Source organism: Providencia sp. wls1922, assembly GCF_009706505.1.
GTDB classification, from domain to species: Bacteria; Pseudomonadota; Gammaproteobacteria; order Enterobacterales; family Enterobacteriaceae; genus Providencia; species Providencia lanzhouensis.
In genome coordinates this window covers 1-47,501 of record NZ_WLUG01000105.1, presented here as the reverse complement: position 1 = coordinate 47,501, position 47,501 = coordinate 1, and the positions used below count along the sequence as shown (strand labels likewise).

Genomic DNA, 47,501 nt, shown 5'->3' with positions numbered 1-47,501 from the left:
TTACACCAACGTGATTTTCTCCCCAGAATTCTTACGTGAAGGTCGTGCGCTGTGGGATAACCTGTACCCGTCCCGTATCGTGGTGGGCGAGCGTTCTGAACGCGCACAAATTTTCGCTGACTTGCTGTTAGAAGGCGCGATTAAGAAAGATGTGCCAGTGCTGTTTACTGACGGCACTGAAGCCGAAGCGGTTAAATTATTCGCCAACACCTTCTTAGCCATGCGTGTGGCGTACTTCAATGAATTAGACACTTATGCAGAAAGCCGTGGCTTGAATGCGCGTCAAATCATTGAAGGCGTCTCTTTAGACCCGCGTATCGGCAGCCACTACAATAACCCATCATTCGGTTATGGCGGCTACTGCTTACCGAAAGACACCAAGCAGTTACTGGCGAACTACGACGATGTGCCGAATAACCTGATTAACGCGATTGTGGAATCTAACCGCACGCGTAAAGACTTTATCTCCGATGCTATTATCGCTAAAGCGCCGCGTAAAGTGGGTGTGTATCGCTTAGTAATGAAAGCGGGCTCTGATAACTTCCGTGCCTCTGCGGTGCAGGGTGTGATGAAGCGTATCAAAGCCAAAGGGATTGAAGTGGTGGTTTACGAACCAGTACTCAAAGAAGATGAATTCTTCCGCTCAAAAGTTATCCGTGATTTAGAAACATTCAAAGCAGAAAGCGACATTATTCTGGCAAACCGAATGGTGCCTGAATTGGATGATGTGGCGGACAAAGTCTATACCCGTGACCTGTTTGGTAATGATTAATCATACACAACAATACGTAAGTAAATAATTAAGAGCCGTCTTTTATGATATTAAATACTAGTAACATAGCTATTATTATGAGCGTTTATAAGAATGATAAACTGGATCATCTTAAAGAAGCAATCAATAGTATTTATATACAAGAGAATATAACCCCTCTTATACTTGTGTATATAGATGGAGAAATTCCTCAACAACAGTTCGAATATTTAGAATCGTTGCATAGTAATAATATTATTGAATTAATATCATCTAGAATAAATCAAGGATTATCTTTTGCTCTTAATACTCTTATAGATAAAGCTCTCACGTATCCGGATATAAAGTATATCGCACGTATGGATAGCGATGATATTTCATACCCTACGCGTTTATCAGTACAAAAAGAATTTTTAGACCTAAACACAGATATCGATATACTCGGTACCTCTTGTCAAGAGTTTGGGGCTCCGTATGCTCTCAAAGAAAAAAGACTACCCTCTAATCATAGTGATCTTATCCAATTCAGTATAACTAGATGCCCATTTATCCATCCCTCCGTTATGTTTAGAAGACGTGTTTTCGAACAAGGTAATCGATACCCTACTCATACTTGCTTTACTGAGGATATGGCCTTTTGGTTAGAATTACTTTATAAAAATTATAAATTTCATAATCTCCCTGATATTTTACTGAAATATAGACTTGAAGAGAATACAATGATCCGCAGAGCAGGCCTATCTAAAGCTAAAAGTGAAGTTTCTTTGCGACTTGGTTATATGTTCCTTCTCAACAAATTTAGTTTTAGAAATATACTATTGATATACAGCCGTTATTTTTTTCATTTATTACCTCCCAAGGTAATGAGCTTAGCTTATAAACATTTAAGATAATTGTTATAAAAGGATTCTTAGCTTTATTGTCGGCTATGTTTATGTAATTGTCCGCGAACGCTTTAATAACAGCATTAAAAGCACCGAAGATATTGATACTCTCCAGGCTAATGTCGATGCCATTCTCTTTCCATGAGATAAAGCTGATTGAGGCGGAAAACAAAAAACCTTAAGTAAGATACTGCCGTAGAAGCCATCTGCTCGTTGCGAACCAGTGTGTATTTTTCGATAATGAACCAAGTGAATAACATGGTAACGATGACTAGTGCATCACATAGAGTAGGAGAAAGATTTGCCACTTTAAATATGGACGTAGCCTTAGCGAACGCGGTCAAAAAAGTTTTACTCATCCATACCAACTTATGTAAAAGCTGTTTGCACAAAGCCTTTAGTTTAAGTAATAAAGCGGAGTTATCTGGATATTTATCACTGCTAAGTTTAGAATTCCCGCAATTCACTCCAGTCTGATTGAAAACTTCAAAGTAATTTGTCGTGGTAAAAATGTTACTCACTCTTCAGAATTACTTATGGATGAGCGCTTTAAGCAGTTGTTTGATAAAGTCAAAAACCAATATGACATCGAAATCATTGATACCGCATCAATTTTAGTAATCAACGATTTCGCCATTATTAGTAAACATGTAGGCACCTCACTACTGATTGCCTTCTACGGTGTGAATATAGTTAAAGATGTCAATTTATCACTCAAGCGCCTTAAGCAAAATGACATCAAAATCACCCATGTGATTCTCAATGATATTAATGCAAAGCCAGATGATTATGACTACCACTATGAATATTAAAATTTAGAAATTTTTTCATAAGCAATCAAAATGTTATATTCACTGGCGGTCTTGGCTACATCGGTAACCATATCTGTATACAAATGGTCCAGCAGGAAATGCAGCCAATCATTTTAAATAACCCGCATAATGCTAACCTTGAAAGCTAAATCGTATTGAAGGGCTGTCACTGGAACAAAACTGATCTTTTACCAAGGTGATGTACGTGACAAGGCTATATTAAATATCATTCTTGCTAGTCACCATCATTCCATGGTCTACTCTGCAGGCCTAAAAACAGTCGTTGAATCAGTGCAAGAATCGATTAAATACTATGGCGTTAACGTCAATGGTACATTGGTGTTAGTGGAGAGCATGAAAAAAGTAGATATTAAAAGCCTGATCTTTAGTTCATTGACCACTGTTTATGGTGAACCTGAACATATTGCATTAACAGAGTAGGCTTCTATTGGTAATACGAATAGCCCATATGGAACCAGCAAACATATGGTTGAACGTATCCTAATGGACTTAAATATCGTCGATAATGAATACTCTACTCACTGTTGTATTATTTTAACCCTGTTGGTGCACATAGCTCAGGCTTGATGGATGAAGACCCTCGCTGTATCCCAAACAACCTGACCCCATTTATCGCACAAGTCACAGTAAGTCGTAGAAAAGAGTTAGCAATTTTTGGTGGTGACTCCCGACAAAAGATAGTACAGGTGCTCGCGGCTATATTCATGTGATAGATTTGGCTGATGCCCATATTGCCGCACTAAATAATGTTAGCCAGCAAGCTGGATTTCATATCTACAACCTAGATACTGGTACAAGAACCAGTATTCTAGAAGCCGTTGCGGCATTTAAAAAAGTCGTCGGTAAGCCTACCCCTTATACAATTTCAGCACGCCGCCTTGGTGATATTGCAGAATATTGGTCAACTTCAGCAGAAGCCACTCGTGGTTTAGGTTGGATGGTAAAGTATTCAAGCTAAGATATGGCAGATGATGTTTGGCGTTGGCAGTCAATGAACCCTAATGGCTATAAAGTTAGCCATTGATAATTCATACTTTATTCATAATAAGTAAGTAGCTGTTGATAGGATTTATAATATGAAAAAATTAATTGTAGACCTAGATGGTACTCTAACAAGTGCTAATACTACAAATTATAAAGAGGTTTCACCTCGAGAAGAAGTGATAGAAAAACTTCGAGAATATAAAAAAATAGGATTTGAGATAGTAATCTTTACTGCAAGAAATATGCGAACCTATGATGGCAATATTGGAAAAATCAATGCTCATACACTTCCAGTTATTATTGAATGGCTAGATAAACATAATGTTCCATATGATGAAATTATTGTAGGGAAACCTTGGTGTGGACACGATGGATTCTATATTGACGATCGAGCCATACGACCTTCTGAGTTTTCTAAACTAAGTGTAGAAGAAGTAAATCAAATAATAGAGAACGAAAAAAAATGTTTTTAATCATGTCAGGAGCCTTTGTCGGCCAAGAGCTAGAATCAGAATTTGGGAAAATTCCTCCAAGCTTTTTACCTCTAGGAAATAAAAGGTTATATCAGTATCAAATTGCATTGGCCCCTAAAGGTGAAGATATATATATATCCATACCTGAAACCTTTAATATATCTATAACTGATCAAGTTTGGCTAGAAAAAAATAATGTTAATATAATAAAAACTCCAAATAGTTTAAGCCTAGGTGCATCACTAGTGGCATCATTGAATATATCAGGCAATATGTTAAATAAACCCTTACATGTATTATTTGGAGATACATTATTCCGGAGTCTACCTATCGGTGAGAATATTGTAGGTATATCTTATACTACGGATTACTATAACTGGGCAGTTCTTACGAATGATAACATTCATTGGCTAAAAGACCACCAGTCAGAGTCTTTAAATACAAAGCATAGAATCATTGATGGTTATTTCAAGTTTAATAACCCAAGAGAACTGATAAAATCAATTACTCAGAGCGAATGGCAATTTCTTGAAGGATTGAATAAATATCATAATACAATAGGTATTACCCCTATTGAATCAGATAGCTGGTTAGACTTCGGTCATGTTAATACTTATTACCATTCAAAAGCCCAATATACCACTCAAAGAGCATTCAACGAGCTGCTAATTACACCTGACTGGGTTGAAAAATCAAGTGCAAAGAGCCATAAAATAGCTGCAGAAGCCTTTTGGTTTGAGAATTTACCTTCAAAACTTAGAGGTTTTACCCCACAATATCTTGGTTCTAAATATGAAAATGGTACTATTTCCTACCGTTTAGAGTTTCTACACCTTACAGCTTTGAATGAACTATATGTATTTTCAAGATTACCAAGTAAAGCTTGGGAACAAATATTAACAAGTTGTATTAACTTTCTCATCGCCTGCAACAATAATAAAGCTTCAGACTATAGCTCAGCTAACTCTCTTCCTATATTACTTAAAGAAAAAACAATCAAACGGCTAAATGACTATTGTCGAGATAAAAATATTTCTTTCGATAAAAAATGGAGCTTAAACGGTAGTGAGGGCTTCAGCCTTACCGAAGTATTAGAAAATATAAACATGCATGTACCATCTAATCCCAAAGAAGATACTGTACTACATGGAGATTTTTGCTTTAGTAATATTCTTTATGATTTTAGGGCTGGCAAAATAAAAACAATTGACCCTAGAGGACTTACGCCTAGTAACGAACAGACTATCTATGGAGACTTAAGGTACGATCTTGCAAAACTAAGTCATTCTGTTCTTGGATTATATGATTGGATTATCGCAGGTTATTTTGATGTTGCAATTAGTTCTAGTGATATATCATTCAATATTGTAGAAGAAGACCACCATAAAGAAACACAGAAAATTTTTATTAAAATGGTTGAAGATACGTTTGGTTTAACCGCAAAAGAACTGTATGCGATGCAAATTCATCTTTTTCTTTCTATGCTACCTTTACATTCTGATGATGTTAAACGCCAGGAAGCATTATTTGCTAATGCTTTTCGCCTTCACCAAATTTTTCTAAGGTTAAAATAATGATTGTTATCCCTATGGCTGGTATGAGCTCTAGATTTTTCAAAGCAGGCTACACCCTTCCTAAGTATATGTTAGAAGCTCAAGGTGAGACTTTATTTTGGCATTCAGTTCAAAGCTTTAATAAATATTTTATTAGTCACCCTTTTTTATTTATTGTAAAGGATATTTTTAACACACCTTCTTTTGTAGAAGAGCAAGCAAAAAAACTAGGTATTAAAAATTTCTACATTTCTATATTAAATGAGGATACAAGAGGGCAGGCAGAAACTGTAGCTCTCGGGTTAAAAACCCTTGAAGAACAAGGGGTTAATTATTCTGGTTCTATTACTATTTTCAATATAGACACATTTAGGAAAAATTATAAATTTCCAAATTTAAGGGTGAAAGGCAATGGCTATTTAGAAGTTTTTCAGGGAAATGGCAGTAATTGGTCTTATGTGAAGCCAAAAAATAAGCACACTACAATAGTTATTGAAACTGCAGAAAAAAAACCCATTTCAGACCTATGCTGTACAGGATTATATCACTTTGCAAATAAGGATGATTATCTACTGGCTTTTGCTCGTTATTTAAAAAAACCTATAGAAGAATGGGATAAAGGAGAGCTATACATTGCTCCATTATATAATGAACTAATAGCTGTTGGATTAGAAATACATTATGAACTAATTAATAAGCAAGACGTTGTATTTTGCGGTGTTCCTGAAGAATATGAAGATTTTAAATCATTCAAAATTATTTGATTTTTAGCTAATATGGTAGCTACGCATGACTGAACATGAAAAAAATACTCATTTAGTTTTTAGTATAGCAGTGCATGAATCAGCAGAATCAGTATATGACCTTGTCGATAATATAAATTATTTTTGCTTAAATCCACTAATAGTCATTCATGTTCCTCAAGATTCTAAAATGACACTCGACATTTCAAAATACAACAATGTCTATATTAATAGAACTAAGCTTTTGACAGGATATGTTGATGGGACCCTAACTTTTGTGCATATAGAAAATTATTTAGAGTGCAAAAGGATAGGTCTCCAGTTTGATTATTTCATTCCTTTTGGTAGTAATCAGCTATTTATTAAATCAGGTATTGAAAATTATATTCATAACTCAGTAAAAAATGAGAGCTCAAGCCCAGAGAAGAAGGACTACCATTACAAAGTGTACCTGAGAGACAAAAGTGCATACAAGTTATTAGAGTCTAATATCAGAAAATCAGCACCTGAAGGTACATATTATAGGTATGATGTAATGGAGTACATGCTATCTTCGGGAGTTGAGCAATACTATAAGAAAAATATATGGGCATACCGGTGCCAATTAGGCTTCAGAATACGGAAATTTTCATCATTGCTGACAAGAGTCATGGTTAAATTAAAACTAGTGTCATTAGTTCCTTCTTTTATGGCTAAATTTTCTTATGCTTCTGAAGAAATCATATTTCCTTCAATAAAATATGCAGGAATAGAAAGAAAAGTATTTTGCTTTATTCCTTGGGAAAGAGAAAATATTAAAGTTACTATCAAAGATATTGAATACCTTATATGTCAAAATTCTCATTACTACACAGTCAAGCGAGTAGAAAGAGATTATTATGATGAAATAAGAGTTTTTATTAGGGAGAATATCGCTGAGGGTTATAAAAAAAATAAACCGAATCAGGTATGAAAGCTGGAACTGTCTCCCATTAAAATGAAATTCATAGTTTCTCGAGCTGTAAGCTGTAATTGTATAATGAGATAAGGAACAGCTTTTTTAGAGATAATATTTTTTAAGGGGTCAATAAGCGTTACACATGAAACCAAATCCATTTGCACGTAAGCTCGCATCATCTTTTTTCATCCCAACCAACAACCGTTAATGTTATGCCACATATTGTTTTATTCGAACCTGAAATTCCACCAAATACTAGGGATATCATCTATTTATGTGTCAATACTGCATGTAGTTTGCACCAGATCCATCCACTCCGCTTTACTCGGGATAACAAATGCCTACGTCGCGCAGGGTTAGATTACAGTGAATTATCATCATGGCTATTACTCATTCTTAGAAAGTGAAGGGTTAAACCCTGATAATAATCAGTCGCCAACAGGTGCCCTTGTGTTTGCATTAACCACCAAAGGTAAGCCGAGCCACGGTAATGTGAGCTATCGAGAAGATGATTATTTAATGTTTGGACCAGAAACCCGCAGCCTACCACTGTATGTTCTCAACAGTATGCCAAACGAGCAGAAAATTCGTTGTTCTATGCTGCTAGAAATCCGTAGTATAAATCTTTCTAACTCGGTTGTCGTTGTAGTACTCAAAACTTAGCATCAGCTTGGATACCCGGGTACACTGTTGAAAGATTGAAAACAACAGAGAGGCCAGTTAAGCTCATTTGGTTTCACTAGAAAAAGTGTACCACTCCAATGAGTAAGATGAGCCTTACTAGAACCCCTTCAAATACCCCATCTTCTATAATGGCCGCAAACTTAACATTTCGATCTTTCAAGAGAAATAGTCTGAATTAATGGGGAACAAACAGTTTGTCATCCGCCCGATTAAAAATCCACTCGCTGATGATAAAAAACTAAATACATTGTTATCGAAGAAAATTTCGCCAGTAAATTAGTTAAATTTATCCGATACCACCTCTTTAGTGATGGATACCGAATTTAAACTACCACTACGAATATTAAAATTTAGGGATGTTTTTTATGGACAGTCAACAAGTACTAGTCACCGGCGGTCTTGGCTATATCGGCAGCCATACCTGTGTGCAAATGATCCAACAAGGTATTCAGCCGATTATTTTAGATAATCTTCATAATGCCAACCTTGAAGTGCTTAATCGCATTGAAACCATCACGGGAACTAAACCGACGTTTTATCAAGGTGATGTTCGTGATAAAGCCATTTTGGGCACCATTTTTGCTCAGCATTCAATTAGCTCAGTGATCCACTTTGCGGGGTTAAAAGCAGTCGGTGAATCTGTCGAAAAACCTATTGAATACTATGATGTAAATGTGAATGGCACCTTAGTTTTAATACAAAGTATGCGTCAGGCGGGTGTTAAAAGCTTAATTTTTAGCTCCTCTGCGACAGTGTATGGTGAGCCTGAACATACCCCGTTAACTGAAGAATCCTCTGTCGGAAATACCAATAGCCCATATGGTACGAGTAAATATATGGTTGAGCGTATTTTAACTGACCTCAGTATCTCAGATAACGAATGGTCAATTTCCTTACTACGTTACTTCAACCCGGTTGGTGCACATAATTCTGGCTTGATGGGTGAAGACCCGAATGGGATTCCAAATAACCTGACCCCGTTTATTGCGCAAGTGGCTGTCGGTCGCCGTAAAGAACTTGCTGTATTCGGCGGGGATTATGCCACCAAAGACGGCACTGGCGTCCGCGATTATATCCATGTGATGGATTTAGCTGATGGACATATTGCTGCGTTAAACTATATGAATAAAGATTCAGGGCTTTATATCTATAATCTGGGTACCGGTACAGGAACCAGCGTGCTGGAAGTGATCGCTGCTTTTGAAAAAGCTGTCGGTAAACCAATCCCTTATAAAATTGCCGAACGTCGTGCAGGAGATATTGCTGAATATTGGTCAACTCCAGCAAAAGCAGAGCGCGAGCTTGGTTGGAAAGCCAAATATACCATTCAGGATATGGCTGATGATGTATGGCGCTGGCAATCTATGAACCCCAACGGTTATCAAAGCTAAATCATCCTTGATATAGCATCAATTAGGCGAGCCTCTAGCTCGCCTTTTTATTTTTTACGCCCTCAAACTCTATCTTCACCACACAGTTAACCTACTCACTCCCTAGTTCGCTTCTAGTCTATTCCTCAAACCACCTTTCACTCACAAAACATTTCCTGCATCAATATCATTTTTTGTTTTATTATATTTTTATATAACATCGATTTTTGGATGAATTATTTGGTTTTTTGTTTAAAACTGAACTATTATCCCGAGCTGACTTTGTGTCGTGTAACTTCAATTGCTAAAAATTACCATTATCCATCCTGATTAGGGCTATTATCATGTTCAGTAAATTTCTCATGGCTATCACAATGAGCATCCTAATTTCTGGGTGTCATCTCGTCCCGGGAACCTATATTTCCACATCAGGAAAAAGGACTATTGATACTGGTAAGCAAGATATCAACCAGCTTGTGGATATTTACCCTATCTCCCCTAAGCTGCTAAGTGAAATGCAGGTTGCCCCTGTGATTGCCAAATCTAATCCTCAGCTTGAGGAGCTGCTAGCCAGTTATGACTATCGTGTTGGAGTGGGGGATGTGCTGGCAATTACCGTATGGAATCACCCTGAGCTCACTATCCCCGCAGGCTCCTATCGCAGCGCTGCGGATTCAGGAAACTGGGTTCACGCAGATGGCTCCATTTATTATCCCTATATTGGAAAAGTCTCCGTTCTCGGTAAAACAATCAGTGAAATCAGGAAATTAGTCAGCACCCGACTAGCAGCTTACCTTGAAGCGCCACAAATCGATGTCAGCATTGCCGCCTTTCGTTCGCAAAAAATTTATGTGTCTGGCGAAGTTACCAAACCAGGTTCCTTGCCCATCACCAATGTCCCTCTCACTATTTTGGAAGCCTTTAATACCGCAGGCGGGTTAACCGAAAAGGCGGACTGGGACAATGTGATCCTCACCCGTGGGGGAAAAGAGATAAAAATCTCGCTGCAATCGTTAGTCCAATACGGTGATTTAACCCAAAACTACTTAATGCTATCTGGTGATGTTCTCTATGTTCCCCGTAATGATGCGCAAAAGGTCTTTGTGATGGGAGAAGTGGGGAAACCATCAACATTGACTATCGACCGTGCAGGAATGAGCATCACTGAAGCGCTAAGTAAAGCCAATGGACTCAGCCAAACTACCGCAAGTGCAACAGGGATTTTTGTCATTCGGTCAACGCATAAACCCGCACCAATAACAGATTCTGAAGACGAGAACCCCTTTTCTAAAATGGCAGAAATTTATCAACTCGACCTCTCCGATGCGACATCACTCGTGATGGGAACTGAATTTAAATTACAACCTTATGACCTTGTTTATGTGACAGCGGCACCTGTTGTTCGGTGGAACCGTTTAATCACCCAATTACTGCCAACCATCGCCTCATACAACCAGCTTGCCGAAGGAACTAAGCGTATTTATGCATGGTAATCTTATTTTTAATCAAATACTTATGTTCAATAACATTATTATCGTGTGCATGGGGAACATTTGCCGGTCACCCACTGCGGAGCGTTTAATGCAGGGGCTTTTCCCCCAAAAAAAGATCCACTCCGCAGGGCTGATTGCGCGGGAAAATCAACCTGCTGATGCTCAAGCTCGCCATATAGCAAAAAACCATCACCTCTCTTTGGAGGAGAATCGTTCTCGTCGTTTGACCGGGCATTTATGCCAGATGGCAGATTTGATCCTCGTAATGGAAAACACTCATACCCAAAAACTTTATCGGCAATTTCCGCAAACCCGAGGCAAAGTCATGCTATTTGGTGAATGGCTGAATAAAACCGAAATCCCAGATCCTTATAAACACAGCCAGGAGATGTTTGAGCATGTTTATCAGCTTATGGAAAAAGCAGCCGAGTCGTGGCAAGGAAAGATTTAGACTCTATTTAAACTTATTTAAAAACTAACTCTATGAACAATAAAGAAAAAAAGCATGTGCCGAACACCGATGAAATCGACTTACTCGCCATACTAAAAACACTGAAATCTAACACGCTAACGATAGCGGCGTTTACTATTGCCGCCACTTTAAGTGCCGGAGTGTATTGCTGGCTCGCGTCTCCTATTTACCAAGCGAATGCTACATTACAGTACGATAAAATAAACCAAGCATCGCTATTAGAGAAAATGAACGATGGAATGCTTTTTGGTGGCAATAATGGGCAAATCGATTCAGAAATTGAAGTCATTAAATCCAGAATGGTGCTAGGCAAAACCGTGTCAGACTTGAATCTAGATATTCAGATTTTGCCTTCAAAGATATTCTCCAAATTTCTGAGTGATGCGGTTATTGTACATATTGCAGAGTATCAACTCCCCCCAGATTTAATTGGTCAACCCACCACTTTAACCTTTTTAGATAATTGCCAATATACGCTAGAACTTGCGGGCCAAACTTATCATGGGCAAATTGGCATCCCTTTAAAGCAAGGTGAAATTCACTTATTGATTGATTCATGTACCGCTCAAGGTGGGGAAAAACTGACCTTAATAAAAAATGATCGTTATTCCGCTATCGAAAATTTACGACGCCGTCTCAGTATGAATGAAGCCAGTAAAAGCTCTGGTATCATTAACTTAACAATTAAAGGGACAAATCAGCGCGAAAATATCGAAATTTTGGATAATGTTATTCAAAATTATATTAATCAAAATAGAGAACATAGGAAGCTAGCTACAAACAACACGTTGATTTTTCTAGATAACTACATACCAAAAATAAAAAATAAGCTCGACCATTATGAAAATCAGTTAAATACGTTTCGTAAACAAAATGAGTCTATTGACCTAACGCTAGAGGCCAAATCCGCGCTTGAGAGTGCATTACATGTAGAAGAAAGGTTAAATGAGCTTACTTTTAAAGAAGTGGAGCTTCAACAACGATATACCCGCAGCCACCCGGCTTATCAAGCCTTACTTGATACACGCCAAAAATTGCTACTCGAGAAAGAAAAAGCCAGCAAAAATATTCAACAGCTGCCAAACACCCAGCAGCAAATTATTCGTTTAACTCGTGATGTTGAATCCGAGCAAGCTATTTATAATCAGTTGGTGACCAAGCAACGCGAACTCAGTGTGCTGAATTCAGGGATCACTGCCGATGTGCGAATTATTGACTCTGCGGAGTCTTACCCCATGGCCATCGCTCCCAAGAAAAGCTTAATCATGGTTTTGGCCTCTTTATTGGGTCTCGTGATGGGCTGCGCCTTTGTGATCGGAAAAGAGCTTCTCAATAATAAAATTAAGAACACGGAAGAACTCGAGGCGCTAGGCCTTCGTGTTTATGCCACCGTTCCATTCTCGTTGGATGAAAAAAAATCACGGTATCGCGAAAGTAAAAAGCCCCTATCCATTGAAAATCCAGCAGATATGGCAATAGAATCCATTCGTTCATTAAGAACAAGTGTCTATTTCTCTGTGATGAATCAAGACAATAATATTGTGATGGTGACAAGTGCATCCCCAAATGTAGGAAAAAGTTTTATTACTGCAAATATGGCTGTCGTCCTCGCCAATGCAGGTAAAAAAATTCTGCTTATTGATACCGATTTACGCAAAGGACATATTCATAAAACATTTGGGTTAGAAAATAAATCTGGGCTTTCAGAATTCTTATCTCTACACGGCGGGAATTCCATCTCAAAACATCAACAAGTTATTGAGAATTTGGATATTATCAGTCGAGGAAAAAGTACCACGCACTCTTCAGAACTGCTTATGAGCGAGCAATTTAAGCATTTATTGGACTCAGTTAAGCATCAATATGACATGGTTTTGTTGGACACTGCGCCCATTTTTGCGATTACAGATCCCGCTATTATCGGAAAATATGCCGGCACATCACTCTTAGTGGCCTATTATAGCGTGAATACCGTTAAAGAAATTGAACGCGCACTTAAACATTTCAAACAAAATAATATCGAAATTACTGGCACCATCCTTAATGGCATTGATGAAAAATCTGACGATTATCATTATGTCTACCAGTATTAATAGAATGGCGAGCCACCCCTCGCCTTTCGCTCTCATACCGACACAACTAATGCATCTTTCCAAATTTGCGCGTAAACTCTGCATCATCTTTTTCATCCCGACCAATAGCCGTTAACGTTATGCCACATATTGTTTTATTCGAACCTGAAATCCCACCAAATACTGGGAATATCATCCGCTTATGCGCCAATACAGGCTTTAGTCTGCACCTGATCCATCCCCTCGGTTTTACTTGGGATGACAAACGCTTACGCCGTGCAGGGCTAGATTACAGCGAATTTGCGGATATCAAACATCATCATGACTATTACGCATTCTTAGAAAGTGAAGGGTTAAATCCTGATAATAATCAGTCTCCAACGGGCGCCCGTGTGTTTGCGTTAACCACCAAAGGTAAGCCAAGCCACAGCAATGTAAGCTATCGGGAAGATGATTATTTGATGTTTGGACCAGAAACCCGCGGCTTACCGCCTTATGTTCTCGATAATATGCCGATCGAGCAGAAAATTCGTATTCCGATGCTGGCTGAAAGCCGCAGTATGAATCTTTCTAACTCGGTCGCCGTTGTGGTATTCGAAGCTTGGCGCCAGCTTGGGTATCCGGGTGCACTGCTGAAAGACTAATTTAGTTTGCTTATGCCGTTTGCTAGATTTAGAACAAATCTTGAACATCATTTAAGTTGCTGCTAGACTTGTACAATAAATAGTACAAGATAGGTATCATACAATGAAAACCATTTCCTTTAGTGATGCTAGAAGCAATTTGAAAGCAGTGCTTGATAGAGTTGTTGATGATATGGATACGACGATTATAACCCGCCGTGATTCTGAAGCGGCTGTAGTTATGTCCTTGGAATACTACAATAGTTTAATGGAAACCATCTACCTATTGCGCTCTCCTGCAAATGCAGAGCATCTCAACAAATCCATCGAGCAATTTAAAGCGGGTAAGATTTCAGAGAGAAAGCTAATCAATGAGTAGACTTCTAACATGGACGGATCAAGCTTGGGAAGATTATCTATACTGGCAAAGCCAAGATAAAAAGACATTAAAGCGGATCAATAAACTCATTGAAGACACAAAAAGAACGCCATTCAGCGGTATAGGTAAACCAGAGCCACTAAAAGAAAACTTAGCTGGCTTCTGGTCTCGTAGAATAGATGAAACTAATAGGCTAGTTTATGCAATCGAAAATACCGCACTAATCATCATTGCCTGTCGCTATCATTACTAGCTTTATTTAAATCCCATCCCCGCCTTCAAAACCATCAACGTTACCATTAAAGTTTTGATCCATCTCCAGCGATGGCTTATCGCTTGTTGGCTTACCGACAATACGCGCAGGAACTCCCGCCACTGTGGTATGAGGAGGAACTGGGTGCAGCACTACAGAACCAGCGCCAATTTTTGCGCCGCGACCAATTTCAATATTGCCCAGAATTTTAGCGCCAGCGCCAATCATCACCCCTTCACGTACTTTAGGATGACGGTCGCCACAGGTTTTACCGGTACCGCCTAGCGTAACAGACTGAAGAATAGACACATCATTTTCGACAATCGCCGTCTCACCAATCACGATCCCCGTCGCGTGGTCGAGCATGATCCCACAGCCAATACGGGCAGCTGGATGGATATCGACCCCAAAAGAGACCGAAATTTGGTTTTGCAGATAAACGGCCAACGCTTTACGCCCTTCACCCCATAGCCAATGCCCAATACGATAGGCTTGTAGGGCGTGAAAACCTTTCAAATACAGCAGTGGCGTAGAATATTTATCAACCGCAGGGTCTCGTAAACGAACAGCAGAGAGATCCATCGCCGCAGAAAAAATCATCTGCTCGTCATTACGATATGCTTCTTCCACAATTTCGCGGACTTCCATTGCGGGCATAATCGGTGAGCTCAACTTGTTCGCCAACATATAGCTAAGCGCACTACCGAGGTTGTCATGCTTCAGTAATGTCGCGTTAAAAAAACTGGCAAGTAAAGGCTCACAGTCAGCAAGCGCCTTGGCTTCTTCCTTAATGTAACCCCAAATTCTATCCAGTTCTTCACGCGACATAATGGCTCTCTTCTATATTATTATTAGCTTGGTAATTTAGGCATGTCTGCAATTTCATCTTTAGTTGCACGCCCGAGCAATGCTTGGGAGGCTTCTAACACATTTTTATTGCAGTAGAGAATTTGATAAATCTGTTCCGTGATTGGCATTTCAACACCAGCACGCTCCGCAAGGGCTTTCACCTCTTTGGTATTACGATAGCCTTCAACCACTTGCCCAATATCTTTTTCCGCCTCTTCCACACTGACACCATTGCCTAGCATCATGCCGAAACGGCGGTTACGAGATTGGTTGTCGGTGCAGGTTAACACTAGGTCGCCAAGTCCTGCCATACCCATAAATGTGGATGGATCAGCACCCAGTGATACACCTAAGCGGCTCATTTCGGCTAAGCCTCGTGTGATCAATGCCGTACGTGCGTTTGCGCCGAAGCCCATACCATCAGAGATCCCAGCGCCAATCGCGATAACGTTTTTCACTGCGCCACCAAGTTGCACACCAATCATGTCAGGGTTTTTATAGACGCGGAAACTTTTGCCACAATGGAATAATTTTTGTAAATCATCACCAAATTGGCTATCGGATGCAGCGACTGAAATAGCCGTAGGGAGACCGGCTGCAAGCTCTTTTGCAAAAGTGGGGCCAGAAAGTACCGCCAGAGGAATTTCGTTTCCTAATACCTCACGCGCTACATCTTGCAACAAACGCCCGGTATCTCTCTCTAACCCTTTGGTTGCCCAAATAATGCGGGAGCCCGCTTTTAGATACGGTTTGATTTGCTTGAGCACATCACCAAATACATGGCTAGGTACCACAATCAAGATATTCAGGCTCGCTTCAACGGCGCTTTTTAAGTCCGTTTCGAGAGATAAACTATCAGGGAAAGAAACACCAGGTAAAAACGCTTGATTGCTACGTTCTTGGTTTAATTTACGGATGTGTGCTGGGTCATGCCCCCACAACACCACCTGATGACCATTACGTGCAAGAGTAATGGCTAAAGCGGTGCCGTACGAGCCGGCACCGATCACTGTCATTGAAGCAGTATTCATTAAGCGACCTTATTGAACTTCAGGGTTCTGCGCTTGTTCACCTTGTTGCTGCTGTAAGTAATTCATGAACAGTGCATCAAAGTTAACTGGCGCTAAGTTCAATTGTGGGAAAGTACCACGACCCACCATGTTCGTGATAGTTTCACGCGCATATGGGAACAGGATATTTGGGCAGTATGCACCTAAGCAATGTGCCATTTGAGTGCCTTCGATACCATCAATGGAGAACACACCCGCTTGCTGAACTTCACACAGAAATGCAGTTTCTTCGCCCAGAGTAGCGGTAGTTGTCACACGCAGAACAACCTCATATACGCCTTCAGCTAGCTGAGTTGAAGAAGTATCTAAATCTAATTTGATCTCTGGCTGCCACTCTTTTTGAAAGATTTGAGGTGCATTAGGTGCTTCAAATGAAACGTCTTTTGCGTAGATACGTTGAATTTGAAATACCATTTCTGAGTTGTTTTGTTCTGACATAATAATTACCTTACTTCCATATTAGAGTTTCGAGATATATTCAGTTGCCGGCACATTTTACAGTGCCGGATAATTACTTCTTACCACGAGCCAGTGGTAGGTTTTCACCCGCCCAACCAGCGATCCCTTCTTTCAGGACAAAGACTTTTTCAAAGCCATGATGAGCAAGCTGTTCAGCAGGTTTAGTTGCTTCCATTCCACTTGCAGAAACCATAATCACAGATTTCTGTTTATGTTTTTCCAGCTCACCCAAATTATTATCTTTAATTTCAGATGGTGTTAAGTTAATAGAATCAATAATATGCCCTTTGCGGAACTCTTCGCGAGTACGTAAGTCCACAACAACTGCTTCTTCTTTATTGATCATTGTAATCGCTTGAGTGCGCGCAATGACTTTAGTTTTAGAGAATAGGCTTCTGAAGGTCATCACGACCACGGCAACAAATAACACTATCCAAGTCAGACTAACAAACGTGTTACGACCGACAAATTGCATGATTTCTTGGATCATGGGGGGCAATTACTCCCGTTAGTTAAAAACGAATATCAAAGGGTTCAGAGTATACCTTTGTGCCGAGCTAATTACAGCCAGTTAGCGCAAACTAGAATGTCTTTTTTGCGAAAACACTCGCAGAGTTAACACCTTTTTACTGAAAAAAGAATTTTTTTCTCAAAGCTGTACGCAGGCATTTTAACATAAACATGCTCCGACTAGACTTTGACGCTAAATTAATTCCCATCTAAATAGAGTATATACAGTAAAATTCAGTGATAATACGCCTATGATTTGACTTAGTATCAAATGGTATAATAGCAATATTCTTAATTTTTAAGCGTTTTTATGACTATTTTTAAGAGAACACTGGAAAGCACGACTTGCAGATGAAATAATCAGTTATTGCATTTAATTGAGGTGATCTATCACAATGGCCCATACATCCCATCGAATAAAGACGTTTTTTGTTCGTCAGGCAATGATCCCCGCCCTGCTTGGTTTGGGGTTATTCACTTTGGCGCCTTCTCACGTCGCGCTCGCGAATCAGATCACCGAAAATAAAGGTCAATTAAATGACCTGCTAAAAAGCATTGCTGAAAAAGAAAAAAGCGTTAAAGAACAGCAAACTAAAAAAAGTAATCTCCTTCAGCAACTTAAAGAGCAAGAACAAAGTATTTCAGCAGCAAGCCGTGATTTGCATCTAACACAAAACCAATTAAAACAGCTAGATAAAGAAATATCCGCCTTATCTAGCAATATCAGTCGGCTGCAAAAGAAAAAAAATGAGCAAGAAAAACTACTTGCTGAGCAGTTAGATGCTGCATTCCGACTTGGTAAACACCAAGGTTTATCACTACTCTTAAAGGGTGAAGAAGGTCAACGGGAAGAGAGAATTCTTGCGTATTATGGTTACCTCAACCAAGCTCGTGAAAAAAATATTCTTGATCTAGAAGAAACCACCAAAGAGCTGCACGAACAGAAACAATTAGAGCAAAAAAAGCAAGCTGAGCAGAAAACAACGCTCACACGCCAGCAGCAAGAAAAACAAAAGCTCGATAATGCGCAAGCTTCACGGCAAAAAACCTTAACCGTATTAGAAAGCTCATTAAAAGAAGATCAAAAAAATCTCGCGGTCTTAAAGCAGAACGAAGCCAGACTACGCGACAAAATTGCTAAAGCAGAACGCGAAGCCAAAGCACGCGCTGAGCGTGAAGCTCGTGAAGCCGCGCGAATTCGTGCTCAAGTGGCTGAAAAGGAAAGAAAAGCCAAACAGAAAGGCGCCACGTATAAGCCATCTGAAAGTGAGCAATCACTTATGTCTCGAACAGGCGGTTTAGGTCGTCCTGCTGGTCAAGCTATCTGGCCGGTACGCGGTTCCACCCTACATAATTATGGGGATGTGATCTCCAGCGAATTACGTTGGAAAGGTATGGTGATCGCCGCAAATGAAGGCACCCAAGTTAAGGCTATTGCGGATGGTCGTGTACTACTCGCTGACTGGCTTCAAGGTTATGGTTTGGTTGTTGTCGTTGAGCATGGTAAAGGGGATATGAGCCTATATGGCTATAACCAAAGTGCGCTGGTAAATGTGGGACAAGAAGTCCGCGCAGGTCAGCCAATTGCGTTAGTGGGAAGTAGTGGCGGTCAAGAACGCCCTGCACTTTACTTTGAAATTCGCCGACAAGGTAAAACCGTCAACCCTCGCCCATGGCTAGGAAGGTAGCACAACCACCTTTCACATTACCTATAAAATGCTAGGCTATAAAAAGTTAGGAAAATAATTATGTTAAGACACTCGCCGATGAAATTACTGATTAGCCTGCTCCTTATCATGGTCAGCTCTCAGGCGAGTGCCGCCAAACTCGCTATTGTCATCGATGATTTCGGTTACCGAGCCAAAGAAGATAATCAAATCCTAGCGTTACCGGCCGCCATCAGTATTGCTATTTTACCTAACTCACCTCATGGTGCTGAAGTCGCGGCAACCGCCTATCAGCAAGGGCGGGATATTTTAATCCATATGCCCATGAAACCATTGAGTAAACAACCTCTCGAAAAAGACACTTTGGCACCCTCGATGAGTGCTGAAGAGGTTGACCGCATCATCAAAAATGCCATTAGCCGAGTTCCTCACGCTAAAGGAATGAATAACCATATGGGTAGCGAGATGACCTCCAGCCTTTCTGGGATGCGCAATGTGATGCGCTCGCTGTCGCAATCGAACCTCTTTTTCTTGGATAGCGTCACGATTGGTAATACGCAAGCATTGAATGCTGCTAAAGAATTTGGCGTTCCCTCTACGAAGCGCAATATTTTTATTGATAATCACCAATCTGAAGAAGAAACCCGTACACAGTTGAATAAAGCCATTGCTTACGCGCGTAAACATGGCAGCGCGGTGGCTATTGGTCACCCGCATCCATCAACCGTGCGCGCCTTACAAAAATTTATTCCACTGGTTCCCTCTGATATTGAGCTTGTGCCTGTCAGTTCACTGGTCGGCTATCAGCCAGCAACTGGCGAACCACGTAAAACGCTCAGAATGCAACCTGAAGGTGTTAATCCAACTCTGCCAGTGACAAAGCCAGAGACAAAAATGCCATTCAAATCAGAGGCAAAACCTCATGAAGCGGCTAAAACAACGGTAGATTCTGATGATGCGACACCAACTCTTGCGGAGCCAGAACTGACCAACGATGCTGCGGAGCAACCTGAAAAATCAGTCAGTCCCGCAGAGTTAGGTGTATGCGATATCGAACTCCCATCAACCCGCCTACAAGGCATTGAGCTACTCATGTTTGTGGTCGAGGCCATTTATCAAGATAAAACCCTACAGCCCCTGATTGCAGAAAAGAAAATACCATAACGGGTAAGACTAAACATAAAAAAGGGTTTAAAGGCCTTCGCCAATAAACCCTTTAAACTCATAAGCTAATTCTGCATTAATCCCAGTTTAAAATCACTTTTCCTGACTGCCCTGAGCACATCACATCAAAGCCTTTTTGGAAATCATCAATAGAAAACTCATGAGTTATGATTGGTGATAAATCGAGGCCTGATTGCACGAGTGTCGCCATCTTATACCAAGTTTCAAACATTTCACGCCCATAAATTCCCTTGATAAACAGACCTTTAAATATAACTTGGCTCCAGTCTGTTGCCATCGATGATGGAGGAATACCTAATAGCGCAATTCTGCCACCATGATTCATGGTATCTAGCATAGTTTGGAAAGCAGCGGGCGCCCCTGAAACTTCTAGCGCCACATCAAAGCCTTCTTTCATGCCCAGTTCATTCATGACGTCTTTAAGATTTTCACGGCTCACATTCACCGCGCGGGAGACACCCATTTTTTTCGCTAATTCAAGGCGATAATCATTCACGTCAGTGATCACCACATGGCGAGCACCAACATGTCGGCAAACTGCTGCCGCCATAATACCAATAGGACCTGCGCCCGAAACCAGCACATCTTCCCCCACTAAATCAAACGATAGTGCCGTATGTACCGCATTACCAAATGGGTCAAAAATTGCTGCAATTTCATCGGGAATATTGTCTGGAATTTTAAAGGCGTTAAACGCTGGGATCACCAAATACTCAGCAAAACATCCTGGGCGATTTACACCGACGCCAATGGTATTACGGCATAAGTGGGTACGCCCACCTCGGCAATTACGGCAATGACCGCAGGTAATATGCCCTTCGCCAGAAACACGGTCACCAATTTTAAACCCTTTAACTTCCTGTCCAATCTCAACAATTTCCCCTATATATTCATGACCCACCACCATCGGAACTGGAATCGTTTTTTGCGACCATTCATCCCAGTTGTAGATATGAACATCCGTACCGCAAATAGCGGTTTTACGGATTTTAATCATCACATCATTGTGTCCCAGTTCCGGTTTCGGAACATCTGTCATCCATATACCTGGTTCTGCTTTTAATTTGGACAGTGCTTTCATAGGCGACCTTTTATTTATGATTACATTAATTTAATGACCACTTTAATTTCACAACTGCATTAATTTCATAAGAAAATCAAATTTATAACTAAATTAGTTGAAGCTTTTTGCCAATACGGGTGAATGCATCAACAGCGTGTAAAATATCCTCTTCGCTGTGTGCAGCAGACATTTGCGTGCGAATTCGCGCTTGTCCTTGCGGAACTACCGGATAGAAAAATCCAGTGACATAAATACCTTCTTTTAATAGTTCTGAAGCAAATTGCTGAGCAATTTTGGCATCACCCAACATCACAGGAATGATGGCGTGATCGGCGCCTGCTAATGTAAATCCTGCCGCAGACATTTTTTCTCTAAATAACTTCGCGTTAGCCCACAATTTCTCACGGCGCTCTTGCCCTTCGGTCATCATATCGATCACCTTAATGGACGCAGCAACAATAGCGGGTGCCAAAGAGTTAGAGAATAAATATGGGCGCGAACGTTGACGTAACCACTCGACAACCTCTTTTTTGGCGGCAGTATAACCACCCGATGCACCACCTAATGCTTTTCCGAGTGTACCTGTAATGATGTCAACTCGCCCCATCACTTGACAATACTCGTGGCTACCACGACCGTTTTCACCAACAAAACCAACAGCATGAGAGTCATCTACCATGACCAATGCGTTATATTCATCTGCAAGGTCACAGACAGTTTTCAAGTCAGCAATCACACCATCCATCGAGAAAACACCGTCAGTCGCAATCAGAATATGACGCGCACCCGCAGCTTTCGCTTCTTCAAGGCGCTGTTTTAATTCCGTCATATTGTTATTGCTGTAGCGATAGCGCTGGGCTTTACACAGGCGAACACCGTCAATAATGGATGCGTGGTTTAGTGCATCAGAAATAATGGCGTCTTCTGGCCCCAGTAGCGTTTCGAAAAGCCCGCCATTGGCATCAAAACAAGAGGAATAGAGAATCGCATCTTCCATTCCAAGGAAATCCGCGATTTTCTTTTCAAGAACTTTATGGCTGTCTTGGGTACCGCAAATAAAGCGAACCGATGCCATACCAAAGCCATGGCTATCCATACCCTGTTTTGCCGCTTCAATCAGCGCGGGATGATTGGCTAAGCCTAAATAGTTATTTGCACAGAAGTTAATAACGCGCTGTCCACCCTGGATTTCAATATCCGCGTCTTGAGAGGTCGTAATAATGCGTTCATGTTTAAACAAGCCTTCAGCTTCTATTTGCACCAATTGTTGTTTAATCTGCTGGTAAAATTGTTCTGACATGATTTGTTCCTGTAAAGAAGTTGTTTACAGAGTTTAATAATAGTCACTAGAACTAGCGATATCTGGTGAGCAAATAAGTTAAGTTTGTAGGCAAGATCACGATAATGCCCTTTAAAGAGGTATGACAACTAGGACAATTATCTGGTCGATATACTGTTGTCTGCACAAAGAGGTGTTATTATAGACCCCAATTTTGTATCTATTTATTCTTAACCCACTTGAGGTATTCACGATGATCGTAGTCACTGGCGGAGCTGGTTTTATTGGCAGCAATATTATTAAAGCCCTGAATGAAATGGGTCGCACCGATATTCTGGTGGTGGATAACCTGAAAGATGGTACTAAGTTTGCCAACCTTGTTGACCTCGATATCGCCGATTACATGGATAAAGAAGACTTTATCGTGAGCGTTATTGCGGGTGATGATTTTGGCGATATTGACGCTGTTTTCCATGAAGGTGCTTGCTCATCCACCACTGAGTGGGATGGTAAGTATATGATGGATAATAACTATCAATTTTCTAAAGAACTGCTGCATTACTGTTTAGAACGTGAAATTCCTTTCCTGTATGCCTCTTCCGCAGCGACATACGGCGGACGTAGCGATAATTTCATCGAAGAACGTGAATTTGAAAAACCACTGAACGTATACGGCTACTCTAAATTCCAATTCGACCAATATGTCCGCAGCATCATGCCTGAAGCTCAGTCTCAAGTGTGTGGCTTCCGCTATTTCAACGTTTATGGACCAAATGAAAACCATAAAGGCAGCATGGCGAGCGTGGCTTACCACTTAAACAAACAAATTAATGAAGGGCAAACCCCGAAACTGTTTGAAGGAAGCGACACTTTCCGCCGTGATTTCATCTACGTTGGCGATGTGGCAGCGGTGAATTTATGGTTCTGGGAAAATAATGTTTCTGGCATTTTCAACTGTGGTACAGGTCGCGCGGAATCATTCCAAGCCGTTGCCGATGCCGTCACTGAATTCCATAAAGATAAAAATGTGTCTATCGAATACATTGAATTCCCTGAGAAATTAAAAGGCCGCTACCAAAGCTTTACTCAAGCGGATCTGACTAAATTACGTGCCGCAGGTTACACCTCACCGTTTAAAACCGTTGCTGAAGGCGTAACCGAATATATGCAATGGCTGAATAAAGACGCGTAATCGTCTTTTATGAAAACAGTGCCTATGAAAACAGTACCTATGAAAATTGAGCCTATGAAAATATTAGTAATTGGCCCCTCATGGGTAGGGGATATGATGATGTCTCAGAGCCTTTATCGTACGATCAAGGCGCTGCATCCTCATGCTCAGATAGATGTGATGGCACCGGATTGGTGCCGTCCGTTATTGGCGAAAATGCCCGAAGTGTCTGAAGCGATTTCCATGCCATTAGGCCATGGAAAGCTCGAAATTGGCGAACGTCGTCAATTAGGCATCAATTTGCGGAAAAATGGGTACGATCAGGCGATTGTTTTACCTAATTCCTTGAAATCTGCTCTGGTGCCGTTCTTTGCTAAAATCGCCAAAAGAACGGGGTGGCGTGGTGAAATGCGTTATGGGCTGCTCAATGATTTACGCCCATTAGATAAACAAGCATTTCCGCTGATGGTGCAACGCTACGTAGCATTGGCGTATGACAAGCAGCTCATCAAATCTGCCAATGATATTCCCGCCCCAATTCTATGGCCTAGGTTAGTCACTGATAAACAACAAGTTAGTGATACTATTAGTCAATTTAATATTGATTTTTCTCGCCCAATTATTGGTTTCTGCCCAGGCGCTGAATTTGGTCCTGCAAAACGTTGGCCACACTATCACTATGCAGCGTTAGCTCAAAAACTAATCAGCGAGCAAGGCTACCAAGTCCTGTTATTTGGCTCTCAAAAAGACCATGAAGCAGGCGAAGAAATCCGCCAAAGTTTGACTGACGACGCTCGTCATTACTGCCTCAATTTCGCAGGAAAAACGTCGTTAGAACAAGCCGTTAATCTTATTGACGCTTGCCAAGCCGTAGTGAGTAATGATTCTGGCTTAATGCATGTGGCTGCAGCTCTCGATAAGCCGTTAGTCGCACTATATGGCCCAAGCAGCCCTGACTTTACCCCACCACTGTCCGATAAAGCGGAAGTGATCCGGCTGATAACGGGTTACCACAAAGTACGTAAAGGTGACGGCGAAAGTGGCTATCACCAGAGCTTAATTGATATTCAACCGCAAATGGTACTGGATGCCCTCACGCGTTTAAATATAGGTATTAAATAATGAGAGTGTTATTAGTAAAAACATCATCTATGGGAGATGTTTTGCACTCTCTGCCTGCATTAACCGATGCGCAGGCAGCAATACCGAATATTCAATTTGATTGGGTCGTCGAAGAGGGGTTTGCTCAAATCCCTACATGGCATAGTGCGGTGAATAAAGTCATCCCTGTGGCAATCCGTCGCTGGCGAAAAAATTGGTTTGCTGCGCCAATTCGTGCTGAACGTGCGGCATTTCGTCGCCAACTACAGGAAATCCACTACGATGCAGTGATTGATGCGCAAGGGTTACTTAAGAGTGCGTTGCTAGTCACTCGCCTTGCTCTCGGTTCTAAACATGGTTATGACCGCCATAGTATCCGCGAGCCGATTGCTAGCTTCTTCTACGACCATCGTTATTCCATTAGTAAACAGCAACATGCGGTAGAACGTATTCGCCAATTATTTGCTAAAAGCCTCGGGTACACTTGCCCTAGAACCCAAGGCGATTACGCGATTGCTCGCCATTTCTTGCAATCTGCCGACGAAACCGAAGCGCCCTATGTGCTGTTTTTGCACTCCACAACCCGCGACGATAAGCATTGGCCTGAGTCTCATTGGCGTGAACTGATTCAGTTAATGAAGGAAACTGGGCTGAGAGTGAAGCTCCCTTGGGGTGCAGAGCATGAGCATCAACGAGCGATGAGGCTAGCTGAGGGTTTTGATTTTGTTGAAGTTTTACCAAAATTAACGCTGGCACAAGTCGCGCAACAGATTGCAGACGCAAAGGCAGTAGTTTCTGTCGATACAGGTTTAAGCCATTTAACCGCCGCGCTGGATAAACCGAATTTTACGCTGTTTGGTCCAACAAACCCCGGTTTAATTGGTGGTTATGGAAAAGACCAAAATGAGATAAAAAGCGTAGATAATAGAATGGATAGCATTAAAGCTGATGTGGTCTTCCAACAACTGTGCACCGAGTTATAGCCCACTCAGAGTATTATCTAAAGCCTATCTCCCATAATAATTAAGCGGTCATTTGACCGCTTAATTATTTTTTCACTGTATAAAAGATTTATTTTTTCTCTGGGGCAATAAACCCAAAACACATGGTTTTCGGCTCAGCATCCGGTTCAGAGCGATAAATTACATCTTCTTTTTCGATCGTAAATTGTGGCCAGAATTTACGCACTTTAGCGAAATCTTCGTGGGCACAATCATCATATTTGCGCCCTAATAAAATAGCACCATACTCACGAATTTCTGCTTCGGTGATATCACGATTGTACACATTCGGCGGCATATGATTTTCTAGCGTCCAAGGCTGGATAACATGCGGTCTATCTTGGGCATAGATAATAAACCATTGATGTAGGTTATCCTCACCGCCAACATATTTGACTGGCGTTCCGTAACGTTGATACCAGCGCTGTTCACCTTCAGCAATTAAGGTTTTCACGCCAATAAACTTCTGACCTGCTCCTCGAATATTCCCAGCTTGAACAATGAGATAGCCCGATACCATTAAGACGCCAACCACTGCCAAACCAATCAACGGTTTTTTCAGTGATTTTTTCGGCATTACAGTGATTGAGCCAACAAATAAAGGCGCACAGGCCATCATAAATGGCTGTAACCACTCAGTAATTCGCCCACCATCATGGAACGAGAACCAACCGTAAATCACGGCTAATGGAAATAAAATAATGAAGTTTGCCATGCGGTTCGATAAGGCTTTCGGCCAACCGATTTTTCCGCCACAGCAATATAAGATAATTGCTGCGATAATCAGCGGGTAAAACACACTTAACGCAGCTTCCGTGGTATGTAAGTTAAAACCGGGGTCAATTTGCGAATCTACCCATTTAAAGGCTGAAAAATCACTCGCCATCAACCAGAAGAAGTTTGGCAAGATCATCGAAAACCACAGTGCTATCGCTAAATAAAACACCGGATGGCGATAGCTTTGGCGCGCTTGTTTCACAAAAAGGGTGAGTAAGAAAACGGAGCCGACTAAAGCAAGCGTGGAGTATTTCCCCATTGTTGCCAGACCAGTCACTAAAGCAAAAGGTAGCCACCACAGTGGGTTATCTTCGACGGCACGCAGAAATAAGTAAATCACCCAAGGCCAGAATGTCACTAAAATATAGTTATCATTATAAGGAATAATATCGAAATTAATGACGCCTGATAAATTCATCATCAGCATCGCAAACCATGCAAGGTCACGGCGCCCTGTTAACCGATAGGCAAGTTTCCATACCCCAAGTAACCCAAATCCAATACCGATAAAATGGCTTAAATACCAATAGAAACTATAAGAAATTCCCAAATGGATGGCAGGCCACATCATCGTACCGACAAACCACGGATTTTTTGGGGAGCCCCACTCACCATTCATTCCCCAGTTAACGGCTTCGACCGTATCGTAAGGAACGGTCGGGTCAAAAAAGAAACTCGCAAGGATCCAGGCAATGGCATAGCCAATGATCCAAAGATACACATACTTATTTGAAGTTGGTTGATTGGTTGTCGGCATTCTTTTTTCAGCGAAATTTATCAATAAAGTTAAAGGGAAATACGCATTATTTTACGTCAAGCTTGTAGAGTGCTACCTCTCGCTCGGCTGAGTATGCAAAAACGTGACTGGGTAGTTTACTATAGTTTAAACAAAATAATCAGAAATGAGAGAAATTGTTATTACTCATTATAGTAATATTCAAGTTATCAATATTTTGCTGAATATTACTGTTCTCTAGGAGGTAAATAAGGCTGCAACAATTTAAGTAAACGCTGCAATGCACCTTGGTTTTCATGTAATACTTCTGCGGCATGTCGACCATAATACAGTCGATAATCTTCATCGGATAGCAGGCTCGTGACGGCTTGAGCCAGTGATTCGCTGTCCGTCACAGTGATCAACCCATCTGCTTGGGTTAATTTCGCGCAAATATCTTTAAAATTAAAGGTATGTGGTCCCATCAAAACAGGTAATGCATGCGCAGCTGCTTCAAGTGGATTATGACCGCCCGTTTCAACTAAGCTCCCGCCAACGAAAGCAATATCTGCAATTCCGTACAGCAACATCAATTCCCCCATCGTATCGCCAATAACCACTTGGGTTTCTAGAGATGGGATAACGCCACTACTACGACGAATGAAGCTTAGCCCTGCTTTTTGCGTCAACTCTTCCGCTTTTACGAAACGTTCTGGATGCCTTGGAACTAAAATGAGTAATAAATTGGGAAATTTTTTCAACAACTGTTGGTGAGTTTGTAAAACAATGGCTTCTTCACCTTCATGGGTGCTTGTCGCAATCCATACAGGGCGATGTGCGGCCCACTGCCTGCGTAAGGTAATCGCTTTAACAGCCAATTCAGGGGTAACGGAAATATCAAATTTTAAGCTTCCCGTCACTTCTAACTGCTTACGTCTTAACCCTAATTGAATAAAACGTTCACCATCTTCTTGATGCTGAGCTGCCACCATCGTGACATTTTGCAGCATACGCTTCACAAAGCTACCAAGCTTTTGATAACCCGCAGCAGAGCGTTCAGATAACCGAGCATTCGCGATAACTAATGGAATATTACGCTTATGCAATTGGTTGATCATATTTGGCCAGAGTTCTGTTTCCATAATAATCACCAGTTTAGGATCAACTTGATTAAGGAAACGGCTCATTGAGCCTGGTAAATCATAAGGGAGATAAACGTGACTAATATCGTCACCAAATGCCGACTGAACACGCTCTGACCCGGTTGGCGTCATTGTTGTCACAGTGATAGGGAGTGATGGATAGTGATGGCGAAGTGCACGCACTAACGGTACTGCCGCAAGGGTTTCCCCCACAGAAACTGAGTGTAATAAAATACCTTTAGGAACAACTTTGCCACCACAAAAACCATAGCGTTCCCCCCAGCGTTTGCGATACGCAGGGGCTTTACGGCTACGCAATAATAAGCGTATCCAAATCAATGGCTGGATGAGATAAAGAAGTACCTGATATACACGCAATAACATTCGATCTGATTCACTTACCAAAATTGGCGGTATCTTACCATAAACCATTACTGAAAGTGTGTAGAATCTGTGCCTAAAATGAGACTTAAAATAAATGGATGCTTACCAGTGATTGTTGCAAGAGAACGCAATTGCCGTTAATGTGGATTTCACCGTCACTTATTCCTATCGATATATTAGGATAAGCAATAATAAACAAAGAGATAGCAATATCATGACCCATAAAGCTATTTATCCGGGAACCTTTGACCCGATTACCTCTGGACACGTCGATATCGTCACCCGTGCTGCCGCGATGTTTGACCATGTTTTGCTCGCTATCGCAAATAGTCAACGCAAAAGCCCTATGTTTAATCTGGAAGAGCGTGTTGAGCTCGCGAAGCAAGTTACAGCTCACTTAGGGAATGTCGAAGTGGTTGGCTTTTCTGAGTTAATGGCGAATTTTGCACAGAAAAATAATGCGAATATTTTAATTCGTGGCGTACGTTCAGTGGCAGATTTTGAATATGAATGGCAACTGGCTAATATGAACCGCCATTTTGTTCCTGAGCTAGAAACAGTATTTTTACTTCCATCACAAAGCTTATCTTTCGTTTCATCCTCATTAATTAAGGATGTCGCGCTTCATGATGGAGATATTTCGTCGTTTTTACCGCCTATAGTTGCTGAGGCTATGTTGAAAAAACTCAACAAAATCTAGCAATTACTTCTGACATTGAGGGCAATAAAAGGTTGTCCTCTGTCCTTGTTTGATGCTCTCAATCTGGGTTCCGCATAAAGAGCAAGGCTCACCTTTTTTTCCATACACAAATAACTCTTGAGCAAAGTAACCCGGTTTTCCGTCTGACTGTAAAAAGTCTTTGAGAGTGGTTCCACCTTGCTCTATTGAACGTTGCAGCACTTTTTTAATCTGCGTAACCAGTTCGGTAATTTCATTGAGTGTCAGTGTGTTAGTCAGCTTTTCTGGGGAGATTCTTGATGCAAAAAGCGCTTCATTAGCGTAGATATTCCCTACCCCAACAACGATTTTGTTGTCCATCAACCAAGGTTTGACCGCAACCTTACGTTTAGCTGCTAAATCAAAGAGATATTTAGGATTGAATTCATCGGAGAGAGGCTCAGGACCTAAATGGGCGAGAACGGAGCTAGACGCTAAATCATCGCACCAAAGCCATGCACCAAAGCGTCGAGGGTCAGTGTAGCGCAGTACTTTACCGTCACCCAAGATAAGGTCTACATGGTCATGTTTCCCTTCGGTTATCTCTTCCGTTAGAATTCGCACACTGCCAGACATTCCTAAATGGACAATAATCCAACCTTTGCGCAGTTCAATCAGTAGGTATTTTGCCCGTCGTTGAACACTAATCACGGTTTCATCAGATAAACGCATGATTTGTTCACTTACCGGCCAACGTAACCGTTCATTACGCACAACGGCATAACTAATTGTATTGCCGACTAAATGTGGTTCAATACCTCGGCGACTGGTTTCAACTTCGGGAAGTTCTGGCATTATTTTTTCTCAATTTGGCAAAAAACTTGGTTAATAATCACATATTACCCCTATAACATGGATAACCATTGTTATACCATAAGCCCTATTAATCAAAGAGCACAGATTGATAAACTTACTAACAAGGGTGACCGAATAAATATTCTATTTGGCTATCTTGACGCCACTATATGAATGACGCTCATCCTCGTAACAGTTAATAATTACATATTGGCATTTTTCGATGAAAAACATTAAGTTATCTGTTATCGTTCCATGTTATAATAGCGAAAAATATATTGATGAATGTTTATCTTCAGTTATTTCATTTATGGATAATGAAGTCGAATTGGTCATCATCAATGATGGTTCAACAGATAGTAGCGAGCAGGTTATTTTTAATAAAATCAACCAATATACTCATCTAAATATACTGTATGTAAAAAGAGACAATGGGGGGCTATCAAAAGCAAGAAATCATGGGATATCCCTAAGTTCAGGAGAGTATATTGCCTTCTTAGATGCTGATGATTTTCTAAACAGTCAATTTTATCATGAAATAAGGCCAATAATATCTTCATCAGATTATGACCTCATTGAATTTGACACACTAAAATTTGAGGATTCACATCCAGATATAAAAAATAAAATAAAAACGAGTAGCTTTTCTGGCGCCGTGAAAATAACGACCTATCATGATTTGAAGCCTGTTTTTAATAATAAAAAGTGGTTTGCATGGTCAAGGGTATATCGAAGTACTCTATTTAAAGAGGTAGGTATTCATTATCCTGTCGGTATTTTGTATGAAGATATGGCAACTACTCCCTTTCTTTATTTAGAAAGTAAAAATATCTATAGCATCAATAAAACGTTAATTCATTATCGAGTAAATGAAACTAGTATCACGCAAACCTTTAGACGAAGTGATATTAACAGTCTTATTTATGTTATGGCTACCTTGTCATTTATTGCTCTTATTAAAGGCCCTCTAGTAGCAAAAATGTTGGCAAAATCACAATCTGAAGCATTTCACTTACTGAAAAAGTCAATATCCAAGAATACTGGAGAAAAGCTATCGAAATCTGAAGCCTTTCAAATAAAGCAATCTATAGCGTTATTTAAAAAATATTTATCCTATAAAGAACGGCTTCAAATTTATTTTCTAGAGATTTATTTTTCCTTATGGAAAAAGAACAAATCTTGACTTTCAATAAAACACAATCACTTGAAATAAACAACTTTAAAACAACAGGTAACTTTGTGAAAATAGCCCAAAAACTTCGCGAACAAGCTCCCTTTTTCTTACTTTTTGTAATGATAATTGGGATGTTTACTAACGATACACAAGGTATTCTAAATATTTCCGCTGCGCTGCTTTTTTTATTTGTTGTCTATACCGCCGCAACAAAAAAAACCAACATACTTAGTGGGCTGCGTCGACTCATTAGCGGTCGAAAATTTTTATTCCTTTTTTTAGCTTGGTGCTTATTTTGCGCAACCTTCTTTACATATTCCGGCTTTACTACTGATGCTCTCAAAGCTATATTTGATGATTGGCGTTATGTTATTGTTATAACTTTATTTTTGATTGTATTTCAAAGTGAACAGAGTAAATCCCAGAAAATCATTACATATGCTCTAATTTCCACCTTAGTATTTATTCTTTTTATTACGCCTGTTTTAAAAATTATAAAAGGTAGCGATATGCCGATGTATCTTCAGCTTAGGTATGGGTTTGCTCATTACGCTACTCTCATTTTTCCATTTGTGTTAACTGGTTTTTTTATATCGAAGAACATTTCTTTCAAAATAATTTTATTTTTACTCTCGATTATAGGGTTTACTTTTGTTCTTTATACTGGCAGCCGCGGTGGAGCATTGGCTATCGCCGTTGAATCTGCACTGATATTGCTACTATTATCACCTAGTCTAAAGAAATTTTGTTATTACAGCCTGATTTGCTCACTACTGTTATCTGCCACACTTTATGCTTCTTATTCCTTCATCCCCCAAGTAAAGAATAAAGTTAACCAAACTATTAGTGCGAATAATATCACCTCAAGCAGAGATCAAATTATTGATGTACGTTATCCACTTATCATGAATAGTATAGAAAATAACTTACATGGAATTGGATATGGCGGAGTAGCTTATAATAATTACTTGAATGACCATAATGTAAAACCTATCAAAAGTGCATCAGGCTATTCAGAAAAGAAAAAAATGATGACTCACAATAATGATGAACCTTTCTTCCTGAATATTGCATACAGCATTGGTTATATTGGATTATTTCTATTCTGCGTAGCTTTTATTTTCAATATGAAAGATCTTTTACACAGTTTTAAACAAAAGAAAGACATCCTTAATGTCGGTATATTCGTTTCATCAATTGGCTACTTTTTGGTCTATTGCCTATTTGAATTTATCTTCTTAGATATCTTTATTTTGTACAACATACTCACCGCGATCTTGATAAATAACGTTTTAGTGAAAAAATGATACGAAAAAGGCCATCTACATTGATGGCCTTTTTAATACAATACCTAACTAATGGGACGCTTTTTTCATTAAGTATTGAATTGTCGTCATAATAAACTGAAGATATTTACCATTTTTTCTTAGATGAGATTTCTTACGAGATAACTGTTTATAGCCTTCTGGCTTTAATAAAGGTATATCTTTCCAAGGTGAATTCTTGCGGGCACGCTCTAAATAATCGTATTCTTCATAGAAATTTGCCCACTCATGGAAAGGCTTGGTTAGCCCCACAAAATGAATAAAAACCACACTATCAGGGATCTTAGTCAGATGCCCTTTACTCGTAATATACCAATCAAGAGAAAACATATAATTATAGTTTTCACTAATATTGACTAACTTATCGTTGAGTAAAACGTTTAATGCATCTTGGTCCGGATGTGAGAAATCATTTTTTTCAACTAACTCAATAACTTTATTTGGAATATCGCTCTCAGCCAGATACTTGAGAGACATATATAAAAAACCTGAATTAAAATACTTGCTCATATCGATCGATAAACGCTGTTTTTCACTACAGAATTTATCTTTCACTGCATAAACAAAGGTATTTTCACCAAATTGTAAAGTCTTTAACTCTGCCATATTACCTTTACAAATGATGTCAGCATCAAGATATAACAAGTTATCAATGGTATCCGAAAGATATGAAATAATGAGCAATCTAAAATAGATTGCATGGCTCCACGCTTTAGATGGAAGCGGCAGCTGCTTAAATTTTTCGTTATCAATAAAGTAAATAGTTAACTTATGTGGAGTATTTTCGACTAATCCACGGAATAGTTTTTCATCAGGCAAATTATCGACAAAAAGGTGAAAATGGAAATTTGTTTCTTGATTATTGAGAAGAACCGATGCAATTGACGTACCGACACCGTATAAAAACTTCTCATCAACACCATAGCCAATGTGAAAATAACTATCTTCACTGTTTTGATTATCGTTTATTTTTATCAATGATTTAATCATATCATTGTTTATCATGTCGTTACCTTTTACCTAATCAATCACAATGTTTGAATAACTGTCTATGATGCTAATATTGAGTATCTTTTATAAACGATATTTTAAACTTCTTTGGCGAATTTTTTCTGCTCTTTGCTCAGAGATTTGTATTAATCGTTGCTCTTTCTTCAAAATCTCACGCAGCGGCATTTCAAAATAAACCTTCATAAACCGGAAAATATCTCGTTGAGTTAAGCCGATTTCTAGTGACGAAAAGTATAAACCAATTAAATCCTTATTTCGCCAACGGGTAGGAACTGACGACCGTAGCTGTGCGCGATGCAAATCGATAACTGAAATTTTTAAATCGTGTAGATTTTCTGTGAACGGTAGATGCAGTAAGAAATGGCAAATATAACAGTCGCGGTGATTAATGCCGATGCGATGCATCTTACGTACCATCTCGGCAACTCGCTGGATCAACATTTGCTTAGTTCTGAATTTAGGCGGTTGAGTTGCCCAATTAGCGCAGTAATCTTCTAAACTCACTGTTGGAGTGAGGTCTTCAGTAATAATAAATGAATGACGTCGAAGTGGGTTCCACCCTCTTTGCCCAAAAGCACGCCCGTTCATGGTATCAACGCCAGCTTCAGTTAATCGATGAATTGCATTCCATTCACGATCTGCACCTAAAACAGGTAAACGGAATGAAAATAAATTCTTCAAAACCTCTTTTAGCGTCGTGCCATAATGAATCTTAATAAAATAGCTTTTATCATCAAGCTGGAAACGCAATGTTCTGCGCGTTTCCAATGCACGAAAGACTTCGCCATCCAGTTTATCTGTTTCAACAAATGGGTCTTTATCTTTCCATAATTCGTTAAAAGGTGCTTTTAACTCAACCATTAGAGCATCCTAAAATAATATCGGCCGCTTTTTCCGGTAAACTATACAGATCTTCTGTATCCGCATAGTATTTAGCATTGTTTACCCACTGAGTTCGTTTTTGTGTATCTTGCAGACTATCGCATAGCGCCTGATTTAAAACTGCCTGTTCAAACGGCTCATTAACCACCACGCCACATTGTGCTTTGTCGATAAACGACGCATAACCACACACTTCAGTGACTATAATTGGCAATCCAGCAACAATCGCTTCAAGCAGGACAATCCCAGCCGCTTCTTGATAAGCCGGATGCATCAAAATATCCGCAGCAGCCATTAGCTCCGCAATGTCATTGCGTCCGCTAAAAAATGAAACTTGTTTAGTAATTCCCAACGTTTCCGCTAATCGTTGATATTTACCGGGTTTATCTTGCCCTACCACCATCAAAAGTGTGTTATTTCTGATGTTTTCAGGCAGTGCTGCCATCGCCTTAAGAGTTCTATCAACTCCCTTGCGTTTAAAATCAGACCCAACTTGAAGCAGTAAAAATGCAGACTCTGGAATTTGATTCTTTTCCCGATAAATACGCTTAGCATCCACAATCTGTTGGTCATATTTTCGATCAACGGCTATACCCGGAGGCAGCATGTGAAAACGGTCACTTTCCGTTCCATAGTGCTTTTCAAAATGGGTAATTTGATGAGGAGTGAGCATCATGAGCTGCGTTGCCTTTCCTTTTTGGAAGACCGCTTTTTCAAAAGCAGCATAATGTTTATAGCGTGGAGTCAGCTTATAGAAAAAGCCTTTTTCTTCAGCCACTTTTTGCGCATAACAAACATCCGCAGCAAAATATACATCCAGCTCAGGCATTTTATTAAAGCCAACAATTCTATCTACAGGATGTTGCTTCAGATGTGCCATTACCCATTCACAATATTGGGCATTTCGTCCATGGTTAGTGCCTGAACTAGTAGGAACAATAATAATTTCAAAATGTTCTGGGCGTTCACCTTCCCATGACTGGGTATAAACACGAATCTGATGTCCACGAGCTTGGCAAGCCATCGCGATACGTAAAAAGTCGCGTTGTAACCCTCCAAATGGAAAATATTTATACAGACAAAATGCCAACACCATCTTAGTACCTTCCCATCATGGAGCGCATATTCATCGGCAGCATTTGCTCTGTTGCTTCAATCACATCACTCGCAGGGATCACGGAGAGATATTTTTTATTGCGGTCTAGCTCATCTCTAGGTGGCATATTTTCATAGTCCCCCGCCCAGAATTTCACCACATTATCGCTCCATGGACGCCAGAAAATATGGTTAGTGGCACCAAATAAGCAAACGATGGGAGTTTTAACCGCGGCAGCAATATGCATCGGTGCAGAATCGACACCAATAAAAAGGGCAGCATGCGCAATTAATGCGCCTAATTCAGGGAAAGATGTTTTTCCTGCAAGCTCAGTCGTTGGCTTGGTTTGGCAATTCTCCGCAATTTCATTCACACACGCTAAGTCTTCTTTGCTTGGGCCCGATGTTAATACCACTTGATAGCCACGAGACTGCAACGCATCAATGACGGCTGAGAATTTTTCATTATCCCAACATTTAAAAATTTGTCGGGCAGTAGGCTGGATCACGACATAGCTACTGTGAACGCCAAGGTCTAACAGTCTTTGATCAATTTTTTTCCAATCATCTTCCGCATAAGACATGGTTAGGTCTGTTTTGAATTCTTGGATCCCTAACGGTTTTAATACAGAAAGATTATTTAAAACAACATGCTCTCCTTCAGGAGGAGTGAGATGCGTAAAGCTATTTCGCCAAAATTTCGAATCACGATGACCGAAATCGTGTGAAATCTTAGTTTCTGCGGGAATCGCGCGAACGAGTAACGAAACCATCCATTGGTCGGCAAGGTTAACCACTAAATCATACTGATTACGACGTAATTTAAACAGTAGACTTAAAAAGTTGCAGGCTTTACTCAAACCACCACTTTTCTTACCTTTCATGCCATATAGTGTATGGATCTCTTGGTTTTCCGACAAAATGGGAATGATGTCCTGATAAAGCAAAACATCAATCTGAGCATCAGGATAATTTTGCTTCAATGAGCTGATAACAGGCGTCGTCAGTAGCATGTCACCATGAAACCGCATCTTGATTACAAGAATTTTTTTATACTGTTTTTTCACCAGGAGCTCTTAATCAGGTCTAGTAGATAAATTGATATGGATATTTGACAATAAAATGCGTTATTAATTCCATGAATACTGAACATGTTACTACGTTCAGATTAATGGTTATAGTTTTTAATCAATATCCCTATGGATAGCCACTTTATGGCTAATTTTTGACATAAAAAAACCCAGCCTAAGCTGGGTTCTTCGTACGCAGAAAGCAAAATTATTTGATTTTTGCTTCTTTGTAGATCACATGCTTACGAACAACTGGATCGAATTTTTTCAGTTCCAGTTTTTCTGGCATTGTGCGCTTGTTCTTCGTAGTGGTATAGAAGTGACCTGTACCTTCAGAAGAAACCAGCTTGATTTTCTCGCGAATACCTTTAGCCATTTTTTAGCTCCTTAGTACTTCTCACCGCGGGTACGCAGTTCAGCAAGAACAGCATCAATACCCTTTTTATCGATAACACGCATACCTTTAGCAGATACACGCAGTGTTACGAAACGTTTCTCAGACTCAACCCAGAAACGGTGAGAGTGCAGGTTTGGCAAAAAACGACGTTTGGTCGCGTTTAATGCGTGTGAACGGTTGTTACCGCTCATTGGACGCTTGCCGGTAACTTGGCAGACTCGTGACATGTCTATTCTCCAAAAATCTAATCAGCTCGAGCTTTTTTGTTCTGGGCTTGACTGCCTCGTCAGGCTTAGGAGCCCATCTCAGCAAACTTTTAAGTGATCAACAAAATATCTTTATCTTAGCAAAAAAATTTACTGAGATAGGCTCTTCTCGTCAAACCCGAGATCCTTAAAGGTGGCGTAGTATACGCTTTCAATCGTTTTCACTCAAGCCCAACACAGCAAAAGTTGTCATTTTTTAGTCAAAAAATAATTTTACAGCCATCCGCGCTCGGCAAATGAGGTGCAAGATTTGTGTCCAACCACAAAATGATCAAGTAATTTAATCCCCATCATGTCACAAGCACTCTGAATTTTCTCAGTAACGTACTTATCTGCCATGCTTGGCTCAGGGTTTCCTGATGGGTGATTATGAGCAAGCACTATCGCTCTGGCATTCATTTTCATGGCAAACCGGATAATTTCTCTTGGATGCACTTCAACGCGATTGATAGTGCCTTTAAACATCTCTTCCTGGCAAATCACCTGATGCTGGTTATTCAAAAATAGCACCATGAAAACCTCTCGCTCCTGCCCTGAAAACAATTCAAGCAACCTCGATTTCAATGTATTGGGGTTATCCATGATGTCATCACAAAGCACTTGCGCAGAAAAACAACGCCTTGCGAGTTCGCTAGCGGCTTGCAACTGACTTAATTTACAAGCCCCCAAGCCTTTGCATTCAATCAGCTTTGCGTAGTCAGCTTGCACTAATAGATAGAGTGAACCAAACTCATGAAGTAAACGCTGAGCAAGCTGTAAAACGGGTTCACCTCGTGTTCCTGTACGTAAGAAAATAGCTAATAACTCTGCATCAGATAATGATGCAGCTCCATATGCCAACATTTTTTCTCGTGGTAAAAGCTCCATGTATTCGTGCATCGACTCATCCTCTTTCACGTCGTTGCCCTCTTTGTAGTCAACCAACATACACAGGGCAATCATATAAACTAGCCTTTGCGTAGCGCTTCGCAAAAATAGCATCGGGATACAAAATCGGCTCTCTCACCAAGCTCATTGATATGGTAAGATGCCCCCCATGTTGACCAAATCGGACAGAGACCATGACTCAACAAACTTCAGTTAACTCATTATTAGGTAAGCGAATTGTTCTTGGTATCAGTGGTGGAATAGCCGCTTATAAAATCCCTGAACTCACTCGCCGACTGCGTGATGAAGGGGCATCTGTACGTGTTGTCATGACACCTGCGGCAAAAGCGTTCATTACACCTCTTACTTTGCAAGCCGTTTCCGGTTATCCGGTCGCTGATGATTTGCTAGACCCTGCCGCTGAGGCCGCAATGGGTCACATTGAATTGGCAAAATGGGCTGATATAATTATTTTAGCGCCAGCTACTGCCGATTTAATCGCACGATTAAGCGCTGGCATGGCGAATGATTTACTTACGACCGTTTGTCTTGCATCTGCGGCGCCTATTGCCGTCGTGCCTGCAATGAATCAACAAATGTATCGCGCTGCAGCAACACAGGATAATTTAATCAGACTGCAACAACGCCAGTGTATGATTTGGGGTCCTGATGAAGGCAGCCAAGCATGTGGTGATGTGGGGCCAGGGCGTATGATTGACCCATTAGCTATCGTGAAATTGGCTGGTAAGCACTTTCAATCATGTTTAGGTCAGCAATCACGTTCAGACCTACAGGGGATTTCAATCATGGTTACGGCAGGTCCAACCCGTGAAGATTTGGATCCTGTACGCTTTATCAGTAATCATAGTTCTGGGAAAATGGGTTTTGCCATCGCGCAAGCTGCCAGTGAACGCGGAGCGAACGTCACTCTCGTCGCAGGTCCTGTTAATTTGGCAACACCGAATGGTGTAAACCGCATTAACGTGACGAGCGCCCTTGAGATGTATGAACAAGTACACCAGTCTATTACTGAGCAAGATATTTTTATCGGCTGTGCTGCGGTTGCAGATTACCGAGCTAAAACCGTCGCTGAGAATAAAATTAAGAAACAAGGGAATGAAGTTTCCATTACCCTTGTACAAAACCCTGACATTGTGGCAAGTGTAGGAAAACTGACGCAAAATCGCCCTTATGTAGTCGGTTTCGCGGCAGAGACCCAAAATGTCGAAGAATATGCACGACAAAAGCGCCAACAAAAGCAACTTGATTTAATTTGTGCGAATGACGTTTCCTTAGCGGATAATGGCTTTAATAGTGATAACAATGCACTACATCTATTTGATGCCCACGGTGATGTTCGATTACCACACAGTAGTAAAATTGAATTAAGCCACCATTTACTTGACGAGATACTCCAACGTTATGAAAAAGATCGATCTGAAAATTCTTGATGCACGTATTGGGAATGAGTTTCCACTGCCAACTTACGCAACCACTGGCTCTGCGGGTTTAGATTTACGTGCATGTATTGATGCACCTATCGATTTAGCACCGGGTCAAACTGAATTGATCCCAACAGGTCTAGCTATCCATATTGCAGACGAGCAACTTGCCGCAGTAATTCTGCCACGTTCAGGTTTAGGTCATAAGCATGGTGTAGTACTGGGTAACTTGGTTGGTTTAATCGACTCAGACTACCAAGGCCAACTGATGGTGTCAGTATGGAACCGTAGCGACAAAGCATTCACCGTTGAACCGGGTGAGCGTATGGCACAAATGGTCTTTGTTCCTGTTGTTCAGGCACAATTCAATATTGTGGATGACTTTGACGCGAGTGAACGCGGTGAAGGTGGTTTCGGCCATTCTGGCCGCCAATAATGGGCCGACAATAAGTCGAACCTATTCACGTTGAAATACCGAATATAGGCGCCCTACAAGCGTCTATATTTATGAATAAAAACAATCAGTAAGGTATTTTTGTACCTCGTGAATGGATTAGATTTGATTATAATCTCTACATATTTTAAACCTGTTTTATTCTGAGTGTGACTTTACTCAGAGCGAAATTTTGGATAGTTTGTCTTGCTGTTTTAGCAGGGGTCTTATCAGACATGGCAGAGAATACAATACAAAAACGTAACAGACGTGATGAGATTTTGCAGGCTCTTGCGTTAATGTTAGAAAGTAGCGATGGCAGCCAGCGTATTACAACGGCAAAACTCGCTGCAACAGTTGGTGTTTCAGAAGCTGCGCTATATCGTCATTTTCCAAGCAAAATGAAGATGTTCGACAGCTTAATTGAATTTATTGAAGATTCACTTGTTTCCCGCATCAACCTGATTTTAACGGACGAAAAAGATACACTTGTCCGAATTAAACTGGTTTTAGCGCTAATTTTAGGTTTCTCAGAGAAAAACCCTGGATTAACGCGTATAATGACGGGTCATGCGCTAATGTTCGAGCAAGATAGGCTGCAAGGGCGCATTAACCAATTATTCGAACGTATCGAATCACAGCTGCGACAAGTATTAAAAGAGAAAAAAATTCGTGATGGACAAGGCTTTATCCATGACGAATCACTATTAGCTTCTCAACTATTAGCCTTCTGTGAAGGTATGCTGTCCCGCTTCGTACGTTCTGAGTTTCGTTACCGTCCAACGGTAGAGTTCGAAGCTCGCTGGCCTTTAATTTTGGCTCAGTTACAATAACCGCTTATTTATACTACTCACCCCGCCCATTATTGGGCGAGGGCTTTTTTTCAATTAAATTCCATACTGCTCACGATACGCTTTCATCGCAGCAAGATGCTGTTGCATATCTTCTTTTTCCGCTAAATATGTAATTAAATCGCTCATTGTGATGATCGAATACACTTTACATCCATAGTCACGTTCCACTTCCTGCACCGCAGAAATTTCACCTTTCCCTTTTTCTTGGCGGTCTAAACACAGCAACACGCCACTCAACGTTGCTTTTTGCTGTTTGATGATTTCCATCGACTCACGAATTGCCGTACCTGCCGTAATCACATCATCGACAACCACAACACGTCCTTGCAGTGGGCTACCCACTAATGTACCGCCTTCCCCATGGTCTTTCGCTTCTTTACGATTAAAGCAGTATGGCATATCAATATTGTGATGTTCTGCCAATGCGACTGCGGTTGTGGTCGCAATCGGAATACCTTTATAGGCTGGACCAAAAATCACATCACACTCAATGGCACTTTCTTTTAACGCTTGTGCATAAAAACGACCGACAAGAGCCAAGTCACGCCCTGTATTAAACAGCCCCGCATTAAAGAAATAGGGACTCTTACGACCTGATTTCAGCGTAAACTCACCAAATTTCAGTACCTGTTTTTTCATGGCAAGTTCAATAAAATCGCGCTGATAGGCTTTCATTGGTCATTCTCCTCATTAATTAGTATTGGTCTTTTTTAATTGGAACTACTTTCGCGGTTTATTTGCTGCTGTATTCATAAACTGCGGGCATAAAAAAGGCGACTTTTCAGCCGCCTATTTAATAATAAATCTATTTCAGCGCTTCTCGCTGAGCTTCGAAAATGGTGTCTAGCCCCGTTTTCGCTAATGCTAGAAGAGCTAAAAGCTCTTCATGACTGAACGGTTCGCCTTCTGCGGTACCTTGTACCTCAATCATTCGGCCATCATCCATCATCACGACGTTCATATCCGTTTCTGCAGCAGAATCTTCAACACACTCCAGGTCACACAGCGCCTCTTGGTTAACGATACCAACAGACACCGCAGCAACCATGGATTTCAGAGGGCTTTTCGCTAATTTGCCTTGAGCAACCATGTTGTTCAGTGCATCAACCAATGCAACACACGCGCCTGAGATCGCTGCAGTACGTGTACCGCCATCCGCTTGGATAACATCGCAGTCCAACGTAATGGTATGCTCGCCAAGTTTTTTCAGGTCAACCGCCGCACGTAATGAACGTGCGATCAGTCGTTGAATTTCCATAGTACGACCGGTTTGTTTCCCTTTTGCCGCTTCACGTTGGTTACGGGAGTTTGTTGCGCGAGGTAACATACCATATTCTGCGGTTACCCAACCTTGACCCTGACCTTTTAAGAAACGAGGAACACCCTCTTCAACAGTCGCGTTACATAACACCTTAGTGTCGCCAAACTCAATAAGAACAGAGCCTTCCGCATGCTTTGTATAATTGCGCGTAATTTTTATTGGGCGCATCTGGTCTGCTAATCTACCTGCTGGGCGCATGGTGTTATCTCCGTTATCAACTCAAATTGGCACGTATTATACGTTGTTAATCGGATAATGCCTATCCTGTCATCCGTCATAGCGCTATAATCCTGTTATCTTAATGAATGATAGGAACGAATTATGATCCGTAGTATGACTGCTTTTGCCCGCCGTGATATCAAGGGTGAATGGGGGAATGCGGCTTGGGAGCTGCGTTCCGTAAACCAGCGTTATTTAGAAACCTATATCCGTTTACCCGAGCAATTTCGCAGCTTAGAGCCAGTTATCCGTGAACGCCTTCGTTCCCGTCTAACACGTGGTAAAGTCGAATGTAACCTACGTTTTGACTTAGATAGTGCTCACCGTGGTGAGTTACTGCTCAATGAAGATTTAGCTCGCCAGCTGATTAGCGCAGCGAACTGGGTAAAAAATTACAGCCATGAAGGTGAGATTAATCCGTTAGAAATCTTACGTTGGCCAGGAGTGATGTCCGCGGGTGAACAAGATTTAGACGCGATTAGTGAACAACTAATGGCAGGCTTAGATGAAACTATCGATGCCTTTATCCAAAGCCGTGAAGCAGAAGGTGCAGCGCTGCATAGCCTTATCGAGCAACGTCTGGATGGTGTTTTGGTTGAAGTTGCCAAAGTTCGCCAACATATGCCTGAAATCCTGCAATGGCAACGTGACCGCCTGCAAAGCAAATTAGACGAAGCTCAAATTCAAGTGGATAACAACCGCTTAGAGCAAGAGCTTATTTTGCTGGCTCAGCGTGTTGATGTCGCCGAAGAGTTAGACCGACTAGAAGCTCACGTCAAAGAGACGCGCAATATCCTGAAGAAAAAAGAAGCCAGCGGTCGTCGTCTTGATTTCATGATGCAAGAATTTAACCGTGAATCAAATACTCTTGCCTCTAAATCTATTAATAGTGAAGTGACTAACTCTGCTGTTGAACTCAAAGTGCTGATTGAGCAAATGCGCGAACAGATTCAGAACATCGAATAAAAATCACTTTTCAGAGTAACTTCAAGCCAGCTTATTCACTGAATTTGCTGGCTTTTTTATTAAATCAAACTCAACCTTAACCCGCTTTTGCCATTTCCAACGGTTTCTCACGCTGGTGCTTATAATGGAAAGAGAAGTAGAAGATCACGGCCAATATTACGGTGTAGGACGAGAACACCAGCCAGATTGACTGCCAATCCTTCACGCCATCCACACTAAAGTAGTCAACGACCAATCCGCTCAATATCGCCCCAAAATAGGCACCCACACCATTCACCATGGTCATAAACAATCCTTGAGCACTAGCACGCATACGGTGGTCTACTTCCTGCTCAATAAAAATAGAACCGGAAATATTAAAGAAATCGAACGCACAGCCATACACAATCATCGACATAATTAAGAACATCAAACCGATAGTCGATGGGTCACCGAAGGCAAAGAAACCGAATCGCAATGTCCATGCCAACATACTGAGCAGCATGACGGTTTTAATACCATAACGCTTTAAAAAGAATGGGATAGCGAGAATAAACGCCACTTCCGCCATTTGGGAAACTGACAGCAAAATCGACGGATACTGAACAATCAAACTGTCTTGATACAGCGGATTACGCGCAAAATCATGCAAGAACGGGCTACCAAAGGTATTGGTAATTTGCAGAACCGCACCCAGTAGCATCGCAAACAGGAAAAATACCGCCATAATCGGCTTTTTGAACAAGACTAATGCATCTAACCCAAGCTTGCTCATCCAACTGGTGGTGATAGCCTGCTTATTTACCGCCATTTTTGGTAATGTCAGGGAATACATCGCGAGCAGCAACGAGCAACTTCCCGCCACATACAGCTGCATACTGCTCAACTCAAATTTCAGTAAGCTAATACTCCACATCGCTGCAATAAACCCTACGGTACCAAAGACACGAATTGGCGGGAAATTGGCAACAGAGTCTAGCTGATACTGACTTAGCGATGAGTAGCTAATGGTGTTCGACAAGGCGATAGTCGGCATAAACGCCATTGCATTGATTAGCATTGCCCAGAACATCACTGAAGGATCCGCCACCGTCGCAGCGTAAAACAACGAACCGGCACAAATAATATGGCAAAGCATATACAGACGGTTTGCAGGGATATATTTATCCGCAATGATGCCGATTAATCCGGGCATCAAAATAGCGGCAATCCCTTTCGAGCTGTACACCATACCGACTTCAGCCCCTGAAAAATCCAAGGTTTTCATCATGTAGGCACCCAATGTCACCAGCCAACTTCCCCAAACAAAATATTGCAGAAAAAGCATGACCTTTAAACGAGACTTAATATTCATACTAGGCTCCGTTTGGAGTGAATTTGGCGGGTAACATTCTCAGCTCGGCGATAACGCCCCAAAGGAAAACCGCTCCCGCACTGTCTTTCTATTAATTTGATAAAAAGCTTAATTTGATAAAAAGCTTAACTTGATAAAAAGTTAGAAGCGTTCAATCACACCCGTCACTAATTTTAAGAAGGTTGCCTTCACTTTTTCTGCCGTTTCAATCACTTCATCATGGCTTAAAGGCTGTTCTAAAATGCCGCATGCCATGTTGGTCAGGCAGGAGATACCGACTGTTTTAATCTGAGAATGGTGAGCCACCAGCGCTTCAGGTACTGTCGACATACCCACAGCATCAGCCCCGAGAGTTCTGGTCATACGAATTTCGGCTGGCGTTTCATAAGTTGGACCCGTCCACCATGCGTACACGCCTTGGCGCAGAGACACACCTTGCTCCTTCGCGACATCCAAAATCGTTTGGCGCAGCTCTTTGTTGTACACTTCGCTGACATCAAGGAAACGTACGCCCAGCTCTGGATTATTTGGCCCCATTAATGGGTTATTCGCCGTTAGGTTAATATGATCAGTGATAACCATCAGGTCGCCCGGGTTAAAGTCCGTATTCACCGCACCGCAGGCGTTGGTAATGATCAATTTTTCCACACCCAGCGCTTTCATTAAACGCACAGGGAACGTCACTTGATCCAGAGAAAAACCTTCGTAATAGTGGAAACGACCTTTCATCGCCACCACAGTTTTGCCTGCAATCGTCCCGATCACTAACTCGTTCGCGTGACCTACTGCCTCAGACTTCGCAAAATGGGGTACTTCGCTATAAGGAATATGCACCGCATTTTCTAACGTATCAGCAAATGGGCCTAATCCAGACCCTAAAATGATCCCAACAGTAGGCTTCATATCCGTACGAGATTGGATAAAACTTAAGCTTTCTAAGATATCTTTGGTGTTGTGCATAATGCGCTCCGCAATCAAATCAAATAAAGAAGATGATTGGGATAATAACGTAATTAGAAAATCTAACAGCGATCTTAATCTCATTTTGAGAAAATGTTGATAAACATGATATCTGTTAAAGTACTCGCCATGTGAATCTGTTAATCTTGAATGATTAGCTTTATAGCTGGATATTCCACTAGCGAAAATAGGAGGGGAACAATTGTTACACCGTTTATTGAACGAATTTCGCACATCCAAAAATTCCAAAACGCAAAAACTCAAAACGCTGTATCGACTGATCCTTAACCACGGACCAATCCGGGCGGAGGCGCTAACCTCCCTCGCGAATATGAAACCCGCGACCTGTGCTAGGCTCCTCGATGAACTGAGCAAATGCCAATTACTCTCCACTTCAGAACTTGGGGAATCAACAGGAGGACGCAAACCCATTTTGTACAGCGTCAATCCAGCTGATGGCTATTTAATTGGCATTGAGATGAGTGATATCTACTCTACGATTGTTCTGCAAAATCTGAAGTTAGACATTCTTGGCAAAGTCAAAATCAAGTATGAGCACCTCGAAACCGCCGAAAATATGCTCGACCATCTATTGGACAACGTCGATGACCTACTTGCTGAGCATCAGTTAGATACTCAAAAAATACTGGGTATCGGCATTGCCATCGACCATATTTTAGAACGCGATAAAGTGCCTTACTCTGACTACAGCGCACGAATTCAGGCGCTATATCAATACATTACCCAGCGTGTTCCCTGCTTTGTTCTGCTAGGAAGTGGCATCAGCTTCGCGGCCTTTGCGGAGTACCGTTTACGCTACGCCTCTGATAGCCAACGGTTCTTACTCACCACTTGCGACACCGACATTCGCAGCTCGACCATTATCAATAACCAATATGCCCCAACGCCGATAAGCACCGCTCAAGCTTTTGGACACACGACTATCGATATCAATGGTCAGCGTTGTGAGTGCGGCTCGTTTGGCTGTTTAAAACAGTACAGTTCATTGCACGCCATTAAGTCTCGCGTGATTCAGCATTTAAGACTTGGCAAACCCTCGGTCATTAACCAACTCGTCAAATCTGAAGATGAAATTAACTATCACACGATTTTTCAGGCGCTTGCCCAAAATGATGAGGTGTGTCTTAAAGCCTTAGAAGAAGCTGCTTATTACTACGGTATCGCGATTGCCAACGCGGTATTAATTACTCAAGCGGATGTGGTGGTTTGCGGCGGAACACTCACGCCAAAAAACCATTTCTTTGAGATGACCAAAAAATCCATTGAGCAAAAACTGTCGATTTTCCCGCATATCAAACCGCGTATTTACCCAGCTAATGATTCTTATGAAATCGTCGCTCAAGGTGCAGGTGGGATGGTGATGGAAAGCTATCTATCTGAATGACGACGGATACAAATAAAAAATACCCCAACCTGTGGGGCATTTTCATTATAAATCACCGCTGACTATTTTAATCTTAGTCATTACCAAACAG

At 41.1% G+C, this 47,501-nt stretch carries 47 protein-coding genes and 2 pseudogenes; 29 read left to right on the top strand and 20 right to left on the bottom strand.

Translation table 11 applies throughout. The features are described 5' to 3' along the window. From GKR71_RS14815 to GKR71_RS14740, 16 genes and pseudogenes are all read left to right on the top strand, one after another. The coding region (locus tag GKR71_RS14815; protein ID WP_154634501.1) for a nucleotide sugar dehydrogenase at positions 1–772 on the top strand (772 nt) is incomplete at its 5' end. Positions 773–816: 44 nt separating this feature from the next. After that, positions 817–1,644 (top strand): glycosyltransferase, encoded by an 828-nt coding sequence (locus GKR71_RS14810; RefSeq protein WP_154634500.1) that lies wholly within the window; start codon positions 817–819, stop codon positions 1,642–1,644. Between the two features lie 527 nt (positions 1,645–2,171). Beyond that, positions 2,172–2,447 carry a hypothetical protein gene (locus GKR71_RS19920; protein ID WP_195848979.1) on the top strand — a complete coding sequence of 92 codons (276 nt, stop codon included), beginning with the start codon at positions 2,172–2,174 and terminating at the stop codon, positions 2,445–2,447. Between the two features lie 83 nt (positions 2,448–2,530). Beyond that, positions 2,531–3,426: pseudogene (galE, locus tag GKR71_RS14800) on the top strand (UDP-glucose 4-epimerase GalE). 118 nt (positions 3,427–3,544) lie between these two features. Then, entirely contained in the window at positions 3,545–3,925 is a 381-nt protein-coding gene (locus tag GKR71_RS14795) for an HAD-IIIC family phosphatase (protein ID WP_154634499.1), read from the top strand. After that, positions 3,916–5,499 carry a capsular biosynthesis protein gene (locus tag GKR71_RS14790; protein WP_154634498.1) on the top strand — a complete coding sequence of 528 codons (1,584 nt, stop codon included), beginning with the start codon at positions 3,916–3,918 and terminating at the stop codon, positions 5,497–5,499. Before GKR71_RS14795 ends, GKR71_RS14790 begins: the two co-directional genes overlap by 10 nt. Further along, positions 5,499–6,242 carry a capsular biosynthesis protein gene (locus tag GKR71_RS14785; protein WP_154634497.1) on the top strand — a complete coding sequence of 248 codons (744 nt, stop codon included), beginning with the start codon at positions 5,499–5,501 and terminating at the stop codon, positions 6,240–6,242. Before GKR71_RS14790 ends, GKR71_RS14785 begins: the two co-directional genes overlap by 1 nt. Positions 6,243–6,267: 25 nt before the next feature. Then, a complete protein-coding gene (locus GKR71_RS14780) occupies positions 6,268–7,173 on the top strand; it encodes a hypothetical protein (RefSeq protein ID WP_154634496.1) in 906 nt (301 codons plus the stop codon). A gap of 197 nt (positions 7,174–7,370) precedes the next feature. Beyond that, positions 7,371–7,821 (top strand): annotated as a pseudogene (locus tag GKR71_RS14775) (TrmH family RNA methyltransferase). Positions 7,822–8,207: 386 nt separating this feature from the next. Further along, the gene (gene galE / locus GKR71_RS14770) at positions 8,208–9,233 is read left to right on the top strand and encodes a UDP-glucose 4-epimerase GalE (protein ID WP_154634495.1); all 1,026 of its coding nucleotides are present in this window, start codon (positions 8,208–8,210) and stop codon (positions 9,231–9,233) included. A gap of 323 nt (positions 9,234–9,556) precedes the next feature. Further along, positions 9,557–10,705, top strand: coding sequence for a polysaccharide export protein (locus tag GKR71_RS14765; protein ID WP_154634494.1), 1,149 nt, complete (start codon positions 9,557–9,559; stop codon positions 10,703–10,705). 22 nt (positions 10,706–10,727) lie between these two features. Then, on the top strand, positions 10,728–11,156 hold the full coding sequence (locus tag GKR71_RS14760) for an arsenate reductase/protein-tyrosine-phosphatase family protein (protein ID WP_154610082.1): 429 nt from the start codon (positions 10,728–10,730) through the stop codon (positions 11,154–11,156). Between the two features lie 32 nt (positions 11,157–11,188). Further along, positions 11,189–13,270, top strand: a complete 2,082-nt coding sequence (locus tag GKR71_RS14755) for a polysaccharide biosynthesis tyrosine autokinase (RefSeq protein WP_154634493.1) — start codon at positions 11,189–11,191, stop codon at positions 13,268–13,270. 119 nt (positions 13,271–13,389) lie between these two features. Further along, positions 13,390–13,893, top strand: a complete 504-nt coding sequence (gene trmL, locus GKR71_RS14750) for a tRNA (uridine(34)/cytosine(34)/5-carboxymethylaminomethyluridine(34)-2'-O)-methyltransferase TrmL (protein WP_036950780.1) — start codon at positions 13,390–13,392, stop codon at positions 13,891–13,893. Between the two features lie 103 nt (positions 13,894–13,996). Beyond that, positions 13,997–14,251: a type II toxin-antitoxin system Phd/YefM family antitoxin gene (locus GKR71_RS14745; protein ID WP_006663215.1), complete on the top strand. Its 255-nt coding sequence runs from the start codon at positions 13,997–13,999 to the stop codon at positions 14,249–14,251. Then, entirely contained in the window at positions 14,244–14,504 is a 261-nt protein-coding gene (locus tag GKR71_RS14740) for a Txe/YoeB family addiction module toxin (RefSeq protein WP_036950778.1), read from the top strand. Before GKR71_RS14745 ends, GKR71_RS14740 begins: the two co-directional genes overlap by 8 nt. Positions 14,505–14,510: 6 nt before the next feature. Here the strand turns inward: GKR71_RS14740 and cysE are convergent, their stop codons facing one another. The 4 genes from cysE to GKR71_RS14720 form a co-directional block, all read right to left on the bottom strand. Next, positions 14,511–15,332, bottom strand: a complete 822-nt coding sequence (cysE, locus tag GKR71_RS14735) for a serine O-acetyltransferase (protein ID WP_036950776.1) — start codon at positions 15,330–15,332, stop codon at positions 14,511–14,513. Between the two features lie 23 nt (positions 15,333–15,355). Further along, complete coding sequence (gene gpsA / locus GKR71_RS14730; protein WP_036950774.1) at positions 15,356–16,384, bottom strand: NAD(P)H-dependent glycerol-3-phosphate dehydrogenase; 1,029 nt, start codon at positions 16,382–16,384, stop codon at positions 15,356–15,358. A gap of 9 nt (positions 16,385–16,393) precedes the next feature. Beyond that, complete coding sequence (gene secB / locus GKR71_RS14725) at positions 16,394–16,861, bottom strand: protein-export chaperone SecB (protein ID WP_006660561.1); 468 nt, start codon at positions 16,859–16,861, stop codon at positions 16,394–16,396. 73 nt (positions 16,862–16,934) lie between these two features. Then, a complete protein-coding gene (locus GKR71_RS14720; protein ID WP_230085095.1) occupies positions 16,935–17,369 on the bottom strand; it encodes a rhodanese-like domain-containing protein in 435 nt (144 codons plus the stop codon). A gap of 418 nt (positions 17,370–17,787) precedes the next feature. Between GKR71_RS14720 and envC the strand changes: the two genes are divergently transcribed. Both envC and GKR71_RS14710 read left to right on the top strand, forming a co-directional pair. Further along, positions 17,788–19,080, top strand: a complete 1,293-nt coding sequence (gene envC, locus GKR71_RS14715; RefSeq protein WP_036950769.1) for a murein hydrolase activator EnvC — start codon at positions 17,788–17,790, stop codon at positions 19,078–19,080. A 60-nt stretch (positions 19,081–19,140) separates the two neighbouring features. Beyond that, positions 19,141–20,223 carry a divergent polysaccharide deacetylase family protein gene (locus GKR71_RS14710; protein ID WP_154610074.1) on the top strand — a complete coding sequence of 361 codons (1,083 nt, stop codon included), beginning with the start codon at positions 19,141–19,143 and terminating at the stop codon, positions 20,221–20,223. A gap of 76 nt (positions 20,224–20,299) precedes the next feature. Here the strand turns inward: GKR71_RS14710 and tdh are convergent, their stop codons facing one another. Next, positions 20,300–21,325 (bottom strand): L-threonine 3-dehydrogenase, encoded by a 1,026-nt coding sequence (gene tdh / locus GKR71_RS14705; protein WP_036950765.1) that lies wholly within the window; start codon positions 21,323–21,325, stop codon positions 20,300–20,302. 88 nt (positions 21,326–21,413) lie between these two features. After that, positions 21,414–22,607 (bottom strand): glycine C-acetyltransferase, encoded by a 1,194-nt coding sequence (locus GKR71_RS14700; RefSeq protein ID WP_154634492.1) that lies wholly within the window; start codon positions 22,605–22,607, stop codon positions 21,414–21,416. Between the two features lie 232 nt (positions 22,608–22,839). On the opposite strand from GKR71_RS14700, the gene rfaD reads away from it, so the two are divergent. From rfaD to rfaC, 3 genes are read left to right on the top strand one after another with little or no spacing between them, the layout of a single operon-like run. Further along, positions 22,840–23,778: an ADP-glyceromanno-heptose 6-epimerase gene (gene rfaD / locus GKR71_RS14695; RefSeq protein ID WP_154634491.1), complete on the top strand. Its 939-nt coding sequence runs from the start codon at positions 22,840–22,842 to the stop codon at positions 23,776–23,778. Between the two features lie 54 nt (positions 23,779–23,832). After that, entirely contained in the window at positions 23,833–24,879 is a 1,047-nt protein-coding gene (gene rfaF, locus GKR71_RS14690) for an ADP-heptose--LPS heptosyltransferase RfaF (RefSeq protein WP_154634490.1), read from the top strand. Continuing rightward, positions 24,879–25,841 carry a lipopolysaccharide heptosyltransferase RfaC gene (gene rfaC, locus GKR71_RS14685; RefSeq protein ID WP_154634489.1) on the top strand — a complete coding sequence of 321 codons (963 nt, stop codon included), beginning with the start codon at positions 24,879–24,881 and terminating at the stop codon, positions 25,839–25,841. The genes rfaF and rfaC overlap by 1 nt, the downstream gene beginning before the upstream one ends. A gap of 88 nt (positions 25,842–25,929) precedes the next feature. Here the strand turns inward: rfaC and GKR71_RS14680 are convergent, their stop codons facing one another. Next, positions 25,930–27,393 carry an ArnT family glycosyltransferase gene (locus tag GKR71_RS14680; RefSeq protein WP_154634488.1) on the bottom strand — a complete coding sequence of 488 codons (1,464 nt, stop codon included), beginning with the start codon at positions 27,391–27,393 and terminating at the stop codon, positions 25,930–25,932. 206 nt (positions 27,394–27,599) lie between these two features. Then, positions 27,600–28,877, bottom strand: coding sequence for a lipid IV(A) 3-deoxy-D-manno-octulosonic acid transferase (gene waaA, locus GKR71_RS14675; RefSeq protein WP_036950750.1), 1,278 nt, complete (start codon positions 28,875–28,877; stop codon positions 27,600–27,602). A gap of 214 nt (positions 28,878–29,091) precedes the next feature. On the opposite strand from waaA, the gene coaD reads away from it, so the two are divergent. Beyond that, positions 29,092–29,577, top strand: coding sequence for a pantetheine-phosphate adenylyltransferase (gene coaD, locus GKR71_RS14670; RefSeq protein WP_036950747.1), 486 nt, complete (start codon positions 29,092–29,094; stop codon positions 29,575–29,577). A 3-nt stretch (positions 29,578–29,580) separates the two neighbouring features. On the opposite strand, the gene mutM is transcribed toward coaD, so the two are convergent. Beyond that, on the bottom strand, positions 29,581–30,390 hold the full coding sequence (mutM, locus tag GKR71_RS14665) for a bifunctional DNA-formamidopyrimidine glycosylase/DNA-(apurinic or apyrimidinic site) lyase (protein WP_108479144.1): 810 nt from the start codon (positions 30,388–30,390) through the stop codon (positions 29,581–29,583). Between the two features lie 223 nt (positions 30,391–30,613). Between mutM and GKR71_RS14660 the strand changes: the two genes are divergently transcribed. Then, on the top strand, positions 30,614–31,573 hold the full coding sequence (locus GKR71_RS14660) for a glycosyltransferase (protein ID WP_154634487.1): 960 nt from the start codon (positions 30,614–30,616) through the stop codon (positions 31,571–31,573). Continuing rightward, positions 31,552–32,871 carry an O-antigen ligase family protein gene (locus tag GKR71_RS14655; protein WP_154610068.1) on the top strand — a complete coding sequence of 440 codons (1,320 nt, stop codon included), beginning with the start codon at positions 31,552–31,554 and terminating at the stop codon, positions 32,869–32,871. The genes GKR71_RS14660 and GKR71_RS14655 overlap by 22 nt, the downstream gene beginning before the upstream one ends. A 48-nt stretch (positions 32,872–32,919) precedes the next feature. Here the strand turns inward: GKR71_RS14655 and GKR71_RS14650 are convergent, their stop codons facing one another. The 7 genes from GKR71_RS14650 to radC form a co-directional block, all read right to left on the bottom strand. Then, positions 32,920–33,894, bottom strand: a complete 975-nt coding sequence (locus GKR71_RS14650; protein ID WP_154634486.1) for a glycosyltransferase — start codon at positions 33,892–33,894, stop codon at positions 32,920–32,922. A 69-nt stretch (positions 33,895–33,963) separates the two neighbouring features. Beyond that, entirely contained in the window at positions 33,964–34,761 is a 798-nt protein-coding gene (gene rfaP, locus GKR71_RS14645) for a lipopolysaccharide core heptose(I) kinase RfaP (RefSeq protein WP_154610066.1), read from the bottom strand. After that, positions 34,754–35,878, bottom strand: coding sequence for a glycosyltransferase family 4 protein (locus GKR71_RS14640; protein ID WP_036950727.1), 1,125 nt, complete (start codon positions 35,876–35,878; stop codon positions 34,754–34,756). The genes rfaP and GKR71_RS14640 overlap by 8 nt, the downstream gene beginning before the upstream one ends. Before the next feature lies 1 nt (position 35,879). Continuing rightward, on the bottom strand, positions 35,880–36,944 hold the full coding sequence (rfaQ, locus tag GKR71_RS14635) for a lipopolysaccharide core heptosyltransferase RfaQ (protein ID WP_230085094.1): 1,065 nt from the start codon (positions 36,942–36,944) through the stop codon (positions 35,880–35,882). Positions 36,945–37,155: 211 nt separating this feature from the next. Beyond that, positions 37,156–37,323, bottom strand: coding sequence for a 50S ribosomal protein L33 (gene rpmG / locus GKR71_RS14630; protein WP_004265124.1), 168 nt, complete (start codon positions 37,321–37,323; stop codon positions 37,156–37,158). 11 nt (positions 37,324–37,334) lie between these two features. After that, the gene (gene rpmB, locus GKR71_RS14625) at positions 37,335–37,571 is read right to left on the bottom strand and encodes a 50S ribosomal protein L28 (protein ID WP_004265123.1); all 237 of its coding nucleotides are present in this window, start codon (positions 37,569–37,571) and stop codon (positions 37,335–37,337) included. A 252-nt stretch (positions 37,572–37,823) separates the two neighbouring features. Next, entirely contained in the window at positions 37,824–38,489 is a 666-nt protein-coding gene (gene radC, locus GKR71_RS14615; protein WP_036950916.1) for a RadC family protein, read from the bottom strand. 182 nt (positions 38,490–38,671) lie between these two features. Here radC and coaBC point away from each other — a divergent pair, with 182 nt between their 5' ends. The 3 genes from coaBC to slmA all read left to right on the top strand — a co-directional run bounded on the left by coaBC (position 38,672) and on the right by slmA (position 41,185). Next, positions 38,672–39,928: a bifunctional phosphopantothenoylcysteine decarboxylase/phosphopantothenate--cysteine ligase CoaBC gene (coaBC, locus tag GKR71_RS14610; RefSeq protein ID WP_154634485.1), complete on the top strand. Its 1,257-nt coding sequence runs from the start codon at positions 38,672–38,674 to the stop codon at positions 39,926–39,928. Continuing rightward, the gene (gene dut, locus GKR71_RS14605) at positions 39,900–40,355 is read left to right on the top strand and encodes a dUTP diphosphatase (RefSeq protein ID WP_154599592.1); all 456 of its coding nucleotides are present in this window, start codon (positions 39,900–39,902) and stop codon (positions 40,353–40,355) included. Before coaBC ends, dut begins: the two co-directional genes overlap by 29 nt. 233 nt (positions 40,356–40,588) lie before the next feature. Then, entirely contained in the window at positions 40,589–41,185 is a 597-nt protein-coding gene (slmA, locus tag GKR71_RS14600) for a nucleoid occlusion factor SlmA (protein ID WP_036950718.1), read from the top strand. 54 nt (positions 41,186–41,239) lie between these two features. Here slmA and pyrE read toward each other — a convergent pair whose 3' ends face one another. After that, positions 41,240–41,881 (bottom strand): orotate phosphoribosyltransferase, encoded by a 642-nt coding sequence (gene pyrE, locus GKR71_RS14595; RefSeq protein WP_108479136.1) that lies wholly within the window; start codon positions 41,879–41,881, stop codon positions 41,240–41,242. Positions 41,882–42,011: 130 nt separating this feature from the next. Beyond that, a complete protein-coding gene (rph, locus tag GKR71_RS14590; protein ID WP_154634484.1) occupies positions 42,012–42,725 on the bottom strand; it encodes a ribonuclease PH in 714 nt (237 codons plus the stop codon). A 123-nt stretch (positions 42,726–42,848) separates the two neighbouring features. Between rph and GKR71_RS14585 the strand changes: the two genes are divergently transcribed. Then, positions 42,849–43,712, top strand: a complete 864-nt coding sequence (locus tag GKR71_RS14585; RefSeq protein WP_036950712.1) for a YicC/YloC family endoribonuclease — start codon at positions 42,849–42,851, stop codon at positions 43,710–43,712. Positions 43,713–43,788: 76 nt separating this feature from the next. On the opposite strand, the gene GKR71_RS14580 is transcribed toward GKR71_RS14585, so the two are convergent. Continuing rightward, complete coding sequence (locus tag GKR71_RS14580) at positions 43,789–45,045, bottom strand: nucleoside permease (protein ID WP_036950710.1); 1,257 nt, start codon at positions 45,043–45,045, stop codon at positions 43,789–43,791. Between the two features lie 141 nt (positions 45,046–45,186). Then, on the bottom strand, positions 45,187–46,005 hold the full coding sequence (locus tag GKR71_RS14575) for a purine-nucleoside phosphorylase (RefSeq protein ID WP_154634483.1): 819 nt from the start codon (positions 46,003–46,005) through the stop codon (positions 45,187–45,189). Between the two features lie 202 nt (positions 46,006–46,207). Here GKR71_RS14575 and GKR71_RS14570 point away from each other — a divergent pair, with 202 nt between their 5' ends. After that, positions 46,208–47,410, top strand: coding sequence for an ROK family protein (locus GKR71_RS14570; protein WP_036950706.1), 1,203 nt, complete (start codon positions 46,208–46,210; stop codon positions 47,408–47,410). Positions 47,411–47,501: the final 91 nt, after the last annotated feature.

Coding starts and splice junctions, on each gene's coding strand:
- GKR71_RS14810 (WP_154634500.1), top strand. CDS start 817: ATGATATTAAATACTAGTAACATAGCTATTATTATGAGCGTTTATAAG.
- GKR71_RS19920 (WP_195848979.1), top strand. CDS start 2,172: ATGGATGAGCGCTTTAAGCAGTTGTTTGATAAAGTCAAAAACCAATAT.
- GKR71_RS14795 (WP_154634499.1), top strand. CDS start 3,545: ATGAAAAAATTAATTGTAGACCTAGATGGTACTCTAACAAGTGCTAAT.
- GKR71_RS14790 (WP_154634498.1), top strand. CDS start 3,916: ATGTTTTTAATCATGTCAGGAGCCTTTGTCGGCCAAGAGCTAGAATCA.
- GKR71_RS14785 (WP_154634497.1), top strand. CDS start 5,499: ATGATTGTTATCCCTATGGCTGGTATGAGCTCTAGATTTTTCAAAGCA.
- GKR71_RS14780 (WP_154634496.1), top strand. CDS start 6,268: ATGACTGAACATGAAAAAAATACTCATTTAGTTTTTAGTATAGCAGTG.
- galE (WP_154634495.1), top strand. CDS start 8,208: ATGGACAGTCAACAAGTACTAGTCACCGGCGGTCTTGGCTATATCGGC.
- GKR71_RS14765 (WP_154634494.1), top strand. CDS start 9,557: ATGTTCAGTAAATTTCTCATGGCTATCACAATGAGCATCCTAATTTCT.
- GKR71_RS14760 (WP_154610082.1), top strand. CDS start 10,728: ATGTTCAATAACATTATTATCGTGTGCATGGGGAACATTTGCCGGTCA.
- GKR71_RS14755 (WP_154634493.1), top strand. CDS start 11,189: ATGAACAATAAAGAAAAAAAGCATGTGCCGAACACCGATGAAATCGAC.
- trmL (WP_036950780.1), top strand. CDS start 13,390: ATGCCACATATTGTTTTATTCGAACCTGAAATCCCACCAAATACTGGG.
- GKR71_RS14745 (WP_006663215.1), top strand. CDS start 13,997: ATGAAAACCATTTCCTTTAGTGATGCTAGAAGCAATTTGAAAGCAGTG.
- GKR71_RS14740 (WP_036950778.1), top strand. CDS start 14,244: ATGAGTAGACTTCTAACATGGACGGATCAAGCTTGGGAAGATTATCTA.
- cysE (WP_036950776.1), bottom strand. CDS start 15,332: ATGTCGCGTGAAGAACTGGATAGAATTTGGGGTTACATTAAGGAAGAA.
- gpsA (WP_036950774.1), bottom strand. CDS start 16,384: ATGAATACTGCTTCAATGACAGTGATCGGTGCCGGCTCGTACGGCACC.
- secB (WP_006660561.1), bottom strand. CDS start 16,861: ATGTCAGAACAAAACAACTCAGAAATGGTATTTCAAATTCAACGTATC.
- envC (WP_036950769.1), top strand. CDS start 17,788: ATGGCCCATACATCCCATCGAATAAAGACGTTTTTTGTTCGTCAGGCA.
- GKR71_RS14710 (WP_154610074.1), top strand. CDS start 19,141: ATGTTAAGACACTCGCCGATGAAATTACTGATTAGCCTGCTCCTTATC.
- tdh (WP_036950765.1), bottom strand. CDS start 21,325: ATGAAAGCACTGTCCAAATTAAAAGCAGAACCAGGTATATGGATGACA.
- GKR71_RS14700 (WP_154634492.1), bottom strand. CDS start 22,607: ATGTCAGAACAATTTTACCAGCAGATTAAACAACAATTGGTGCAAATA.
- rfaD (WP_154634491.1), top strand. CDS start 22,840: ATGATCGTAGTCACTGGCGGAGCTGGTTTTATTGGCAGCAATATTATT.
- rfaF (WP_154634490.1), top strand. CDS start 23,833: ATGAAAATATTAGTAATTGGCCCCTCATGGGTAGGGGATATGATGATG.
- rfaC (WP_154634489.1), top strand. CDS start 24,879: ATGAGAGTGTTATTAGTAAAAACATCATCTATGGGAGATGTTTTGCAC.
- GKR71_RS14680 (WP_154634488.1), bottom strand. CDS start 27,393: ATGCCGACAACCAATCAACCAACTTCAAATAAGTATGTGTATCTTTGG.
- waaA (WP_036950750.1), bottom strand. CDS start 28,877: ATGTTATTGCGTGTATATCAGGTACTTCTTTATCTCATCCAGCCATTG.
- coaD (WP_036950747.1), top strand. CDS start 29,092: ATGACCCATAAAGCTATTTATCCGGGAACCTTTGACCCGATTACCTCT.
- mutM (WP_108479144.1), bottom strand. CDS start 30,390: ATGCCAGAACTTCCCGAAGTTGAAACCAGTCGCCGAGGTATTGAACCA.
- GKR71_RS14660 (WP_154634487.1), top strand. CDS start 30,614: ATGAAAAACATTAAGTTATCTGTTATCGTTCCATGTTATAATAGCGAA.
- GKR71_RS14655 (WP_154610068.1), top strand. CDS start 31,552: ATGGAAAAAGAACAAATCTTGACTTTCAATAAAACACAATCACTTGAA.
- GKR71_RS14650 (WP_154634486.1), bottom strand. CDS start 33,894: ATGATAAACAATGATATGATTAAATCATTGATAAAAATAAACGATAAT.
- rfaP (WP_154610066.1), bottom strand. CDS start 34,761: ATGGTTGAGTTAAAAGCACCTTTTAACGAATTATGGAAAGATAAAGAC.
- GKR71_RS14640 (WP_036950727.1), bottom strand. CDS start 35,878: ATGGTGTTGGCATTTTGTCTGTATAAATATTTTCCATTTGGAGGGTTA.
- rpmG (WP_004265124.1), bottom strand. CDS start 37,323: ATGGCTAAAGGTATTCGCGAGAAAATCAAGCTGGTTTCTTCTGAAGGT.
- rpmB (WP_004265123.1), bottom strand. CDS start 37,571: ATGTCACGAGTCTGCCAAGTTACCGGCAAGCGTCCAATGAGCGGTAAC.
- radC (WP_036950916.1), bottom strand. CDS start 38,489: ATGCACGAATACATGGAGCTTTTACCACGAGAAAAAATGTTGGCATAT.
- coaBC (WP_154634485.1), top strand. CDS start 38,672: ATGACTCAACAAACTTCAGTTAACTCATTATTAGGTAAGCGAATTGTT.
- dut (WP_154599592.1), top strand. CDS start 39,900: ATGAAAAAGATCGATCTGAAAATTCTTGATGCACGTATTGGGAATGAG.
- slmA (WP_036950718.1), top strand. CDS start 40,589: ATGGCAGAGAATACAATACAAAAACGTAACAGACGTGATGAGATTTTG.
- pyrE (WP_108479136.1), bottom strand. CDS start 41,881: ATGAAAGCCTATCAGCGCGATTTTATTGAACTTGCCATGAAAAAACAG.
- rph (WP_154634484.1), bottom strand. CDS start 42,725: ATGCGCCCAGCAGGTAGATTAGCAGACCAGATGCGCCCAATAAAAATT.
- GKR71_RS14585 (WP_036950712.1), top strand. CDS start 42,849: ATGATCCGTAGTATGACTGCTTTTGCCCGCCGTGATATCAAGGGTGAA.
- GKR71_RS14580 (WP_036950710.1), bottom strand. CDS start 45,045: ATGAATATTAAGTCTCGTTTAAAGGTCATGCTTTTTCTGCAATATTTT.
- GKR71_RS14575 (WP_154634483.1), bottom strand. CDS start 46,005: ATGCACAACACCAAAGATATCTTAGAAAGCTTAAGTTTTATCCAATCT.